Raw genomic sequence first — 55,878 nt, 5'->3', positions numbered from 1 at the left:
CTGCTGCCGCCCGACGAACTGCTGCTGCTCGTGCAGGTCGTGGTCGTCTGCCCCGGCACGGCGCCGGGCGTGGGCTCGCAGTTCTGCCGCGGCATCAAGGTATAGGCCGTGGTGCCGACGGCGATCGTGCCCATCACCAGCAGCGCGACGTGGCCGGAGCGCTTCACCGGCGGTCGCGGCGGCTCGGCGACTGGCCGGCGCTTGCCGAACTCCTTCTTGGCGGGTTTGTCGGCCATGTCAGTAGATCATGCTGGCGGCGTTCAGCAGGCCCGCGGCGAGCGAGGACAGGCCGAGCCAGATCGCCGGGGCAAGCTCGCCGTCATCGATGCGCCTCGACAAGTCCGGCACCGGAACCTTGACGAGATAGAACACGATGACCTGCACGATCAGCGCGATCGTCGCCCAGATCAGGCAGTCCAGCACGTTGGCCGAATGCGCGATGGCGCTGACCAGCGGCGCCACGAAGCCGAGCAGGCTGAGCCCAAGCGCGATCGCCGCGGCCGGCTGGTTGTCGCGAATGAGCTGGAATTCGTTATGCGCCGTGATGCGGGTGTAGACGAACAGATAGGCCACGATCACGATCAGCCCGGTGCAGAAATAGACCAGGAAGGCGGGCAGGCCGGCGAGTGATTGCAGGATCATCGTTCCCCCATCGTGCAGCGACCATTCGTCGGCAGGGGAAGGCTAGGGGTTCAAACGTTAAGCTTCCAATGAAGCGTCCCCCCAAAAACGAAAACCCCGCCATTTGCGGCGGGGTCCAGGCTGGGAGGAGCGAGCCTGACTGGGCTCGCGACGTAACCCAGGGATCAGGCGGGGATGCGCTCGTCGGCCTCGTGCGGCTCGCGCAGCACGTAGCCGCGGCCCCAGACGGTCTCGATGAAGTTGCGGCCCTCGGAGGCGTTGGCGAGCTTCTTGCGGAGCTTGCAAATGAAGACGTCGATGATCTTCAGTTCGGGCTCGTCCATGCCGCCATAGAGGTGGTTGAGGAACATTTCCTTGGTGAGGGTCGTGCCTTTGCGGAGCGAGAGCAGCTCCAGCATCTGATATTCCTTGCCGGTCAGATGCACGCGCTGACCTCCGACTTCCACCGTCTTGGTGTCGAGGTTGACGACGAGGTCGCCGGTCTGGATGACCGACTGGGCATGGCCCTTGGAGCGGCGCACGATGGCGTGAATGCGGGCCACCAGCTCGTCCTTGTGGAAGGGCTTGGTCATGTAGTCGTCGGCGCCGACGCCGAGACCTTTGACCTTGTCCTCGATGCCGGCGAGGCCGGAGAGGATCAGAATCGGTGTCTTGATCTTGGAGACCCGGAGCTGCTTGAGCACATCGTAGCCGGACATGTCGGGCAGGTTGAGGTCGAGGAGAATAATGTCGTAATCGTATAGTTTACCGAGATCGACGCCTTCTTCCCCCAAATCGGTCGTGTAGACGTTGAAGCTCTCCGACTTCAGCATCAGCTCGATCGACTGCGCGACGGCGCTGTCATCTTCAATCAGCAAAACGCGCATGCCAGTTCCCCATAGTCGCCGCTCCTGGGCGTCAGGTCGGCCGCATTCGCGGCACTCAACAAAACGCCTTTGAACAACTGATTCGGATCCTGACAACAGATGGTTAACAAAGTCTGATTCTGGAACGCAAGTCCCCCCGGTGCAATTTTTGTCGAATCGCCCTAAGGTCTTGCGTACGAAGCAGCTTTCGTTACCCGATTCCGTTCAAGCTCCACTTTAAGAGACGGGCCTAACCGACTCCCGCGACTCAGCCTTCTTCTGAAGGGGAGGCACGCTCAGTCTCAAAGACAGTGACGCAATGATTAATGATGCGGGTAAACACGAAGTTAAGCGCCGTTCAGAAATATGGCGAAACTTAAGGTTTTCACCGTGATGTCCCGGGATCACCGAAGGCGACCATCTCATGAGGACCCTCATATGAAGGTGCGCTGCTGATGAAGGCCCCCCGATGAAGGCGCTGGCCGAACAGATCGGCGACATCGACGGCATCAACATCTATGGCCGCGTGGTCGGCGTTCGCGGTCTGATGGTCGAGGTGGCCGGCCCTATCCACGCGATGTCGGTCGGCGCGCGGCTGGTGATCGAGACCGGCGCTAACCGCACCATTCCGTGCGAGGTGATCGGCTTCTCCGGCAACAATGCCGTGGTGATGCCGTTCGCCGGCCTCGAGGGCGTGCGCCGCGGCTGCAAGGCGGTCATCGCCAATGCCGCCAACCAAGTGAGGCCGTCCGCGGCCTGGCTGGGACGCGTCGTCAATGCGCTGGGCGAGCCGATCGACGGCAAGGGGCCGCTGCCGCAGGGCTCTTCGCCGATGCCGTTCCGCAATACGCCGCCGCCCGCCCATTCGCGCAAGCGCGTCGGCAGCCCGCTCGACCTCGGCGTGCGCGCCATGAACACCTTCCTCACCTGCTGCCGCGGTCAGCGCATGGGCATCTTCGCAGGCTCCGGCGTCGGCAAGTCGGTGCTGCTGTCGATGCTGGCGCGCAACGTCGATGCCGATGTCAGTGTCATCGGGCTGATCGGCGAACGCGGCCGCGAGGTGCAGGAATTCCTGCAGGACGATCTCGGCGAGGAGGGCCTTGCGCGCTCAGTCGTGGTGGTCGCGACCTCCGACGAGCCGGCCCTGATGCGCCGCCAGGCGGCCTACCTCACGCTCGCGGTCGCCGAATATTTTCGCGACGAGGACAAGGACGTGCTCTGCCTGATGGACTCGGTGACGCGCTTTGCGATGGCCCAGCGCGAGATCGGCCTGTCTGCCGGCGAGCCGCCGACGGCCAAGGGTTACACGCCGACCGTCTTCACCGAGTTGCCGAAGCTGCTGGAGCGTGCCGGGCCGGGATTGGGCGAGGGCGCCATCACCGCGATCTTCACGGTGCTGGTCGACGGCGACGACCATAACGAGCCGATCGCCGATGCCGTCCGCGGCATCCTCGACGGCCACATCGTGATGCAGCGCTCGATCGCCGAGCGCGGCCGCTATCCCGCGATCAACATTCTCAAATCCGTCTCGCGCACGATGCCGAAATCGGCCGATCCGCAGTTCTGGCCGGTGATCCAGCGGGCGCGCCAGGTGATGGCGACCTATGCCGACATGGAGGAATTGATCCGTCTCGGCGCCTACCGCGCCGGCTCCAGTCCCGAGGTCGACGAGGCCATCCGCCTCAACGAGCCGCTGGAAGCCTTCCTGCGCCAGCGCAAGGACGAAAAGGCATCGCTCGCGGAGGGCTATCGCCAATTGGCGCAAATCCTCGGCAATTTGGAAACGGAACGCTAACTTTGTCCGGTCATCATCCGATCCCACAGAGTAGCAGAGCCGGTCTGGGCCCCCTTCGGGCCCGTGGGGTGACCGGTATCGTCCCACGTGCAGCGGGGGGACTTCTGGGGAGTACGAGTCGATGAAGTCACGAGATACCCTCATCCGCCTGAAGAAGTTTCAGGTCGACGAGAAGCGCCGCCGGGTCACCCAGATCGAGACCATGATCGCCGACTTCCAGCGCATGTCGGTCGATCTCGAACGCGAGATCCAGACCGAGCAGGAGCGCGCCGGGATCAACGATCCCTCGCACTTCGCCTACCCGACCTACGCCAAAGCCGCGATCCAGCGCCGCGAGAACCTGACCCGCTCGGCCGACGAGCTCAAGGGCCAGCTTGAGGAAGCCAAGGCCGCACTGGCCGAGGCCTTCGAGGAGCTGAAAAAGGTCGAGCTGCTCGACGAGCGCGACCAGGCCCGCGAGCGCGCCGAGGAGAACGCCCGCGAGCAGGCCGACCTCGACAGCATCGGCCTGATGCGTGCCCGCATCGGCGCCGTCGCCTGAGCCGCTAGCCCGCCCCTCCAGGAATTGTCAAAACCCGGACCCGCAAGGTCCGGGTTTTTGCATGTGCTGTCCACAGTGTGGCGCCGCGCCCCTTGGTGGTCCGCTTGGCCGCGCGCTATGGTGGTGCGGTGCCGGGGTCTACGCGGAACGCGACGGCCCGCGTGTTGGGGGGCTGAATGCTGACGCCAGCGGAGCTGGTCGGGTTGATTGAGGCGGTGGCGAAGGGCGATCAGGCCGCGTTCGAGCGCCTCTACGCCGCCACGCGCGCGAAACTCTATGGCGTCGTGCTCCGTATCTTGCGCAGGCAGGATCTCGCGGAGGAGGTCATTCAGGAGACTTACGTCAAGATCTGGAACAGCGCCGGCCAGTTCAATCCGGCCCTGTCCTCGCCGATCACGTGGATGGCCTCGATCGCGCGCAACCGCGCGATCGACGTCGTCCGCAAGAAGTCGGAAGCCTCCATCGAGGAAGAGCCTCAGGCGATGGAGGTCGCGGCCGAAAGTCCCGATCCACTGGCCCGCCGCGAGATGACCGAGGAGCTGAAGCGGCTCTTGGAATGCATCGGCCGGCTCGAGCCGGACCGTCAGAGGCTCGTGCTGCTCGCCTATTACAACGGCTGGAGCCGCGAGCAATTGGCGGAGAAGTTTTCAGCGCCGGTCAACACGGTGAAGACGTGGCTGCGGCGCAGCATGCTGGATATCCGGGAGTGCCTCGGACTGTGATCGCTTGGATGATGAGGGTGGTTCTGGACTGCAATTGATGGCCTACACGGAGGACCATATCGCGCTCGCCGCGGAATATGCGCTCGGGACGCTCGGCGCCGACGAGCGCGCGCAGGTCGAGACCATGATGGCGGTGGACCCGGCGTTCGCCGAGATCGTGCAGGCCTGGGCCTATCGGCTCGGCGTGCTCAACCAGATGGTCGGCTCGGTCGAGCCGCGTCCGATCGTGTGGGAGAACATCAGGGCGGAGATCGCGCGCACGACCGCCGCGCAGGAGCCGCCTGCGCCTGCCGAAGCTTCGCCGCCACCACAGCCGCCTGTGCCCGAGACGTCCTCGCTGGCAGCTGCGGAATCTCCGCCCGAGAGCTCGCAGTCGGCTGAGGTGCAGCAGCCCGAAGCCGCCGCGCCTGAGGCGCCGCGTCCCGAGTTTGATGCTGTTCCGGACATCGCGCCGCAATTCATCCCGCAAGTCCATGCGCCGGATGCCAACCTCGTCCGTGCGGCCCAAGCGCCGGTGGTCGACGACAGCAATGTGATTCGTCTCGAGAGCCGGGTGAAGCGCTGGCGCACCATCGCTTCCGCCATTGGCGCGCTCGCGGCCGCGCTGCTCGTAACGCTGTCGCTGCAGATCTTGCTGCCCGACGCGCTGCCGGGCGCTTTGCGTCCCCCGCCGCGCATCCAGACGGTCGAGGTGAAGACGCCGGCCGCGCCGCTCGCCGCCTCCGCGCAATATGTTGCGCTGCTGCAGGGCCAGGGCGGTGGCCCCGCCTTCATCCTCACCATCGACGGCGCGACGCGGAATTTCACGGTGCGGAAGGTCGGCGCGACGCCGGAGCCCGGCAAGAGCTTCGAGCTCTGGCTGATCTCGGACAAGCTGCCGCGCCCGCGCTCGCTCGGCGTGATCGGTGCCGGCGATTTCACCGCGCGTCCACTGCTCGCCTCCTACGATGCCGAGGTCGTCAATAGCGCGACCTTCGCCGTCACCATCGAGCAGGCGGGCGGCTCGCCGAACGGCCAGCCGACCTCCGCCCCGGTGTTTTCCGGCAAGCTGATCGAGACCGTGCCGCCGGCCCAACCGCAGGCGCCCGCGCAAAAATAGGTGCCACGGCGACTGTCGCCACGGTCCATCCCGCTGTCGCAGCCCGACAAGTGCTCCCGAATCCGCCCTCGATTTGAACCTCGCCTCGGTCCACGGCGTCAAATTCCCGGAATTTGAACGCGATTGATGCCGGAAAGGGCGAGAAAATCAGATGGATGCAGCGAGAACGCCGGGCATCTTCCTTCACCAATATGCAGGCCTGCCGCACGGTCCGGCCTTCGAGCATTGGCGCGAGCGGGCCGTCGGTCGCTGCGGCCTCGATATCGGGCCGAGCCATGGCGACAGCATCGATTGCCGGCTGCAGATCAGCGTCGTCGACAACATCATGCTCGCCATTCCGGAAGGCGCCTCGGCGCAATATTCCCGCACGCAGAGCCACCTTGCCGACGGCAGCGACGATCTCGTCCTGATCGCGGCCCACGCAGGGCTCGTCCGCGTCGGGCAAAACGGCCACACCGTCGAGCTCACGCCCGCCCAGATGGTGCTCGTCGACATGAGCGTGACCGGGACCGTCGGCCACACCGAGGCAGACCGCTTCACCAGCATTCGCATGCCGCGCCGTGCGCTGCTCGACATCAATCCACGCGCCGAGGACAAGCTCTCGCAGGTGCTCGTCGACGGCGCAGTCGCCGAGACCATCTTCCGCTACCACGCGCTCGCCGCCAATCACGCGCCGCATCTCGATGCGGTCGGCCAGCGCCTGACCGCGCAGCACATGATCGATCTCGTCGGTCTCCTGCTCGGCACCGATGCCGAGCACGCAAGCCGCGCCCGCGGCCGCGGGCAGGCGGCGGCGCGCCTCGATCTCATGCGCGCCGACGTGATGGCCGCACTCGGCCGTAACGATCTCTGCCTCGCCGAAGTTGCGACGCGCTCAGGCCTCAGCCCGCGCCAGGCCCAGCGCCTGTTCGAGCAGGCCGGCACGACCTTCACCGAATTCGTGCTGGAGCAGCGCCTGCTCCACGCGCGCAAGCTGCTCGGCGATCCCCGCGCCAGGATGCGCAAGATCAGCGACATCGCGCATTCCTCCGGCTTCTCCGATCTGTCCTACTTCAACCGCGCCTTCCGCAAGCGCTTTGGCGCGACGCCGTCGGAGCTGCGCGAGGCATAAATCGCGATTTTGTGCAGCGGCGCGGACGCCGCCGCATTTGGTCGGCGCCTGTTGTTGCGCTAGTCTGTCTCCGCGGGCTGACCGCGGGTGTCGGGAAAGTGCAGTAGGCGGAGATGGCGCGTATCGTCGTGCTCGGCGCCGGGTTTGCGGGCTTGTGGGCGGCCATCGGCGCTGCGCGCAAGCGCGAGGAGATCGGCGCGAGCGACCGCGACATCGAGATCCGTCTCGTCGACCGCAATCCCTATCACAACATCCGCGTGCGCAATTACGAGGTCGACCTCAGCGAGGTCGCGCTTCCGCTCGGACAATTGCTCGATCCGATCGGTGTCAGCCACGGCCTCGGCGAGGTCGAGGCCATCGATCCGGCCCGGCGCGAAATCTCGCTCGTCACCAGCGCCGGCAAGGAGACGCTGCACTATGACCGCCTCGTGCTGGCGCTCGGCAGCGCGGTGATGCGCCCCGATATTCCCGGCCTGGCCGCACACGCCTTCGACGTCGACACCTATGCCGCGGCGCTCCGCCTTGAAGATCATCTAGTTTCGCTCGGACGCAGCGCGCCGTCTCCGGGCCATTCAACGGTGGTCGTGGTCGGCGCCGGCTTCACCGGCATCGAAGTCGCAGCTGAGATGCCGGACCGGTTGGCGCGCGCAGGGATCACCGGCAGCCGCCGCATCATCCTGGTCGATCCCAATCCGAGCGTCGGCGCCAGCATCGGCGCGAACGCGCGCCCGGTGATCGAGACGGCCCTGGCTTCGCTCGACATCGAGACGCGGCTCGGCGTGCGTGTCGCCGCGATCGAGGCCGCGGGCATGCGCCTGAGTTCGGGCGAATTCATTCCGGCACGGACGGTGATCTGGTGCGCGGGCATGCGGGCAAGCCCTTTGGCGGCGACCTTTCCGGGCGGGCGCGATTCGCTCGGGCGCCTGCTCGTCGATCCCTTCATGCGCGTGGCCGATGTCGGCGGCGTGTTCGCGGCCGGCGACGTCGCCTCGAGCGTGATCGACGGGCTGCATCCGACATTGATGTCCTGTCAGTTCGCCCGTCCCATGGGCCGCTTCGCCGGCCACAACGTGGTCGCCGATCTCGTCGGCCTGCCCATGCTGCCGCTGCGGATCGACTGGTACGTCACCGTGCTCGACCTCGGCGGCTGGGGCGCGCTCTATACCGAAGGATGGAATCGCGAGGTCCGTGCCACCGGCGCGGCCGCGAAGGCGACCAAACAGACCATCAACCGCAAGCGCATCTATCCGCCGCTCTCGGGACGCAAGGACGAGCTGTTCGCTGCCGCCGCCCCGACCGTGCAGGCGCCGCCGCCGACGTATGGGGGAAGGTAGTTGGCAGGCAGGGCCGTGCCGCTTGCTCCGTCATTGCGAGCGCAGCGAATCAATCCAGAGTCTTTCCGCGGAGGCAGTCTGGATTGCTTCGCTGCGCTCGCAATGACGAATTGGACGCGCGTGCGCTCGCAATGACGAGGTACCAGAAATGGGAAAGCGCCCGTGGGGGGCGGGCGCTTTCTGTAGTCGACTTGGGGTTGGGGTCGTCTACATATCCACGTGGCGACTTTGGGGGGCTGGTAAAGAGCCGCGTGAATTCACAAAACTCGTCAGGTCTCCTTAGCGAACGAGGGACGCGTTCGAACTGGTGACAACGACCGGCTTGCCGGCCTTGATGACGCGGGCGGTCTGGGTCAGGCCTTCATCCGAACCCGAGCGTGCCGTAATGCCGAGGCCAGCCACCGCGATCCCTGCGACGAGGGCGACGACCACGATTTTCAAATGGGTCGCGCGATCTGCGCTGTAGATCGAGTGGTTCATGGAAGCCTCCTGCCGCCATCTACCCGAAGTAGTCGCCAGCCGTTTGAGGCAGGTTCATGCTTCCGGTGCCCATCAACCTAGTATCGGGGGGATTCGTTCCCAAGGGGCCATCACAAGGGCGTGATATGACGTGATAGATCGCGATCAAAGGCGACCCTTGATCGTTCTTTTATATAATTATTTCAAAGCTATAATGAGCCTAGTGCCGGGCTTTAGAGGCCTTGGTCGACAAGGCGCCAGGAACTCAAAAACCATTTGCCTGTGGCTGAAAAACACACGGCTTCTTAAGGCAAATCAGATGCTTCCGACGGTTTTCAGCCTCGCCCTGGGGTGGATTTCCGCCTGCGACAGCACGGTGGTCTGGGCCCGGAACCGTTCCACCAGGGAGCGCACGAAGGGCCGAATGGAAGCGGAGGTGACCAGCACCGGCGCCTCGCCCTCGCGGGCGGCGCGCTCGAAAGCCTCGCGCACGGCGGTCATGAATTCCGAAAGTTTCGAGGGCTGCATGGCAAGGCTCCGCTCCTCGCCCTGGCCGATGATGGATTCGGCAAAAGCCTGCTCCCATTTCGCCGACAGCGCGATCAGCGGCAGATAGCCGGCGTAAGAGGTGTTCTGCGCGCAGATCTGCCGCGCTAGGCGGGCGCGGACGTGCTCGACCATGGTCGCGGGGTTGCGCGAGAAGGCGAGCGAATCCGCGATGCCTTCGAGGATGGTGGAGAGGTCGCGGATCGAGATGCGCTCGGCGAGCAGCAGCTGCAGCACGCGCTGGATGCCGGAGACCGTGACCTGGCCCGGGACGATGTCCTTGACCAGCTCGCTCTGCTCCTTCGGCAGCTCCTTGAGCAGCTTCTGCACCTCGCCGTAGGACAACAGGTCCGACATGTTGGCCTTGAGCAGCTCGGTGAGATGGGTCGAGAGCACGGTCGCGGCGTCGACGACGGTGTAGCCCTTGAGCGAGGCCTCTTCCTTGAGGCTGGCATCGACCCAGGTTGCGGGCAGGCCGAAGGTCGGCTCGGTGGTGTGGATGCCGGGCACCTGCACCTGGCCGCCGCCGGGGTCCATGACCATGAACTGGTTCGGCCAGATCTTCCCGGTGCCGGCGTCGACCTCCTTGATCTTGATGATGTAGGTGTTGGCCTCGAGCTGGACGTTATCGAGGATGCGCACCGCCGGCATCACGAAGCCCATCTCGATCGCGAGCGAACGGCGCAGCGCCTTGATCTGCTCGGTGAGGCGGTCGGTGCCGTCAGGGCCGTTGACCAGCGGCAGCAGGGCGTAGCCGAGTTCGATCTTAAGGTCGTCGATCTTGAGCGCGGCCGAGATCGGCTCTTCCGTCGCGGCAGCGCCCGGCGCACCCGGCGTTCCCGGAGCGGGCGCGGCGTGAACGGCGGCTTCGGCCTTGGCCGCCACGCGGTTGCGGTTGCGGGCGTTCCAGGCCAGCGCGCCGGCGCCGGCGCCGAGCGCGAGGAAGGGCAGGGTCGGAATGCCCGGCAGCGCCGCCAGCACCAGCATCACCGCCGAGGACATCGCCAGCGCCTGCGGATAGCCGGAGAACTGCTTCATGAGCGCCTTGTCGGCGGCGCCGGAGACGCCGGCCTTGGAGACGAGCAGGCCGGCCGCGGTCGAGACGATCAGCGCCGGCACCTGGGTGACAAGGCCGTCACCGACGGTCAGCAGCGTGTAGGTGCGCCCCGCGTCGGCGAAGGACATGCCCTGCTGCGCGACGCCGATGATGATGCCGCCGACGACGTTGATGAACACGACCAGGAGGCCGGCGATGGCGTCGCCCCGGACGAACTTGGAGGCGCCGTCCATGGCCCCGAAGAAGCCGCTCTCGTCCTCGAGCTCCTTGCGCCGCTCCTTGGCGACCTTCTCGTCGATCAGGCCGGCGCCGAGGTCGGCGTCGATCGCCATCTGCTTGCCGGGCATGGCGTCGAGGTGGAAGCGGGCGGCGACTTCGGCGATGCGGCCCGAGCCCTTGGTGATGACGACGAAATTGACGATGATCAGGATGGCGAAGACGATGATGCCGATGACGAAATTGCCGCCCATCACGAAGTTGCCGAAGGCCTCGATGACGTGACCGGCGGCGGCCGTGCCCTCGTGCCCGTGCGACAGGATCAGCCGGGTTGAGGCCATGTTGAGCGAGAGCCGCAGCATAGTCGAGATCAGGAGGACGGTCGGGAAGGCCGAGAACTCCAGCGGCGTCTGGATGAACAGCGACGTCATCAGGATCAGGATCGAGAGCGTGATCGAGATCGCCAGGAACACGTCCAGCACGATCGCGGGCAGCGGCAGGATCAGCACCACCAGGATGGTGAGAACGCCGAGCGCCAGCGCGATGTCGCCGCGCTTGAGGACGGTGACGATGTCATTGAGGGAAGGGATCGAGGGCCTTGCGCTGCCTACGCCCTGTCCTGCCGTGACGTCGACCATGGTAGCTGCCTCCCCGCGCGACTGCCGTCCGCGCGCCCCAAACGTCTGCGCGGCGGCCGACGGGCCGCCGTTCCGAAAGTGAGGCACCGCACTGGCGTCCACGGGAGCTCCCGTTCTAAACGCGGCCGACGACACTCGACTTCACCCGGCAATTCTTGCCGGGTGTATGGTTAGCAAAGGGTTAACGGAGGGGGTGGGAGGAGCTCAGACCGGGATGTTTCGGGGGCGGGTTGTCATTCCGGGGCGATGCGGAGCATCGAGCCCGGAATCCATCGGGCCGCAGGTATGGTGGTGAAATGGATTCCGGGCTCGCGCCAAGAGGCGCGCCCCGGAATGACGGGCAGGCGAGGCTGCCCTACTTCGCCTTCTGCATCTTGGTCACCGTGTAGCCCGACGACCCTTCCTCGGCCTCGAAGGTGATCTTGTCGCCGACCTTCACCTGCTTGAGCATGGCGGGATCCTTGACCCGATAGACCATGGTCATGGGGTCCTCCATGCCGAGGCTCTTGGCCGGGCCGTGCTTGAGCGTGATCTTGCCGGCGCCTTCGTCGATCTTCTTGACCTCGCCGCTGATCGCGGCGCCCTCTGCGGCGAGGGTTGCGGTCGCGAGGCCGACGCTCAGCGCCAGCGCGGCAGTGATATTGATGATGCGATTCATGTGGATCTCCTCTCGCGTTACTTCACGTTGACCTGGCCGACCATGCCGTACTCGCGGTGGTCGGGAATGAGGCACGAATATTCGAAGGTGCCGCGCTTGCTGAACTTCCAGAGGATCTCGGTCGTCTTCTTCGGTGCAAGCCGCGCCGCATTGGGCTCGTCGTGCTCCATGTGCGGATGCTTCTTCATCTGCTCCGCATGCGCGAGATTCTCCTTAGATGTGGCCAGCAGGAATTCGTGGTCCTCCTTGCCGACATTGCGCAGCACGAAGCGGATCTGCTCGCCGCGCTTGACCTCGATTTTCGCGGGCGTGTAGTCCATCTCGTTCATCAGGATTTCGATAGTGCGCGCGGGCTTCCTGGGATCGCCGGGCTCGCCGGCCGAATAGTTTCCGTGCCCGTGCTTGTCGTGAGCGAAGGCCGGCGCGGCCGAAAGTGCAGCCAGCGCGAGGGCGAGCTTGAGCGTGATCTTCATCGTAGTCTCCGGTTGGTGGTTCATCGAAACGCTCACATCTTGTGCTTCATCGGCGGACTGCCGGATTTCTGCCGCGCCGGCTCCGGGGCGGGTGCGGCGACTTCGTAGGCGACGGTGCCTGGCGGGAACTTGTACGGACCAGGATCGCGGTAATCGTCGCGCGCGAGGCCTTCGCGGATCTTCATCACGGTGAACATGCCGCCCATCTCGATCGGCCCGAACTGGCCGGTGCCCGTCATCATCGGCAGCGTATTGTCGGGCGCGGGCATCTCCATGTTGCCCATCGCCATGCCGGTCGAGCCCATGGCCATGCCGTCGGGCGCGAGCTTGCCGACGGCCTTGGCGAGGTCCTTGCGCGACACGCCGATCAGGTTGCGCACGTCGTGTCCCATCGAATTCATGGTGTGGTGCGACTTGTGGCAATGGAACGCCCAGTCGCCGGGATTGTCGGCGAGCACGTCGAACACCCTGATGGCGCCGACCGGGACGTCGGTGGTCGTCTCCGGGATCTGCGCGCTCTCTTGAATCCAGCCGCCATCGGTGCAGGTCACCGCAAAGCTGTGGCCATGCAAATGGATCGGATGGTTGGTCATGCTGAGATTGCCGATGCGCACGCGCACCTTGTCGCCGAGCCTGACCGGCAGCGGATCGATTCCAGGAAAGACCCGCGCGTTCCAGGTCCACATGTTGAAGTCCGTCATCTCATTGACGTGCGGCAGGTAGGTGCCGGGGTCGACGCGATAAGTGCTCATCACGAACACGAAGTCGCGGTCGACGGCGCGGAAGTTCGGGTCGCGCGGGTGCACGATGAACATGCCCATCATGCCCATCGCCATCTGCACCATCTCGTCGGAATGCGGGTGGTACATGAAGGTTCCGCTCTTCTTCATCTCGAATTCGTAGACGAAGGTCTTGCCGGGCTGGATGTGCGGCTGGTTCAATCCGCCGACGCCGTCCATGCCGCTCGGGATGATCATGCCGTGCCAGTGCACCGTGGTGTATTCGGGTAAGCGGTTGGTGACGAAGATGCGCACCTTGTCGCCCTCGACGGCCTCGATGGTCGGGCCCGGCGATTGCCCGTTGTAGCCCCACAAATTCACCTTCATTCCTTCCGCGAACTCGCGCACCACCGGCTCGGCGACGAGATGGAATTCCTTCCAGTCGCCGTTCATGCGGAACGGCAGCGACCACCCGTTCAGCGTCACCACGGGGCGATAATCCGGGCCGCTTGTGGGGTGCAGCGGCGGCTGCATCACCACCTTGTCCATGGTGGGCGCTTCCGGGATAGACGCGGCCTGGACGCGGCCTTGAATGGCCGATGCGCCGACAAGCGCGGCGGTGCCTAAAAATCCTCGGCGGGAAAACATCTTGACCTCCGTCTTTAGTGGCCGCCGCCTTCGGCAGGAACTGCCGCGGCGACATTGGTTGGATTGTCGCCTACGGCGGCGGGCAGACCGCCGCCGTTGACGGCGGTCTGCAGATCGGCCTGGGCGAGGAAGAATCTCTGCCTGGCGTCGATCGCGCCGCGCAGCGCCGCGAGGCGCTGCCGCGCTTCGGTGAGCAGCGCGAAGATGTCGACCTGCATGCTGGAGAAACGAAGCTGCATCTCCTCGGTGATGATCTTTCGCAATGGGATGATCTCGCGCTGGTAATGGCCGGCGATGTCGTAGGTGGAGCGGTAGACGCGATAGGCGTCGCGCGCCTCGGACCGCACATTGACGGCCCGCTCGGTCAGGCGGTTGAAGGCGAGGTTGTAGGTCTCGGCGGCTTGGCGCACGCGCACCTCGCCGCCGTCGAAAATCGGAATCTGGAACTGCAGGTCGAAGCCGCGCTCGCGGAACGGCGGCCCTTCCGGATCCTGGGTGCGACGGGAGATGCCGGCGAGATCGAGCAGCGTCACGAAGCGCGTCGCCTCGGTGAGGTTCAGCGCCTTCGCCAGCGCGGCCAGCTCCAGCCGCGCGATCTGCAGGTCGATCCGATGCGCCACCGCGTCGGCTTCGATCGTGGGGAGCGCCAGCGGCCGGCGCGGCAGCGGCGGCAGTTGATCGGGCAGGCGGAAGTCGAGACCGTCGTCCCAGAGCCCCATCAGGCGCGCCAGCCTTTCGCGCGCGCTTCCCGCCATCTGCCGCGCGGTGGCGAGGTCTGCGGTGGTCTCGGCATAGAACACCTGCTCGCGCGCTTGGTCGAGCTTGTTGAGCGAGCCGGTCTCGCCGAGCTTGAGCGCGAGCTGTGCGGTCGATTCCGCCGTCGCCTTTGCGTCGGTCAGCAGCCCCACCATCTCGTTGGCGGCAACCGCACGGACATAGGCGCGGCGAACGTCCGAGGCGAGCCGCAGCGTCGCCAGCGCGGCGCGCAGCTGCGCACCGCGGAAGCGTTCGCGGGCGATCTCGGAACGGAACGGCAGGGTGGCGAGCGCGAGGATATCGCCGACCACCTGACGCTCGATCTCGCTGGCGCCATTGCCCGTGATGCGAGAGACCGCGAACACCGGATTGGCCGGCAGGCTCTGCTCGACCAGCTCGGTCTCCGCCAGCGCCAGCTCGTTGTAGACTGCCTGCAGTCCCTTGTTGTTGAGCAGCGCGATCTGCACGGCGGCGTCAACGCTGAGCGTGCGCGAGAGCAGCTGGCGGACGCGGGCATCGACCGCGGCGGCGCCCTCGGCCGAGCGCACGAAAGCGACGTCCTTGTTGATGGCCTGGCTCGTCAGATCCGAGACCGCGCTCATGCCCCTGTCGGGCGAGAACGCGGCGCAGCCGGAAAGTCCGAGCGCCGCGAGCACGAGCAGGCCCCGCGCAAAATGCTGTGACATGGCGCGCTCCTACCGCTCTTGCTTCGGCTGCGGCGTCACCGCCTCGTTGCGGCCGCGCCAGGGTGCCGGCGTCGCTGGCCGCAGGCTGGTATAGGGCGCGATGGTCGAGCGATAGGTTACGGGGGCCATCTTCGCCGCCGGATCGGCCGGATCCGCGCTGGCCATGTGCGTCGTTGCCGGCATGCAGCCGGACAGTGCCGGCGCGGCGAAGGCCAGCAGCAGCCAAATGAAACGAGAGTGTCGATCACCCACCGCAGATGCGGCAGATTTCGCCCCGGAAAGCGCAGCCATGTCTTAATTCCCGATCTGAATGACCACAGGTTCGCGCGCGCAAAAGTGCGCATCGAGCCGAAATCGTCGTGTCAGATCAGGCGATGGGAGGGCGGTAGTGCTGGGGCGGCGCCGCGCTGTGCAGGCTGGGCACGATCTCGGGCGCACAGGTCGACATCGGCCGGAGCGGCGTGGCGACGCTGGGCAGATCGGCCGGCAGCGCGCTGACGCACATCATCGCACAGCAGGGGCCCACTGTTCCCTTGCCGTCGTGATGATTCGGAGCAGGTGCGTCCTTTGCCGCGGTCTGGGAAGAGGTGCCCGCATGCTCGTGCGGAACGTCGCCATGGCTCGCAGCCATACCATGGCTCGCAGCCATGTGATGATGCGCCGGAACGAGGTCAGCCAAGGCCTCGTCGCCAAGGCAGGGCGCAGCACTGCCCCAGGCGAGGCTCGCGGCCGGCGCGAGCACGCAGAACAGATAGGCGAGGGCGATGATCCGCCCCACCCTGATCCGCATCGATCGCGTCAATCGCATCAACATTCCGCCGATAGGCTCCTCGCGCGGCAATGTTGCACACGCTTGTTGCAAACTAATGGCAAAAGACGCATTCGCCAAGAGCTTATTACCGCAGCGCACCGCGCATGCCCAATATCGCGGCAAGATGGTTGACCATGCGGCGGTCCGCGAACATGGTCCTGCCTGTGCACGCGCCAAATCATCCCGGGCAAACACCTGACGCCTTCACCCCTGACTCCCGTCAGGCCTGGGTGCGGCTCGTCATTGCCCTCCTGATCGGCTCGATCGGGGCCGTCGGCATGTGGGCGGTCGTGGTCGTGATTCCCGTGGTGCAGGTCGAATTCGGAGCCACGCGCGGCGCGGTGTCGCTGGCCTTCACCCTCATGATGTTCGGCTTCGGGCTTGGCGGTGTGATCGCCGGCAAGATCACCGACCGGTTCGGCATCGTGCCGGCGATGGCGATCAGCATCGCCTTCCTCGGCGTTGCCAATGTGCTCGCCGGGCTGTCGGGCCAGCTCTGGCAGTTCGTGGCGGCTTATTTCTTCATCGGGCTCGGGACGTCCGCGACCTTTGCGCCGCTGATGGCCGAAGCCTCGCACTGGTTCGAGCGCTATCGCGGTCTTGCCGTGACCATCGTCGCCAGCGGCAATTACGTCGCCGGCGCGATGTGGCCGCCGATCGTGAGCTGGGGCACGCAGGAGATCGGCTGGCGTTACACCCATATCGGCATAGGCATCGTCTGCGCCGGCCTGATGACGGTGCTGGTGCTGATCCTGCGCGCGCAGATGGGCCGCGACACCGTCCACGACCATGCCAACGCGCCGCCGCCGCGGGTCGATCTCCGGCTGTCGACGAATACGCTGACGGTGCTGCTCTCGATCGCCAGCATCTCCTGCTGCGTGGCAATGGCGATGCCGCAGGTGCACATCGTCGCCTATTGCGGCGACCTCGGTTATGGCGTCGCGCGCGGCGCCGAGATGCTGTCCCTGATGATGGGCTGCGGCATCATCAGCCGGATCGGCTCGGGCTACCTCGCCGACAAGATCGGCGGCATCTACACGCTGCTGGTGGGATCGCTGGCGCAGGGCTTTGCGCTGGTGTTCTATCTGTTCTTCGACAGCCTGACCTCGCTCTATCTGATCTCCGCGATGTTCGGCCTGTTCCAGGGCGGCATCGTGCCGAGCTATGCCATCATCGTGCGCGAGGCGATGCCGGCGAGCGAGGCCGCGACCCGCGTCGGCATCGTGATCTTTGCGTCCGTGTTCGGCATGTCCTTCGGCGGCTGGGTGTCCGGCGTCATCTTCGATGCCACCGGCTCGTATGCCGCAGCGTTCGCCAACGGCGTCGCCTGGAATGCGCTGAACATCGGCATCGTCGTGCTGCTCTTGATCCGCGCGCGGACGGGCTCGGTCAAGACCGGCCCGGGCTTTGCCACCTAAACGGCCTGTCCCGCCTTCAGCAGCGAGCAGCCGGTGATCTTGTAGCTGCCGTCGCCCTGCTGCTCGAGTGTGTAGAGCGCCTCCCAGGCCTCGCCATTGGCATCGATGATATGGACGCGCTGGGCGATCCAGCCGCCATCGCTCTTGCTCTCGCCAAATTCGAAACTCTTGTGACGATAGACCGGCGCGTAGCCGTTCTGCACCATGGACATGAAGATGTCGGGTGCGGGAAAGATCTCCTTGATCGCCGGTGCAGCATAGGAATAAGCGGCCGTCGCATCGTCGCGAACGAAGGCCTGCTCCTGGGCGCGGATGACGCTCTGGGCCGCCGCGACATCGCCGGCAAACGCTGAATGATGACAGGCAACAATGATGAGAGCGACCAGCAAGGCTGCGATGCGCATGACAGGCTCCGCGTTGAATACCCGGCGAAGGCGATCCTAGCACATCTGTGCCGCCAGGGCGTGTACTCAGATATCACGCGCTGGGTTTGAACGCTCCAGATGCCGACTCATCCGGGACAGCGGCGCAACAGTAGGCAGCTGCGACATGTTCTCCTAAGGCAGGAACGGCTCCGCGATGGCCGAGTTAAGCCGGCAAAACCACCTTACCAAGGAGCAAAGTCATGGCCCGTGCAACAGCACATCCGGATCATCACTGCATCTCAAGCGAGGACATTGAGGGAACCGAGGTCTATGGAGCAGATGGGACGAATATCGGCGAGATTGATCACCTCATCATCGACAAGGTGTCAGGCCGCGTGGCTTATGCGGTCATGAGCTTTGGTGGATTTGTGGGCTTGGGTCACAGCCACTACCCGATTCCCTGGGGCGCTCTGACATATGACACGTCGCTTGCCGGCTTTCGAACCAATATCACCGAGCAACAGCTGAGGGATGCGCCTGAGTTCAGCGATGACTCCTGGGAAGATCGAGACTGGGAAACGCGAACTCACCGGTATTATGGAACGCCAACCTACTGGGAAGGGCGAGGTGGCCTATAACGCCAGCGGCGCGTCAGGACAGCTGATCTGACGGCGGCACAAACATCAGAGGTCGTGCAAGTCGCCGATCGGCCAGAAGCTGATTCTGCGTCGTTGAAATGGCGCAACCCTGTTTAGTGCCGATGGCGAGATCATACTGCGCCATAGTTGGCGTTTGATCGAAGGGATGTTCGAAAGCACGGGCCGAGAGCTACGGTATCAGCTCTCTCAAAATGTGATCGCGGTGCGCGAGGTGCCGCGCCAGTGTCAGCCGAAATGTTTCGCCGATAGCGCGAGCCAAGCTCGTGTCGTGCCCCGAAAGCTCAAGGTCCGCAATTCGAACCTCCTGCTCGGAAAGGTGTCGGTCGGCCAGTGAAATGTGCTCTTCGGCTTCCGCCAGATGGCGAAGCGCCATGGCGCGATCCATTTGTCGCTCCCATGCATAGATGCAGGCGGGAGCACGATTGGTCTCTCAGCCACCGACGCCTACGGCACGGCCTTGGCCGGTGATGACAGGCAAGTTATCTCAGCAAACTCGGCGCAGCAATCCTTTGAAGTTGCTCTAATCAGAGCGGTTACGGATCTGCGACAGGTCGGTTCGCGCTCCAGCAAGTCCTGCTGCACGGCCATGGCTCGCCATTGCCGGGCGGCTTCGCGCAGGCTATGGGCCACCACGTTGTCGCGCGTTAGATCAGCAAGCTTTTCGCGTCCATCGGCTCGCTCTAGCATCTGGTCTGGCCAGCATTGTCTAATCCGGTTTTCCGATGAGGCCGATATGCCTGCCACGGCCCGGAAGTGCATTCAGGTGTGTTAATGAAGCCTTTACGTTCTTGGAAACGGCTCGCGGCTTGAACGCTGCGCCACCCTGGTCAACTTTGTTTCGTCCTCATTCGGAAACGGCTCTTGAGTCTTACGGCCTAGAAACGTATCCGGCTTTGGACAGCGTTGAAGCACCTCGGTCGCCTCCGCCACGACCTCGCGGGCACGTTGAAGCGCCAGACGATCCTGTCTGAGCGAATTGGTGAGCCGGGGCAAATTGAGAACTGGCGCCATGCCTGAACCTGCCATGTCGCAAGTCGAAGCGATGTATCAAATGATCCTTTGAATCGGATTAGGTGACAACAGTTCCATGTTTAGCGAAGTCCGCTCGGGGTCAGCGGCTCCCATCGGCAAGCTCCAGCCTAGCGCTTTCGCTTCGTCGCCGGCTTCGTCGTCTTCGACGAGCGCGCCCTGGCCTTGCTGGGAGGCCGCACGCGCAAGCCGTCGACGAATACGTCGAGCAGACGCAGCGCCGTCGCTTGCCAGCCGGGCTGGTCGTGAACGTAGCACATGCCGAAGAAGGCGCGCAGCAGATCCTCCGGGCTGATGTCGGCGCGCATCTCGCCGGCTGCGATGGCGCGGTCCAGCAGCGAGCCGATCGCCTTGGTCAGACGCTCGAAGGAGAAAGCATGCAGCTCCGACCCGCTCTGCACCGCGAGCGCGAGCGCTGCCATCATCCCCTTCTTGGTCGCAACAAACTCGACCCCTGATCGCAGCCAGCGCCGCAGCGCCTCGACCGGATCCTTGGCATTCTTCAATTGCTCGGCCAGCTCGCTGAGCTGCTCGACCTCGCGGCGGTACACCGCCTCGAACAAGGCCTCGCGCGTCGGGAAATGCCGATACAGCGTGCCGATGCCGACCCCGGCGCGCTTGGCCACCGCTTCCAGGCTCGCCTCCGAACCGCCCGCGCTGAACACCAGCTTTGCCGCTTCGAGCACGCGCTCGCGATTGCGCACGGCATCGGCGCGGGGTTTGCGGGTCTGGTCGGTGTGGTCGTCCATGGCGCGCAATGTAGATCACGAATTGGTTAGATTGAACCCTCGCCGGACCCGCGCAGGGCTGCATCGCGTTGGTGACGCACGCGCTTTTGACGAATTCCAGATTTTTCCGCGCCGCCCTTGTTAAGCGGAGGCTGCCTCCGTATCTTCCGATCAAGCGTCGGACGCATCGTGTTCGGACGGCGCTATTCGACAGCGGCCACGGCGGTGGCGCGCTGCGCGATGACTCATGTCCAAATCTGATCGGAGCCTTGTATGAACCACTCCATCAGCCTCACCGTGAACGGTGCGCGGCGCGATTTCGTCCTCGACGATCCGCGCGTCACGCTGCTCGATCTCCTGCGTGAGCGCCTTCATCTGACCGGAACCAAGAAGGGGTGCGACCGCGGCCAATGCGGCGCCTGCACCATCCTGGTCGACGGCAAGCGTATCAATTCCTGCCTCGCGCTCGCCATCAGCCATGACGGGGCCGACATCCTCACCATCGAAGGCCTCGCGCGCGGCGACCAGCTCCATCCCGTGCAGGCCGCCTTCATCGCACATGACGGCTTTCAATGCGGCTTCTGCACGCCGGGCCAGATCATGAGCGCGATCGGCATGATCAGAGAAGGCCAGGCCGGCAACGATCCCGAGCGCGTCCGCGAATGCATGAGCGGCAATCTGTGCCGCTGCGGCGCTTACGTCGGCATCGTCGATGCCGTGCTGGACGCGCAAGGACAGATGGACGAGACCAATCAGAGGCGTTCCGCATGAAACCGTTCGATTATGTCAGGCCGGCCACCGTCACTGAAGCGGTTGCGGCGGCGGCCCAGCCCGGCGCGGTGTTTCTTGCAGCCGGCACCAACCTGCTCGACCTGATGAAGGGTGGCATCAGCCGTCCGGACCGGCTGGTCGACGTCACGCGTCTCGATGGGCTCGATCAGATCGAGACTCTCGCGGACGGGTCTTTGCGCATCGGCGCGCTGGTGAGCAATGCCGACCTCGCGCATGATGCGGAGTTCGCGCGGTCCTATCCCGCAGTGGCCGAAGCGCTGCTCTCGGGAGCGTCGGCTCAATTGCGCAATGCCGCCACCGTCGGCGGCAATTTGTTGCAACGGACGCGTTGCGCGTATTTCTACGACACTGCCAGCCGCTGCAACAAGCGGGCGCCGGGCTCCGGCTGCGACGCGCGCGACGGCGACAACCGCAGCCATGCCGTGCTCGGCTGGAGCGAGAGCTGCATCGCCACACACCCCTCGGATTTCTGCGTGCCGCTGGTCGCGCTCGATGCCATCGTCGAGATCGAGGGCAGGGGCGGCCGGCGCGAGGTCGCGCTCGACGAGCTGCACCGCCTGCCCGGCGATGCGCCCGAGCGCGAGTCGGTGCTCGAGCCCGGCGATCTCATCGTCGCGGTGCGCCTGCCGCCTGCCGCACGCGGCTTTGCCGCGCATGCGCGTTACCTCAAGGTGCGCGAGCGCACCTCCTATGCCTTTGCTGTCGTCTCGGCCGCGGCTGCGCTGCGGATCGAGAACGGCAGAATCGCACAGGCGCGGCTCGCGCTCGGCGGCGTCGCCGCAAAGCCCTGGCGCGCCCGTGCAGCGGAAGACGTCCTCAAGGGCGTCGCGCCGACCGCCGACGCGTTCCAGGAGGCAGCCCTGCGTGCGCTCGAGGGCGCGAAGCCATCGGGCGACAACGCCTTCAAGATCGAGCTCGCGCGCCGCATCGTCGTGCGCGCGCTGACCTTGGCCGCCGCCGGGACGCCTGCGCGTATCCCCGCGCTGCCGGCCTCTCCCTTCGCCTCGACCTCCGGAGCCGTCCATGTCTGAGCTCAATTTGACCAGTGCGCCCGCACATCTCAGGCACGGCTCGAATATCGGCCAGCCGCTGACCCGCCGCGACGGCATCCTCAAGGTGACGGGGCAGGCGAGCTATGCTGCGGACAATCATCCGCCCGGCATGCTGTTTGCCGTGATGGCCGTCTCGAGCATTGCGCGGGGCCGTGTGGTCTCGCTCGATGTCGCTGCCGCAAAACGCCGTCCCGGCGTCGTCGACGTCATGACGCCCGATCACAAGCCAGCGCTCGCGATCGACCCCGACCTCAAGACCAATCCGTTCGTATTCCGGATGGAGGTGTTGCAGAGCAATGAGGTCCGCTACGCCAATCAGGCGATTGCGGTCGTGATCGCTGAAACGCTGGAGGCCGCGACGGAAGGCGCCGCGCTGCTGGCCCCACGTTACGAGGTGCAGCCTGCGCTGGTCGGCCTCGATGCCGGCGAGAGCTTCGTGCCGCCGGTCGTCGGCGTCGGTAATCCCACGGAAAGCCATCGCGGCGATGTCGAGGCGGGCCTCGCCGCGGCCGACAAGCAGATCGACGCGATCTACGAGACGCCGCCGCAATATCACAATGCCATGGAGCCGCACGCGATCGTGGCGCGCTGGGAGGGTGACAAGCTCTTCTTGGACACGCCGAGCCAGGCCATGGTGATGGCTCGCGGCCGCGTCGCCGAGCTGTTTGGCCTCGCGCCGGAGAAGATTCACATCCGCAGCCCGTTCCTCGGCGGCGGCTTCGGCTCGAAGGGCTTCCTGACCGGGCCGCAGATCCTCGGCGTGATGGCGGCGAAGCTGGTCGGCAGGCCAGTCAAGCTGGTGCTCCGCCGCGAGCAGATGTATGGCCCGGTCGGCCACCGGGCGCCGACGCGCCAACGCCTGCGCCTCGGCGCCGATGGCGAGGGCCGCCTGACTGCGCTCGATCATCATGCGCGAACCGTGTCGAGCACCTTCGACGATTTCTACGAGCCTGCCGCCGATGCCTCGCACACGCTCTACGCGGCGCCCGCGATCCGCACTTCGCACGATGCCGTGCGCGTCAACACCGGCACGCCGCTGTTCATGCGCGCGCCGGGCGAGGCGACCGGCTCGATCGCGCTCGAGAGCGCGATCGACGAGATGGCCTGGGCCTGCGGCATGGATCCGCTCGCTTTCCGCCTGAAGAACTACGCCGAGGTCGAGCCGATGACGGGGCGGCCGTTCTCCTCCAAGGCGCTGCGCGCCTGCTACGAGCAGGGCGCCTCGCGCTTCGGCTGGGCCAAGCGTCCGCTGCAGCCGCGGCAGATGCGCGACGATGCCGGCCTTCTGGTCGGCTGGGGCATGGGTACGGCGACCTTCCCGGCGCTGATGTTCCAGGCCGAGGCGCGCGCGGCGATCCGCCGCGACGGCTCCGGCGTGATGGAGATCGGCGCGCATGACATGGGGCAGGGCGCCTGGACGGCGCTGGCGCAGATCGCGGCCGATTCCGTCGGTCTCGACATCGACCGCCTCGACTTCAGGTCCGGCACGTCCGACCTGCCCGATGCCGGCATCGCCGGCGGCTCGGCGCACACGGCAACCGCAGGCGCTGCGATCCACAGCGCCGGTGCCGCCGTGATCGGAAAGCTCGCCGATCTCGCCACAAGCGACGAGCGCTCGCCGCTGTTCGGCGCCGGCAATGCCGGCGTGATCGCGCGCGACGGCAGGCTGATCCGCCGCGACGATGAGAGCCGCAGCGAGAGCTATGCCGGGATTCTGGCGCGCGCGGGCGTTGCCGAAGTGGAGGCGCGCGGCACCGGCGCGCCGAACCCTGCGGCGATGGAGCAATATGCGATGCACGCCCACGGCGCGGTGTTCGCCGAGGTGAAGGTCGATCCCGAGCTCGGCCAGGTCCGCGTCAGTCGCATGATCGGCGCCTTCGCCGCCGGCCGCATCATCAATCCGCGCATGGTGCAGAGCCAGCTGTTCGGCGGCATGATCTGGGGCATGTCCTTCGCGCTGCACGAGGCGGCGATCACAGACCGCCGCAGCGGGCGGATCATGAATGCCAATCTCGGCGAGTACCACATCCCCGTGAACGCCGACGTGCCGCCGCTCGACGTCATCACCGTCGAGGAGCACGATCCGCACGTGAATGCGCTCGGCATCAAGGGTGTCGGCGAGATCGGCATCACCGGCAGCGCCGGCGCGGTCGCCAACGCGGTCTGGCACGCCACCGGCGTGCGCGTCCGCAACTTTCCGATCCGGATCGAGGAACTGCTGACGTAGCTCTAGCTCTTCCGAAACAGGCGGCCCCGGAGTGCCTAGGAGTCCGGGCCATAACCTCAGCACCTTTGCGCGAGGCTGCTCGGCTACGGCTCCCAACATATCAAGCTGCGGTTCGCGGAAATTGCGGTGGCTCAATATCCGCTAGATCCTCGCCTCCGTACGATTGCGGAGGGACCGTCAGAACGTCGGCGGCGTGCAGGCCGAGATCACCTCGCACGGTTTGCCGCCGACGCAGCGGAAGCGATGCGGGCGGCGGCTCTCGAAATAATAGGCATCGCCGGGATTGAGGATGCGGCGCTCGTCCTCGACGGTGACCTCGAGCTTGCCCGAAATCACGATGCCGCCTTCCTCGCCGTCATGGACGAGATGCACGCGCCCGGTGTCGCTGCCGGGCTCGTAGCGCTCCTTCAGGATCTGCAGGCTGCGGCCGAACAGATTGTCGCCGACCTGCCGGTATGAGATCGGCTTCTTGCCGACTTCGGTGAGCTCCTCGGCGCGGTAGAAGATCTTGCGCCTGGACTCCGGCTCCAGCGCGAAGAATTCCGCGAGCCCCATCGGGATGCCGTCGAGGATGCGCTTGAGCGCGCCGACCGAAGGGTTCATCTGGTTGGATTCGATCAGCGAGATCGTCGAATTGGTGACGCCGGCGCGCTTGGCCAGCTCGCGCTGCGACAGCTTGTGGCGCGCCCGGATGAATCGCAGCCGTCCACCGATGTCGACGCTCATGTTCTGGTCCTTGCCCTGGGTCCCGTGTTGCAGGTGTTGCGGATCGCGCAAATATGGACCGGCAGCCCCAGTTAAATCAATGGCTTGCAGGTCACCAGAAAAGGACTTGTTGCGCCATCCAAGCCATGGCTCAGCTATGGGGTCAGCACAGGAGCGCGGCCGTGACCCTTCATCAGATTCCGAACACCATCAAGACCGATTCGTACTGGATGCCGTTCACGGCCAATCGGCAGTTCAAGAAGTCGCCGCGCCTGTTCTCCTCGGCCGAGGGCATGTACTACACCAGCGTCGATGGCCGCCAGGTGATCGACGGCTCCGCCGGGCTCTGGTGCGTCAATGCCGGCCACGGCCGCAAGCAGATCGCCGCCGCCGTCGAGCGCCAGCTGATGACGCTGGACTTCGCGCCGTCGTTCCAGATGGGCCATCCGCTGGCATTCGACTTCGCCGAGCGTCTCGCCGAGATCGCCCCAAAGGGCCTCGACCGCGTCTTCTTCACCAATTCCGGCTCCGAGTCGGTCGACACCGCGCTGAAGATCGCGCTGGCCTATCACCGCGCCAACGGCCAGGCCAGCCGCACCCGACTGATTGGTCGCGAGCGCGGCTATCACGGCGTCGGCTTCGGCGGCACCTCGGTCGGCGGCATGGTCGCCAACCGCCGCGCCTTCACCACCCTGCTGCCAGGCGTCGACCACATCCGCCACACCCATGATCTCACCCGCAACGCCTTCGCCAAGGACCTGCCCGAGCACGGCGCCGAGCTCGCCGACGATCTCGAGCGTCTGGTCGCCCTGCACGGCGCGGAAACGATCGCCGCCGTCATCGTCGAGCCGGTGCCGGGCTCGACCGCGGTGTTGCCGCCGCCGAAGGGATATCTGCAGCGCCTGCGCGAGATCTGCGACAAGCACGGCATCCTCCTGATCTTCGACGAGGTCATCACCGGCTTTGGCCGCCTCGGCACGCCGTTCGCCGCCAACTTCTTTGGCGTCACGCCGGACCTGATGACCACGGCCAAGGGCATCACCAACGGCACCGTGCCCTGCGGCGCCGTGTTCGCCAGCCGCAAGGTGCACGACGGCATGATGACCGGCCCGGAGAACCAGATCGAGCTGTTCCACGGCTACACCTATTCGGCGCATCCGGTCGCCTGCGCCGCGGGCATCGCGACCCTTGACATCTACAAGGACGAAGGCCTGCTCACGCGTGGTAGCTCGCTCGCCGAATACTGGCGCGATGCGCTGCATTCGCTCAAAGGTCTGCCGAACGTCGTCGACATCCGCAATTGCGGCCTGATGGGCGCGGTCGAACTCGCGCCGCGTGGCGGCGTGGTCGGCGCGCGCGGCTACGACATGCTGGTCGAATGCTTCAACAACGGCCTCTATCTGCGCACCGGTGGCGATTCCGTCGCGATGTCGCCCCCGCTCATCGTCGAGAAGAGCCACATCGACCAGATGATGTCGATCCTCGGCGACGCCATCAAGAAGGTGGCCTGATAATTGCTCTCGCCGCTAGCGAGTTGTGTCCTTGCAGCGGCGAGCGCCGCGGGAGTTTGACGAAGCGTGAAAGTTCTGATCCTCGGCAGCGGTGTCATCGGTGTCACCTCTGCCTACTACCTCGCGCGTGCCGGCCATGAGGTGACGGTCGTCGACCGCCAGCCGGAGCCGGCACTGGAGACCTCCTTCGCCAATGCCGGCGAGGTGTCGCCCGGCTATTCCTCGCCCTGGGCCGGCCCCGGCGTGCCGGTCAAGGCGATCAAGTGGCTGTTGATGAAGCACGGCCCGCTGGTGATCCGGCCGAAGCTCGATCCGGTCATGTGGGTCTGGCTGCTCAAGATGCTGCGCAACTGCACCAGCGCGCGCTACGCAGTTAACAAGAGCCGGATGATCCCGATCGCGGAATACAGCCGCGATGCCTTGCGTGATCTGCGCCGCGACATCGGCATTCAGTATGACGAGCGCTCGCAGGGCACGCTGCAGCTGTTTCGCTACCAGGCCCAGCTCGACGGCACGGCCGAAGACATCGCCGTGCTCAAGCAATACGGCGTTCCCTTCGAAGTGCTGAACCGCGAGGGCTGCATTGCGGTCGAGCCGGCACTTGCCGGCGTGAAGGAGAAGTTCGTCGGCGGGCTCCGCCTGCCGCAGGACGAGACCGGTGACTGCCACATGTTCACGCAGGCGCTGGCGAGGCACGCCCAGGCGCTCGGCGTGCGCTTCCTGTTCAACACCTCGATCGACCGTATCGTCACCGATGGCGCGCGCGTCAGCGGTGTCGCCACCAGCGCCGGCCTGCTGCAGGCGGACGCTTACGTGCTCGCGCTCGGCAGCTGGTCGTCGCGGCTCCTGGCGCCGCTCGGTATTTCGCTGCCGGTCTATCCGGTGAAGGGCTATTCGATCACGGTGCCGATCAAGGACGCCTCCGGCGCGCCGGAATCCACCGTGATGGACGAGAGCTACAAGGTCGCGATCACCCGCCTCGGCAATCGCATCCGCGTCGGCGGCACCGCCGAAATCTCCGGCTATTCGGACAAGCTCTACGACGCACGCCGCGCCACGCTCGATCATTCGCTGACCGACCTGTTCCCGCGCGGCGGCGACCTGTCCAAGGCGACGTTCTGGAGCGGCCTGCGCCCGATGACGCCGGACGGCCCGCCCGTGATCGGCCGGACCCACTACGCCAACCTCCACCTCAACACCGGCCACGGCACGCTCGGCTGGACCATGTCGTGCGGCTCGGGCCGCGTGCTCGCTGACATGCTGTCGGGCAAGAAGCCGGACATCGACGTCAGTGCGTTGTCGGTGGAGCGGTACAAGCACCGGTTTGGCTAAGGCTCTATCCCTCGTCATTGCGAGGAGCCCTTGCGACGAAGCAATCCAGGCTGTCTCCGCGGTGAGACTATGGATTGCTTTGCTGCACTCGCAATGACGGCGTGGAGACGCCGCGGATTTCTTCCACCCGCCGCGTGCGTTGAAAGCAGCTACCCCGCCCCCGTCACGCAATTCACCCACAGCACCACGGCCTTCGCATCCTGCGCCGGATTGGAAAACCGGTGCGGCCTGCGGCTCGCGAAGCGAAAACTGTCGCCCGTCTTCAGCGACCACGTCTTACTGTCCACCGTCAGCATCATCTCGCCTTCGAGCACGAGCCCGGCCTCTTCGCCGTCGTGGGTGTAGAGCTCATCGCCGGTGGAGCCGCCGGGCTCAAGATGCACCAGGAACAGATTGAGCTTGTTGTCGCTGCTCGCCGGGCTCAGCAATTGCTTGGACACGCCCGTGCGCCACAGCTTCAATTCGGGCCGCTGCACTCCGCGCGTCACCACCTGATCCGATGCGCCGTCGGCGCTCGGGCTCGCGCCGAACAGCGCGGCGATGCCGACGCCGAGCACGTCGGCGAGCGTCGCCAGCACCCGCAGCGACGGCGACGACAGCCCGCGCTCGATCTGGCTGAGGAAGCCGATCGACAGCTCCGTGCGCGCGGCGACCGTCTCCAGCGAGAACTGCCTGACTCGCCTGAGATCCCGGATGCGGCGGCCGACCGCGACGTCCATCGCCGGCTCGGCCGGCTTGGCAGCGGCTTTGGCTTTCACCTTGGCCGGCCTGTTCCTGGCCGGCTTTGCGGCGGCCGGTTTGCGCATTCTTTTGCCACCGCTCACGTCAAACCGCTTTCTTCATGTGCATGAAAACCGCTTGCATCACCCGCGAAAGTGTGACCAAATTTTCATATTGGTGAAAATAGGCCGAAACGGGCCGGCCCGCAACGTTTGATCGCGACATGCGCGCGCCGCCGCCGACCAGGCCCAAAAGGGGGATGCGATGAAGCGTTTTGTTCAGGCCGCAGTTGCGGCGCTCGCCATTGCCACAGCGGTGCCGGCAGCGGCGCAACAGGCTCTGAAGGTCGGCTCGACTCCGACGGGCATTCCCTTCACCTTCCTCGACACCAAGACCAACACCATCCAGGGCATCATGGTCGATCTCATCACCGAGGTCGGCAAGGATGCCGGCTTCAACGTGCAGATCGAGCCGATGGCGTTCTCGGCGCTGATCCCCTCGCTGACTTCGAGCAAGATCGACATCATTGCGGCAGCGATGTTCATCACGCCGCCGCGCAAGGAGGTCATCGACTTCTCCGACCCGATCTACAGCTACGGCGAGGGCCTCGTGGTGCCGAAGACCGACACCAAGGCTTACGCCACGCAGGAGGACCTGAAGGGCGAGACTGTCGGCGCCCAGGTCGGCACGGCCTTCGTCGACGCGCTGAAGAAGACCGGCCTGTTCTCCGACGTGAAGGCCTACGACACCATCCCGGACATCCTGCGTGACGTGAACACCGGCCGACTCAAGGCCGGCTACGCCGACTATCCGATCCTCGCCTACAATCTGAAGCAGGGCGGCTTCCCCGAGGTGCGCCTGGTCGACGGCTACAAGCCGGTCACGGTCGGCTCGGTCGGCATCGGCGTGCGCAAGGGCGAGAGCGCACTGCTCGGCAAGATCAACGCTTCGCTGGCGAAGCTGAAAGCCAACGGCACCATCGACAAGATCCTCGATAAATGGGGCCTGAAAGCACAAGGTTGATCGATAGAAGCTGATCGAAGGCTGCCCGATGAAAGGCTTCTGGCGCGACGCCGTCGAGTTCTTCCCGATCCTGCTGAACGGCGTCGCGCTGACGATCATCGTCACGATCGGCTCGCTGTTGCTGTCGACGGTGCTCGGCCTGGTCTGGGCGATGATGCGGGTCTCCGGCATCAAAGCGCTGTCGATGCTCAGCGCCAGCCTGATCAACGTGATCCGCGGCATCCCGATCATCGTGCTGTTGTTCTACCTCTACTTCGTGATGCCCGATCTCGGCGTTACGCTCAGCGCGTTGCAGGCCGCGATCCTCGGGCTCGGCATCGCCTATTCGGCCTACCAGGCCGAAAACTTCCGCGCCGGCATCGAGGCGATCGACAAGGGGCAGATCGAGGCGGCGCAGTCGATCGGCATGGGCTGGTGGCTCACCATGCGCCGCGTGGTGCTGCCGCAGGCCGTGCGCATCGTGCTGCCGCCCTACGGCAACGTCATGATCATGATGCTGAAGGATTCCTCGCAAGCCTCGACCATCACGGTCGCCGAGCTCGCGCTGCAGGGCAAGCTGATCGCGTCCTCGACGTTCAAGAACACCAGCGTGTTCACGCTGGTCGCCCTGATGTACCTCACCATGAGCATTCCGCTGATCCTCTTGGTCCGTCACTTCGAGAAGCGGGCCGGCAAGCGATGATCGAGCTGAGCGACGTCTACAAGAGCTTTGGCAAGGTCGAGGTGCTCAAGGGCATCACGGCGAGCGTCGAGAAGGGTGAGGTGGTCTGCATCATCGGCCCCTCCGGCTCCGGCAAGTCGACCATCCTGCGCTGTATCAACGGCCTCGAAAGCTACGACCGCGGCGAGATCAGCGTCGAGGGCTTGAGGGTCGATCGCGACGCGCCCTCGATCGTGAACATCCGCACCCAGGTCTCGATGGTGTTCCAGCGCTTCAACCTGTTCCCGCATCGGACAGCGCTGGAGAACGTGATCGAGGGGCCGCTCTTCGTGAAGAAGGAGCCGCGCGCCCAGGTACTCGAGCGCGGCCGCGCGCTGCTCGCTCAGGTCGGGCTTGCGGAAAAGGCCGATGCGCATCCGCCGCAGCTCTCCGGCGGGCAGCAGCAGCGCGTCGCCATCGCGCGGGCGCTCGCCATGCAGCCCAAGGCGATCCTGTTCGACGAGCCGACCTCGGCGCTCGACCCCGAGCTGGTCGGCGACGTTCTCGGCGTCATGCGCAAGCTCGCCGACGACGGCATGACCATGGTCGTCGTCACCCACGAGATGGGCTTTGCGCGCGACGTCGCCGATCGTGTTCTGTTCATCGATGGCGGCGTCATCGTCGAGCAGGGGCCGGCGAAATCGGTGCTCAATCAACCGCAGCACGCGCGGACGCAGGACTTCCTGCGCCGCGTGCTGCATCCGCTCTGACCGGTTTCGACATGACGCGCCTGCCTCTGCCGCCCTCGCTCTATGCCGATACCGCCGTGGCGCCGGTTGCCACGCCGCCGCTCGATGTCGACGAGAGCGTCTCGGTCGCGATCGTTGGCGGCGGCTACACCGGCCTTTCCACCGCGCTGCATCTGGCCGAACAGGGCGTCGAGGCGCTGGTGCTGGAGGCGCAGGAGCCGGGCTGGGGCGCGTCGGGTAACAATGGCGGCCACACCAATCCCGGCCTGAAGCACGACCCTGACAAGATCGAGGCCGATTTCGGCACCGAGCTCGGCCGCCGCATGATCGCGTTCGCCTACGGCACGACCAACTTCACACACGATCTGATCCGCCGCTACCAGATCCCGTGCGAAGCGCGGCAGAACGGCACCTTGCGCGCGGCTTACAACGAGAGCAGCGCCGCTGCGATCGAGAAGACCGCGCAGCAATGCATCCGCCGCGGCATGCCGGTGAATTATCTGAACCGCGAGCAGTTGCGCGAGATGACGGGCACCGACCGCTACATCGGCGCGATGTTGGATGCACGCGGCGGCGATCTGCATCCCCTGAGCTACGCCCGTGGTCTTGCCCGCGCTGCGATCTCTGCGGGCGCGAAGGTTCATGGCGAGACGCCGGCATTGTCCCTGCGCCGCGACGGCACGCGCTGGCGCATCGAGACGCCGCGCGCAGTGGTTCATGCGGATAAAGTCCTGCTCGCCACCAACGGCTTCACCGACGATCTCTGGCCGGCGCTCCGCCGCACCATCGTGCCGGTGTTTTCCTCGATCGCCGCCACCGCGCCGCTGTCCGACGCGGTCGCCCGTTCGATCATGCCGACGCGCCCCGTCCTCTACGAGAGCGGCCACATCACGGTCTACTATCGCATCGATCAGCAGAACCGTCTGTTGATGGGAGGCCGCGGCCCGATGCGCTGGATCAAGTCGCCGCATGACGTCGCCTATCTCATGCGTTATGCGGAGCGACTCTGGCCGCAGCTCAAGGGCGTCGTCTGGACCCACGGCTGGAACAGCCGGCTCGCCATCACCGGGGATCATTACCCCCACGTGCACGAGCCCGCCGAGAGCGTTTTGATCTCGCTCGGCTGCAATGGCCGCGGTGTCGCGCTTTCGACCGCGATGGGCGCGCAGCTCGCCCGCCGCCTGATCGGCGGCACCAAGGCCGAGATCGACATGCCCATCACGGGCATCAAGCCGATCCCGATGCACGCGTTCTGGCCGGTCGGCGTGACCACCGCCGTGATCGCGGGCCGGGTGCGGGACCGGCTCGGCATATGAAGAAGGCGCCGCTCGGTGAGGAGCGACGCCTTGCTCGAATCTTAGATCGGCTTTAGCAGCGACCCTGCTTCCAAAGTCCGGGCGGGCACGCGTGACCGCGCCAGCCGACCTTGCGACCGTGGTACCAGCCGAACGACTTGCCATGGTGATGATGGCCCATCTTGTGGCCATGACCATGTCCATGTCCGTGCCCACCCTTCGCCAGTGCGGGGCTCGTAAATGTGAAGCCGGCCGCAATGATCAGCGAGGCGGCGAGCGCAAGTTTCTTCATGATGTCCTCCGGTGGGGGGCGAGCGCATTTGTCCGTTCAGTGAACGAACGGTGGGAGAGTAAGTTCCCTGCGAATGTGGAGGAGTCGTGACGCTCGCCTGGATACGTAATTGCGCTGGCGCTCAACGCGCGCTGGCATGTCGAGCGAAGTCAAGCCTCCGCCACCGCATCGGCCCAGGGTTGGAAAATCTCGACCGCGCCGGAATTGAGCTCGCCCTCGCGCATCACGACGCTCGGACAGGCGAATTTCTGCGGCAGCGCCTGCACCCGGCTCTCTTCATAGTCGAAGCGCGCGGCCAGGGCATTGCGCACCTCCGCCGGCAGCCGCGCATCGCCGATCACCACCGCGCCTTCGCTGGCGTCGATGCGCGGCTGGTGAATGGCGGCGTCGAGGTCCATGCCGTAATCCATCGCGAAGGATACGAGCTGCATCACCGACGGCAGGATGCGGCGTCCGCCGGAGGCGCCGATTGCGAGGCGCTTGCCATCCTTCGTCTCGGCGATGACGGGCGTGTAATTGCAGAGGCAGCGCTTGCCCGGTGCGAGCGAGTTCGTGGTACCAGGCGTCGGATCGAACCACATGATGCCGTTGTTCATGGTGATGCCGGTGTGCGGTGTCACGTATCGCGAACCGAACGACGAGAGCAGCGTCTGCGTCACCGCCGCGATGTTGCCGTGACGATCGACCACCGAGAAATGCGTGGTGCAGGCCGGCGCGAGATATTCGGCGCCGAGCGAGCGCTTGCCGTCGGCATCGCCCATATCCTTGAGACGCTCGCGGAAGGCGGCCTGCAGGGCGCGCGCATATTCGACATAGGCGCCGGCATCCGGCGCGTCTGCCGGCGTCAAGCTCTGCTGCAACAGCCGTAGCGCATGCGCCATCGTCGGCCCTGCGGTGAGCTCCGGGGTCGCGAACACCTTGCCTTCGCGATAGGGAATCGCCAGCGGCGCGCGCACATGGGCGCGGAATGCAGCGAGATCTTCCACCGACAGCGAGCCGCCGTCGGCCTTGATGTCGGAAGCAATGCTCCTGGCGAGATCGCCCTGATAGAAATCGCGCGCGCCCGCGTCCGCAAGATGTGACAGCGTCGCCTTCAGGGCATCCTGCGGCAGCCGCGTCTCAGCCTTGATGCCCCACGGCGCGGTCGGCGGCAGGCCGTCCTTCAGATACGCGGCCGCGCTCGCGTGGTAGCGTCTGAGATCGGCGGCCGAGCCCGCGATCGTCACCGTCGTCCACCAATCGACCAGCAGGCCTTCGCCGGCGAGCCGAGCTGCCGGCGTGACCAGATCCTTCCACGGCAATTTGGCGTAGCGGCGGTGCGCCTCTTCCATTCCGGCGACGACGCCGGGGACGGCAATCGCGCCGGGACCATGGATGTTGCGATCGTCCTTCACCCGCGGCCAAGGAAACAGGTCGGAGACGGCGCCGTCGCCGCTGAGCGGATAGTCGGCAGTGCGCAGGCTCTGCGGCGCGCACATGCCGTAGTCGATCACCTCACAGCGATTTTCCTTGGCGCGGTAGAGCACCATCGCGCCGCCGCCGCCGATGCCGCTGTTCCAGGGTTCCAGGACGTTGAGGGCAAACGTGGTCGCCACGATCGCGTCGACGCAATCGCCGCCCGCGGCCAGCACCTGCGCCCCGGCTTCGGCCGCCCGCCGCGATTGCGAGGCGACGATGCCGCCCTTGGAGGTGACGGCGGGCTTGCGGACGGTCTGGTTGAGGCTGAACTGGTGAGGCATGGTGTCGTCTTGATCTCTGGATTCAGTTGCGTCGTGCACTGAGGTTGAAAGCTCTGCGATTGGCGAAGCGCGCGGACAATGGCACATTGCCGCCAACGAGAACATCGAAAGGGAGGCGCGGCATGGCTGGTGTGAAACAGGCGCGGGATGGCGCGGTCGGGATCCTGACGCTCGACGAGCCGGCCAGCCTCAACGCGATGACGCCAGACCTGCTCGGCGCACTTGCCCTAGCCGTCGGCGAAATGACGGGGGACGAGGCCATCCGCGCGCTGGTGCTCACGGGCGCCGGGCGGGGATTTTGCTCAGGACAGAATTTGAAAGCCTCAGAGGCGCTCGGCGAGGACATCGCGGCCGGCGTGATGCGCTTCTACTGGCCGGCCTTCAAGGCCTTGCGCGAATGCCGAGTGCCTGTCGTCGTTGCCGTCAATGGCGTCGCGGCCGGCGGCGGCTTCAGTCTCGCAATGGCCGGCGACATCATCGTCGCGGCGCGGTCGGCGAGCTTCATCCAGGTGTTCAGCCGCATCGCGCTGGTGCCCGATCTCGGCTCGACCTGGCTCTTGCCGCGGCTGATCGGCCGGCAGCGCGCGCTCGAGCTGATGCTGCTCAATGAGCCGCTGACGGCGGAACGCGCCCAGGAGATCGGCCTGGTCCGGCAGGTCGTCGACGACGCCAAGTTGATGGATGAGGCGTTAGGTTTGGCGCGCCGCCTCGCCGAAGGACCGACGCGCGCTTTGGTCGCAACCCGCGCTCTGGTCGAGGAGAGCGAGCATGCGACCTATGAAGCGCAGTTCCGCCGCGAGATCGAGCTTCAGGCCACGATCCGCAAGAGCGCGGACGCCATGGAAGGCCGCAATGCGTTCGTGGAGAAGCGCAAGGCGAAGTTTACCGGGAGGTGAGGTGGGCATGCTTCTCATCCAACCGTCATGCCCGGGCTGTCCCGGGCATCCACGTCTTCCTATCCGAGCCCCCAAAACGTGGAATGGCCGGGTCAAGCCCGGCCATGACGACGATTAGTGCGATTTCTACGGCCGCGCGCTCAGCGCATGCGATCCAGCCGGCTGGCCTGGTACTTGGCGCGCCATTTCGGGCCGGGTCCGCGCATGTAGTGCAGCTCGGGGCGGTAGGGATTGGCTGCGACGCGGATCAGCGTCTGCCATCTGGTGGCGACGAAGCTGAGGGGCTGGCGCAGCAGGCTCAATGAAGCGAGCAACATGGCATCACCTCAATGCGGCTTGCCGAGCATGGCGGTGAAGGGGAGGTCGAACAGATCCTCGCCGTCGGAGCCGCTGACGTGGATCACCCAGTCGCGCCAGTCCTCGGCGCCGGGGGTCTGGATCATCGAGTTCATGATCTGAGCGGCGCGGTCGCGCGCCTCGGTCAGATTGGCGACTGCGGCGCCGTAGCGGTCGATCAGCGTGCCCTCGGTGTTGGAGCAGTGAAAATAGACCTGGACCATAGGCGCCTCCTGTAGAAAGCGATCGGGACGGCAAACCGATACCACCCCAAGCATTCGCGAAACATTCGGGTCGAGCCCGGTAAGGAAATCTACGGATATTGGTCGGACCCAAGGTCGTTACAGGTTTAATCACAGGCGGGTGATGACTGGACGGCACCGCGGCGGCATGGAACAACGCCCGCGGGAAGGCGGCTCACGGTGAACCAGTTCACATTCGATCGCGAACGGCCAAATTTGCGCTTGCCTGCAGCGGTCGTTCTTGCAGCGGGCTTCGCCGCCGCGCTGCTCGGCTTCGCCCCGGCTTCGTCCGAGCCGGTCAGAAAGAGCGGCTACGCGATCGGCACGGAAGCCTGCGGCAGCGGCGATCTCGCCTTTCCCAGGATCCAGATCGACATGAAGGCGGGATATTGCGCCGGCCTCGTCGCCAGCGAGGGGGACCGCCTCAAATTTCCGCGCTCGATCGTCCAGGTGCCCGGCCGCGACCTTTTGGTGGTCGCCGATATGGGCGGCTGGGGCCACACCGACGGGCGGCTGCTGCTGCTCGATCCGCGTGCCCCGCAGGGGCAACGCTTCAAGGAGCTGCTGACGGGGATAGAATATCCGTTCGCTCTCGTCATCGGCCCGGACAAAAAGCTTTATGCCTCGACGGCGCAGACGATCTTCCGGTTCGACCCGCTCGCGGACAATCCACGCAGCACGGTCGAGACCATCATCCGTCACATGCCCGGCCGCCGGATCACGCTGCCGGATGGCACGAGGACCGATGAGAGCGCGCACCCGTTCAAGCAGTTCGTGTTCGACCGGAACGGCCGGCTGTTCGTCAATGTCGGCTCGCACAGCGACGATTGCATCACGCCTGCGCCGATCACAAAACCCTGTGCGGCGGCCGAGGGCGTGTCCGCGCTGGCATCGATCTGGCTGTTCACGCCGCCCGCAGGCGGCGTCTTCCCGGCATTGAAACCTGGCGATCCCGACCCGCCGCACATTGTCTATGCGCGCGGCCTGCGCAACTCGATGGCGCTGGTGCTGCACCCGAAGTTTCCGGACGCTGGCTACGCCTTCCTGCAAGGCGAGAACGCCCGCGACCTGCCCGACATCTTCAAGCCGAACGAGGAGATCAACGCGATCGAGCAGGGCAGGCACTACGGCTGGCCCTATTGCTACGATTTGTCGACGCCGAGCCCCGAATTCAGGCTCGTGCTGCAATCGGGCGCGTACAAGTCGTTCTGCTCGGCCAATGCGCTTTACAAGGCGCCGCTCTCGCTGCTGCCGCCGCACGGCGCGCCGCTCGCGATGCTGTATTACCACGGCGCCAAATTCCCGGAGCTGGAGGGCAAGCTGCTGGTCGGTCTGCACGGCTATCGGCCGACCGGGAGCCGGCTGCTGGTCTATGCCGTCGACGATCACGGTTTTCCAAAGCCCAGCGCGGCACCGGTGCGCTATCACGTCAGTTGCGCGGCCGAGCCGACCCGCAGTTTCCGGACCGATGCCGGCGAGGTCGCCGCCGCGCCGTTCGAAGAGCTGATCGCCGGCTGGCACCGCGTCAACGGTGCGCGGCCGCAAGGTGCGCCGGTCGGCATGACGGTGACGGAGGACGGCGCGATCTGGCTGGTCGAGGACAAGAACAAGACTGTGATCCGGATCGATCGCGCGGCCGGCGAGCGACCTCAGCCGCTCCCCTGCGATACGCGCAGCCAGGCGATGATCGACCAGCTCGCAGCCTTCGTCGCCAGAGACGCGCAGAACAGCGTTCGCCTCACCACCTTGCGCAAGGGCCTCGTCGAGAAACATTGCGTCGGCTGCCATTCGGATTTCGGCCTGAACGCGGGGCAATCGGATGCGGAGAAGGACAGGGCAGTCCTGCACTTCATGCTGGCGCAGGACGGCTGGATCTACCCTGGCGATCCCGACGCCGGCAGGCTGCGGACGCGCCTGCGCGGCCTAGGCGCCGAGAAGCTGATGCCGCCGGGCGGCGAGAGCCTGCCCAAGACCGAGCCCGGTTACACGCGCCTGCTCGATACCGCGGACCTGTTCGTCGCCAAAATGGTGCCGGGCACGCGGATGCGGATCAAGCTAGGCCCGCCGCAGCGGAAGTTTTTCAGCAAGGCCAACAAGGAATGCGGCGAAATACCGGCTGGAAACGTCGTCGTCGTGACACAAAGGAGCGCTGTAGACAGACCCGGCTTTAGCCGATTCTTCCGGCCAGCCGATCCCTATCTGAACGGCGAGTGCACCGACGGCGATGGCTATTACATCCGGCAGGAACTTCTGGTGCCTGTGCAGTAGCATCCTGCTGGTCACGACGCTGCCGGCCGCTGCCGAAACAAAACTGTTCGAAAGCGCACAGGTGACGCCCGCCAGCGAATACACCTTCGGCATCGAAGGGCCGGCCGCCGATCTCGACGGCAATCTGTTCGTCGTCAATCTCGGCAAGCCCGGCACCATCGGCAAATTGCCCGCTGGTGGCGCCGCCTCGGAGCTGTTCACGACGCTCCCCGAAGGCAGCGTCGGCAACGCGATCCGTTTCGATCGCAGCGGCACCATGTTCATCGCCGACTACAAGAAGCACAACATCTTCGCCATCCCCAAGGGTGCGACCAAGCCCGCGGTGTGGTTTCACTCCGGCGAGATGAGCCAGCCCAACGACATCACGATCGCGCCGGACGGCACGATCTATGCGAGCGATCCGAACTGGAAGGGGCGCGAAGGCCACATCTGGCGCATCGCCAGGGGAGCGGACGGTACGGTGCGGGGGCAGGTGATGTCGACGCCGCGCGCCATGGGCACCACCAACGGCATCGACCTCAGCCCTGACGGCAAGACGCTCTATGTCGGCGAATCCAGCAGCGGCCAGATCTGGTCCTATGCGATCAGCGGCAACGAGCTGACGGCTGCAAAACTCGTCAAGGCGTTTCAGCCCGACACCATCGACGGCCTGCGCACCGACGTTGCCGGCCGCCTCTACGTCGCGCGCATTCTCAAGGGCACGATTGCGCTGATGAAGCCGACCGGCGCGGTCGAGCGCGAGATCCCGCTGAAGGCCAAGGAGCCGACCAACATTGCCTTCGGCGGCAGCGACGGCAAGACCGTCTTCGTCACCCAGCGCCAGGGTGGCTTCATCGAGTCCTTCCGCACCGACCAGCAGGGCCGCGAGCACTGCCTCCAGCGCGGCCGCTGCTGAGCTTCGCAAGCGCTCTGCTTTCCGCGCAGGGCAGCGCGACGATGGGCGGCATTCTTATTGCTTGCATCCGGCGGCCGTGGCGATCAAGACTCTGCGGCACGTCCAGTAGCATGCGACCACGGGGTGTTTGAGTGAAAGCCGTCCATACCGAACTGCACCGCAGTCACGATCCGCAATTCTTCCTGGTGCGCGGTGTCGTCAAGCGCACCACCGAGCAGCCCGAGCGCGCCGATCGCCTGCTCAGGGGATTGAAGGACGGCAGGCATCAACTGGTCGAACCAACCAAGTTCGGGCCCGGTCCGCGCGCACGCGTTCACAGTCCGGAATACCTGTCGTTCCTCAGCGAAGCCTGGGACGCCTGGACGGCGCTCGGCGATTCCGGCCCGGAGATGATCGGCAATGTCCATCCCGTGCGCCATGCCGCGACCTATCCGACCCACATCGTCGGTAAGCTCGGCTGGCACACCGCCGACACCGCAGCGCCGATCGGTCCGGGCACGTGGGCCGCGGCCTGCGCCGCCACCGACGTTGCGGTCACTGCTGCGCAGATGGTGATGGACGGCGAGGACGCGGTCTACGCGCTCTGCCGCCCGCCCGGCCATCACGCCTATCGCGATATGGCCGGCGGCTTCTGCTTCCTCAACAACAGCGCGATCGCGGCGGCGCATCTGCGGCAGAAGCACGAGCGCGTCGTGATCCTGGACGTCGATGTCCATCACGGCAACGGCACGCAAGGCATCTTTTATGCCCGGCCCGACGTCTACACGATCTCGATCCATGCCGACCCCGTTGCGTATTATCCGTACGTATGGGGCTATGCGCATGAGCGCGGCGAAGGACCCGGCCTCGGCACCAACCTCAACATTCCGCTTCCCATCGGCACCGGCGATGACGGCTATCTCCAGGCGCTGGACATCGCGCGCAAGGCGATCGAATCCTTTGCACCCGGCGCCCTCGTCATCGCACTCGGCCTCGATGCCTCCGAGCACGATCCGCTCAAGGGATTGGCCGTCACCACACCCGGCTTCCGCCGCATCGGCCAGGCCATCGCGAAGCTGGGCCTGCCGACCGTGCTCGTGCAGGAAGGCGGCTATCTCTCGGACATTCTCGGCGCCAACCTGACCTCTGTGCTGGCGGGATTCGAAGAAGCGCGGTGATGCTTACCTCTCCCCGCTTGCGGGGAGAGGTCGGAATTTGCGCAGCAAATTCCGGGTGGGGGGGTACAGGTCGCGCGGCGGTCCCCTGTGCGGAGAGAGGTCCCTCACCCCGACCACTCAACGCGAGCGAAGCTCGTCGCGTCCCCGTAACAACGGGGCGAGGGAGAAGAAGCCGCGTCGCTCGCGACTCAAAACATCCCACTCGGCGCACGCGCCTTGCAGACACGAGCCGCCTCACTCAGCCGCTTCGCGGAGGGGCCAGGCATGGCGGCTGATGGGAAGGCCGCCGTCCGCGCGGGAGCCGTCGGCGATCGCGAGGCGATGCGCGGGCGATGGCGAGCACAGCGAGAAGCGCCAGGCGTCCGGATCGTCGACGATGTCGGGCTTGAAGCTGATCTCGATGGCCTCGCGTGACACCTGCATGGCGAAGGCGTCGAGCGGCAGATTGAGCCCAAAGCCCCTGGCCTTCAGATAGGCCTCCTTGAGCGTCCAATAATCGAAAAAGCGCTCGATCGCCGCGGCCTCCGGCAGTCCGCGCAAGGCTTCGACCTCTTCCGGCGCAAAGAAGCGAAGCGCGGTGGACAGCGGCGCGACGCGCCGCGACACGGTTTCGACGTCGACCCCGACGGCCTCATGCCGCGACACCACGCAGGCGACGCAGCCGTCGGCATGCGACAGGCTGAAATGCAGCGCGGTCGAGGTGGCTGGTGCTGCGACGAACGGCCGGCCATAGCGGCCCGCGCCAAACGACCAGTCGGTGGGCGCGACGTTGGAAGCGACCTGTGACAGCGCCAGGCGCAACATCGCATGCGCGAAGATGTATTGCCGCCGATGCCGCTCGAACACGAAGCGATCGGCCCGGGCCCGCTCGTCGACCGAGAGCAGGCGTCGGCACGCCTCCGCCGCGCCCGGCACGTCAATGGTCTCGATCAGTCCGACAAAGAGTTCGATTCTGTCGTCTGCCATCAATTGGGCCCATGGCGTCGGGCGAGGCCAAATCCCTCGGTGCCGACGGAAGAAACAACTGCGCAAGAATCAGCCGAGAGGACCGTACCTAGCGGTCCACCCGGGCGAATTCTTGTCGATTTGCAGGCCGGTTTACAGGCGCAAGCTTGTGCGAGCCCCCAAACTCGACACGCAAGCGGCCGCTCTGCGAAGATTCGTACGGCCGTCCCCGACCGACGAGTTTACTTCTTCTTGGACTTCTTCTTCTTGGACCCGCGCAGAGCCTTAAGGCTGGCGTCGACATCCTTCAGTGCGAGCTGGAGTTTTTGCTTCTCGAAATTGAGCAGGTCTTGCAGCGCCTTGCGGTCCTCCGCGCTGAGCGAGGTCTTCTTGGTAAATTTGATGAAACCCATAACACTCCCCCGGTTGAAAATGATCATCCCAAATCAAAATCCGAGAATAATCTTGCGCGACGACGCCAAATAATCAAGCTGCAACTTGATCATTCACAGCTTTGGGGCGTGAACCCGTATTCTGGCGCGATGTCGCGGCATCAAGCGGCCCTGCGCGCGAGCAATCTGCCGAGTGGTGCGTTGGGCTGGGCGATCGCCGCCGTTAGCAGGGCGACGAGGTCCTCCATCCATTCGCCGACCGCTCGGCCCTCGAGCAAATCGCGCTTGTAATTGCAGGAGCCGGTAATGCCGGTCGGGCGCTCCTTGAGCATCAGCGACAGCCAGGTCTGGTCGATCGGCAGCACCGGCTGGCCTTCGCGCGTGACGTTGCCGATCGATTCCGTCGCGAGATCCGGGAGATCGAGCGGCCGGCGCAACGGATTCTGCAGCGTGAAATAGACCTGGAGCAGCGAGGCCGGATCGATCCCCTCCTGCTCCAGTCGATCGGCCAGGACGTTGAACGGCAGCTCCTGCCGCGCATGCGCCTCGAGCACGCTCTGGCGCACCCGCAGCAGAGCCTGCGCGAAAGACAGGTCCGGCGTGATTGTCGTGCGGACGATCACCGTGTTCTCGAACGGGCCGATGATCCGGTCGGTGTCCGGCTGGGCACGATTGGCCATCGCGGTCGCGACCGCGATGTCGGTGCGGCCCGTCCGGGCCAGCAGCATGGCCTTCAGGCCGGTGAGGAAGCACATGAACAGCGTGCAATTGTGTTGGCCGGCAAACGCCGTCAACCGGGCGATCAGCTCGCGCTCGAGGCAGACCGGATGATGCCCGGTGGAGGCGCCCGGGCTCGATTCGCCGTCGAAGAGGGGACCCGCTCCGCGCAAATTCAGGATCCAGTCGGACGCCTGGCGGCGCGCCGCGTCGGTGCCGCACCACCAGCGCTGCCAACGTGCCACGTCCGAAAAGGCCGGCGGCGGCTTCGGCAGCGGCGCGGACGGATATCCGGCCAGCGCGGCATAGCGGCTCGACAATTCCTCGAACAGCACGCCGATCGACCAGCCGTCGACGACGGCGTGATGCAGCGTCAGCAGCAGCACGTGGTCGTCGTCGTGGAGCCGCAACAGCCGGGCGCGCAACAGCGGCGCGCGCGTGGTGTCGATCGGGGTATAGGCCTCCTGCTCGATCAGGAGATCGATCTTCCTGAGCTCGAGCGCCTTGCGCCGCTTGTTGTTGTGGGAATGACCGTCGCCGATCGTCTCGACCGTCATGATTCGGCCGAGCGTGCGTGGCGCGGCGATGCGGCTTTCCGGCTCATCGCCGTTCCAGGCGAACGCGGTGCGCAGCGATTCGTGCCGGCGCACCACGTCGTCGATCGCCTTTGCCAGGGCGGCCGAATCGAGCGGGCCCTGCAGGCGGAAGGCGAAGGGCAGGTTGAGCTGCGGCAGCCCCGGCAGATTGCGCTCGATGTGCAGCATCTGGCCCTGTCCGGTGGAAAACGCCGGCGGCCCGCCCGCAGCCGATCGCGGCAGGCTTGCGGCAGGCTTGTGCGGCTTCGTGGCCACGGTCTGTTCGACCCGCCGCGCCAACCCCTCGATCGTCGGCGCCTCGAAGAGGGCCTTGATCGGCAGCGACACGCCGAGCGCCCGCGCGATGCGCGCCATCACCTGGCCGGCCAGCAGCGAATGGCCGCCGAGGTCGAAGAAATTGTCGGTAACACCGATGCGTTCGACGTTCAGCAGGTCGATCCAGATGTCGGAGAGCACCTTTTCGGTGAAGTGCCGCGCCGGGACGACCGCATCCGCGCCGGACGTTTCCGGTGGGACGGACGCCAGCAGCGCCGAGCGGTCGATCTTGCCATGGGCGTTGAGCGGCACCTGATCCAGGAACAGGAAGGCGGCGGGGACGGCGTGGACGGAGAGGCGGCTCTTCAGGAAATCGCGCAGCTCGCTGGCACTGCTGCGGCTGCCGGGCTTGGCGACGACATGGGCGATCAGCCTGATGCCGCCGCTCGCCTCGCGGCGCGGTTCGACGATGGCGGCGCGCACGCTTGGATGCTCGGCCAGCGCGTTCTCGATCTCCTTGAGCTCGATACGATAGCCACGGATCTTGACCTGATGGTCGGCGCGGCCGAGGCATTCGATCGTCCCGTCGGCGCGGCGCCGGGCCAGATCGCCGGTCCGGTAGAGCCGGCTGCCGGCCTGGCGCGAGAACAGATCGGGCAGAAAGCGCTGCCGGCTCTGCGCGGGATCGTTGATATAGCCGCGGCCGATTCCGGCGCCGCCGATGCAGAGCTCGCCGGTCACGCCGATCGGTTGCGGCTGGAGCTGCGCGTCGAGCACGTAGAGCTGCGTGTTCGGCAGCGGCGCCCCGACCGGAACGTTGGCCGTCGCGATCGCCGGCGCCTTGGTAAGGCGATGCAGGGAGACGTCGTCGGAGCATTCCGACGCGCCATAGGCATTGATCAGCGGCACCCTCGGGCAGCGGGCAAACCAGGCGCGGCAGAGCTCGACGGGCAACGGCTCGCCGGTCGAGATCAGCAGCCGCAGCTTCGCGAAGGCGCGCGGGATCGGCGCCTCGTCCATACGCTCGAGAATGAGGCGCAGCAGCGAGGGCACGATCTCGAGCACCGTGATGCCCTCGCGCTCGATCTCGCGCGCCAGCAGCATCGGGTCCTGCACGATCGCGCTGCCGCAGACATGGACGCGCGCGCCGACCATGGGACCGGCGAGGAATTGCCAGACCGAGATGACGAAGCTCTGCGGCGCGGTCTGCGCGATCACGTCCTTAGGCGAGAGGCCGAGTTCGGAGATGAGCGAGGCCAGATGGTTCGACAGGCCGCGCTGCTCGATCATGACGCCCTTCGGCGCGCCGGAGGAGCCGGACGTATAGACGAGATAGGCAAGGCTCGAGGCGGCGCGGCGTGCGGCGCGGGCCGGCTTTGTCGACCCGGATGCAAGAGCGTCGTCGAGCTCGGCCACCGGGATGCGCTCGACCAGCGGTTCGAGCAGGGCCTCGACCATGGCAGACTGAGCCCGCCCGGTCAGCAGCACGCGGGCACAGCTCGATCCGAGGATGGTCGAGAGCCTTGCCGTCGGCTGGTCGGGATCGAGATTGAGGAAGGCCGCGCCGACGCGCTGCACCGCGATCATCGCGGCGAGCAGGTCGGGCCCGCGCTCCGCGAGCAGGGCAACCACGCTCTCGGCGCCGACGCCCTCACGGGCAAGCCAGCGCGCGGCCGCCCCAGTGCGACGCGCCAGCTCGCGATAGGTCAGGGACGTGCGACCGTCCGAGACCGCGACTGCGTTCGGCGTCTTCCTCGCCTGGCGCTCGAAGCGTTCGCTCAAGTTGCCGCGTGTGGTGAAATTGGCCGGCATGCCCCGGCCTTTTGCCAGCGCTTGCCGACGTTCGGCCCCGGTCAGGAGCGGCAGGCGCGAGATGCGCTGTTCCGGATTGGCGATGACGGCCTTGAGCAGCGCCTTGAACTGGGCCGCCATGGCTTCGATCGTCGCGGCCTCGAACAGATCGGTGGCGTATTCGAAGAAGCCGGTGAAGCGGCCATCGGCCTCGACCAGTTCGAGCGTGATGTCGAACCGCGCCACCCTGGGATCGACTTCCAGCCGCCGGGTCGACAGGCCAGGAAAGCGCGCCGCCTCGATCGAGGCGTTCTGGAGGATGAACATGATCCGGAACAGCGGATTGCCGTCGCTGCGGCGCGCCACCCGCAATGCGCGCAACACCTCCTCGATCGGAAGGTCCTGGTTGCGGTAGGCGTCCAGCGTGACCTGCCGTACCCGCCGCAACATCTCGCCGAAGCTCGGATCGCCGCTGAAATCGTTGCGCAGGACCAGGGTATTGGCGAACAGCCCGATCAGGCGTTCGCTCTCGATCTGGTTGCGGTTGGCGATCAGCGATCCCGTGGCGACGTCCTCATGCGAGGTGTGGCGGAACAACAGGCACTGGAAAGCGGCGAGCAGCGTCATGAACGGCGTGACGCCCTGGTTCTGGCTCAACGCGCGCAGCTCGGACGAGAGGGACTTTGAGAATTCAAGGTAGTGACGCGCGCCGTGTCCGCTCCAGATCTCAGGTCTCGGCCTGTCGGTTCTCAGCGGCAGCATGGTGACGCCGTCGAGCTGGGTCCGCCAATAATCAAGCTGCTCCCTGGCCGCGGGCGTCTGCGCCCAGCTTTGCTGCCAGAGTGCGAAGTCGCGATATTGGAAAGCGGGCGGCGGCAGTGCGGCCGAATGCTTCTTGCGTGTCGCGGCATAATGGACGGCGAGCTCCTGCCAGAACAGCCGCTGCGACCAGCCATCGGTGGCGAGGTGATGGACGTTGACCACCAGCGCATGGTTGTTCCTGTCGAACGACAGCAGTGTCGTCTTCAGGGGCGGCGCGTGGGCCAGGTCGAACTGACGTTGCGCAAGCCTGAGCGCCTCGCGCCGGATTGCCGCAGGCCGCCTGCCCGCAGGGCATGGCTTGAGCTTGATGCGCTCCAGCCGCGGCGTCGATGACAGCACGAGTTGCATCGGCTCGCCCTGGCGCTCGACGAACACCGAGCGCAGCGCCTCATGGCGCGTTGAGATCGCAGCGAGGCTCGCAGACAGCGCGGCGGCGTCGACCGGGCCCTTGAGGACGGCGATCTCGACGACGTTATAATTGTACCGCGTCGGGTCCAGTCGCGAGAGCACGTACATCCGCTGCTGCTGGAACGACAGCGGTGCGTCCGTGCCTGCAAGCCGGCGCCAGCCCGGCAGCGCCGTCTCGCGCCGGCTTGCGGCGGTCTCGATCCGGGCCGCAAGCGCTGCGACCGTCGGGCAATCGAAGATATCCTCGAACGAGAAGTCGACATTGAAGCGGTCGCGCAGGCGCGAGCGCATCTGTGTCACCGCGAGCGAATCCGCGCCGAGCGCGAAGACGTCCTGGTCGGCGCCGACCTGCGGCAGCTCCAACAGGCCGGCCCAGATCTCGGCGAGCTGGCTCTCGACCGCATTGCGCGGCAGCCGGGTCTCGTCGTCCGCGTCGACCGTTGCAATCAGCCCGGCGAGGGCGTTGCGCTTGACCTTGCCGCTGGCGCCCTTCGGCAGCGCCGCCACGCTGCGGATCAGGCTCGGTATCTTGTAGGCCGCAAGCCGCTTTCGCGCGAATTGGCGCAACTGGTCCGAGGTCGCCTCGGCGTTCGGCCGCAGCACCACGACGGCCGCGACGTTCTCGCCGAGCTTCTGGTGCGGGACCGCGAACACGCCGGCTTCCAGCACCGCCGGATGGCTGAGCAGGACGTCTTCCACCTCCAGCGGCGATATCTTCTGCCCGCCGCGGTTGATGACGTCCTTGATGCGGCCGACGATGAAGAGATAGCCGTCGTCATCGAGATAGCCGAGGTCGCCGGTCCTGAACCAGCCGTTGCGGAATGCGGCCCGCGTCGCCGGCTCGTCATTATAATAGCCGCGGCTCATGTTCGGCCCGCGCAGCACGATCTCGCCGTGCGCCCCGCTTGCGAGCGTGCGGCCGGTCTCGTCCATGATCGCGATCTCCGGGCCGGCGGCGCGACCGACCGACGCGACCTTGCGCAGCTCGAACCGATTGGCCGCAATCTGCGAGGCCGCCTCGGTCATGCCGTAAGTTTCGAGCACGGGAACGCCGAACGTTGTCTCCAGCCCGGCGAGAATCGTCGGCGCGAGCGAGGCCGAAGCCGACCGGATCACGCGCAGCGACGATGGTCGGGCGCGGTCGGGGTTTACTTCCGCCGCCGTCAGCAATGCGCGATGAATGGTCGGCACCGCCGTGTACCAGGTCGGTTGCAGCTCCCGCATCCAGCCGAAGAACGACGCTGCGTCGAAACCGTCGGTGCAGATCACGCTGGAGCCCGCGGCCAGCGCCGTGAGCAGGCCGGAGATCAAGCCATGGGCATGAAACAGCGGCAGGACGTTGAGTAGGCGATCATGCATCGTGAGCGACAGCACATGGCCGGCATTGTAAGCGGACAGGCAGACATTGCGATGGGTCAGCGGCACCATTTTCGGTCGCGCCGCCGTGCCTGACGTCAGCAGGATGAACGCATCGTCGTCGCCGCGCGAAGCGCCGCCGGCATTGGCCGGCCCGATCGCCGGAGCAATGAACGCGCAGCCGCCGAGATCGTGGGTGGGCCCCGCCACGAAATCGATCAATGCGATGTCGAGCATCCTGGCGGCGTCACGGCTCGCCGAGTTCATGTCGGCCCGGGTCACGAGCGCGGTCAGCTTCAGTTCGCTGAAATAGCGTTGCAGCTCGTCCGCCGTCAGATCGGGGTTGACGGGGACGCAGGCGCAGCCTGATGCGACTGCTAGCAGCGCCAGGGCAGTATCGGCGCCGCGCGGCAGCGCCACCGCGATGCGGTCTGCGGGACGGATGCCGAGTTCACGCAAGGCACGCACCAGTTGCCGGATCGACTCGGCCAGCGCGCCATAGCTGAGCGCCGGCCGGCCGGAAGCGAGGAGTGCGGGCGCCGCCGGCGTCCTGCGGGCGTAGAATTCGAGAAGGCCGCTGATATGCGCGAACACCTTCGTTTCGGCCGTGGTGCCGGCTGATGCTTCGTCCGCTCCGGATGCAATGTCCGACAACGCCATTCCCTTTTGGACCGATTAAGTTATTCTTCCAAGAAGTTGGGGAATGCGTCCAGTCCGAGGTGAAGTTTGGACCCCAAAATCTGTGGTTGAGGGGCCCTCGAGCCCTTCGACGGAGTAAGGGTCGGGCAGAATCACGATGCTGGAGAACGAGCCGAGCACGAGTTTGGAAGGTGGGCTGAATCACTGGCTCGAAAGCATCGGCCTCGGGCACTACACCGATCTTTTCGCGCAGCACCGCCTCGATCTCGACGTCATCGCGGATCTCACCGAAGCCGATCTGGTCGAGCTCGGATTGCCGCTCGGCGATCGCAAGCGGCTGCAGCGGGCGATGGCGGCGCTGTTTCAAGCGGAAACCACGGAGGCGCCGGCGGAGGCGCCGCGTCCGCAAATCCGGGCGGAGGTCGGAGCCGAACGGCGCCAGCTCACCACGATGTTCTGCGACATGGTGGATTCCACCTCGCTGTCCGCGCAGTTCGATCCGGAGGACGTCCGCGACATGATCGCGGATTTTCGCGAGACCTGCGTCCGGGTGGTCAAGCAATACGAGGGCTTTGCCGCCCGTTTCGTCGGCGACGGTATCCTGGTCTATTTCGGCTATCCGACCGCACATGAGGACGATGCCGAGCGCGCGGTGCGCGCCGGGCTCGAGATCGTGCGGGTGCTGTCGACGGCACGCGCGGTCGAGCCGCGTGGTGCGCTCAGCCATTCACCCGCCGTCCGCATCGGGATCGCGACCGGCCTCGTTGTGGTCGGCGACCTCGTCGGGCAGGGCACCGAAGAACGCGACTCCGCGGTCGGGGAAACCGTCAATCTCGCGGCGCGCCTGCAAGGCCTGGCGCCGCCCAACGGCGTGGTGATCTCGGCCTCGACGCAGGCGCTGCTGAAGGGGAAGTTCGACTACCGCAATCTCGGAGTCCACGACTTGAAGGGGATCTCCGAGAAGGCCCAGGCCTGGCACGTGGTGCGCGCCTCGCGGTTGGAGACCCGTTTCGCTGCGGCGATGGGTACGCGCCTGACGCCGCTCGTCAACCGCGAGGAGGAGATCGCGCTGTTGATGGGGCGCTGGCAGCAGGCCAAGGACGGCGACGGCCAGGTCGTGGTCAAGTTCGGCGAGCCCGGAATCGGCAAGTCGCGCATCATCCAGGAGATCTTCGAGCGGATATCGGGCGACCGCCATGGACAGGTCTCGCTGCAGTGCTCGCCCTATTACACCTCCACCGCGTTCCATCCGTTCGTCGAGCAGCTCAAATTCTCCCTCGGTCTCGATCGCGAGGATTCGTCCGCGCTGTCGCTGGCGAGCCTGGAGAACGCGATCGCCGCCGCCGATGGCGACATTGAGCAGGTCACCCCGCTGTTTGCCGCGCTGCTGTCGATACCGACCGGGGACCGCTATCCGCCGCTCGAGCTGTCGCCGCAGCAGCAGAAGGATGCGACGGTCGTGGCGCTGGTCAACCATTTCCTCGGCCTTGCGCGCGAGATGCCGCTGGTGATCGCGTTCGAGGATTTGCATTGGATCGACCCGACCTCCCGCGAGGTGGTCGACCTCCTGGTCGATCGGGTGCAGAACCAGCCGATCCTGGCGATCATCACCGCGCGCTCGGAATTCCAGGCGAGCTGGAACGCGCATTCGCACATCACCACCCTGGTCCTGAACCGCTTGAGCCGGCAGTTGCGCACGACGCTGGTGGAGCGCGTCGCGGGACGCGAGCTGCCCAAGGAGGTTGTCGAGGAGATCATCGTCAAGACCGACGGCGTGCCGCTGTTCCTGGAAGAGCTGACCAAGACGGTTCTGGAATCCAATCTGCTGACCGAGCGGCACGGGCGCTACGTGCTGTCGGGGCCGTGGCGGCAGCTCGCAATCCCGGCCACCCTGACCGACTCGCTGATGGCGCGGCTCGATCGGATGGGACCCTTCAAGCGCATCGCGCAGATCGGCGCCACGATCGGCCGCGAGTTCTCCTACGAGACGCTGCATGCCGTCGCCAATACGCCGGCCGAGCAGATCGAGGCGGCGCTCAGTCATCTGCAGGAGGCCGGGCTGATCATGCGCCGCGGCCATCCGCCGGATGCGCTGTACTCCTTCAAGCACGTGATGATCCAGAACGCCGCGCATGCGAGCCTGTTGCACAGCGAGCGGCGCAAGCTGCATGCGCGGATCGCCCAGGTGCTCGCCGAGATGTATCCGGAGAGGACCGAGCGCGAACCGGAGCTGCTCGCCCATCATTTGACCGAATCCGGCCAGAGCGAGGGCGCCGCCAGCTTCTGGCTCAAGGCCGGCAAGCAGGCGGCCAAGACCGGGGCCAATCTGGAGGCGATCGGCCACCTGCGCCGCGGCCTTAACGTCGTGCAGGCCAATGCGCGCATGCAGGGCGCCGACGAGATGGAGCTCAAGCTGCGCATCGCGCTCGGCAACGCGCTGATCGCCGCCAAGGGCTACGCGGTGCAGGAGGTCGAGGAGAACTACATCCGCGCGCTGGAGCTCGGCCGTCAGCTCGATGACGACGAAAAGGTCTTCGCTGCGACGCGCGGGCTCTGGGTGTGCCATTTCATCCGCGCCGATCTCACCCGCGCGCACGATCTCAGCGTCGAGCTGTTGAAGTTTGCCAAGCGCGAGCGGCTGAACGAGCGGACGCAGCCGGCGCAGCAGACCGGCTATCTGATCGAGGCGCACCGCGCGATCGCGATGACCATGCTCTATCGCGGCCGCTTCGCAGCCTCGCAGCACCATTTGCACCGCTGCATCAACCTGTTCAGCCCCGATCTGCACTCCGACCTGATGGAACGGCACGGCATCGATCCCGGTGTCGTTTCGCTGTCCTATCTCGGTTACCTCCTGTGGTTCCTCGGTCGGCCCGACGCGGCGCGCCAGCACAGCGAGCAGGCGATCGCGAACGCCGAGAAGATCCGCCACCCTTTCACGCTCGCCTTCGCGCTGGTGTTCGGCGCCTATCTCCGCCAGCATTTGCGCGACGTCGAAGGCACGCGCGACTACGCCAATCGCGCCATGATCATTGCCACCGAGCACAATTTCCTGCACTGGAAGCAGCAGGCGGCGATCCTGCGCGGCTGGGCGCTGGCTCAGCTCGGCGAAGCCGACGAAGGCCTCGGCCAGATGCGCTTCGGCCTCGACGAGTACGAGGCGATGGATTCCTGGCTCGCCGGCTGCTGGTTCCGCTGTCTGCTCGCGGAAACGTACGCCAAGGTCGGGATGCGCGACGCCGCCTTGCGCGCGCTGGATGGTGCGCTTGCGACCGCAAGGCGGACCGGCGATCACTTCTATCTCGCCGAGGTCTATCGCATGCAAGGCGAGATCACGCTGGCGGGTGGCGACCCGGCGTCGGTACAGGAGGCGGACGACCTGTTCGGCCTTTCGCTGGAGACCGCACGCAAGCAGGGAGCGCTGTCCTGGGAGCTTCGCACCGCCGTCTGCCTCGCGCGCCTGTCGCATCAAGCCGGCAAGCGCGAGCACGCAAGACTCCTGCTCATGCCGATCGTCGGCAAATTCAGCGAGGGCTTTTACACGCCGGACCTGAAGCAGGCGTTGCAGCTCGTCGACGAGCTCGGCATGGACGCGCCGGTGCGCGAGCAGGCCGGTCTGTGACATGAGCGATCTTGCCGCCGCGCGGGCGCGCTACGTGGAGTTGATCGCCAGGCGCGAGCGGATTGCCTCGAAGCGTCTGCTCGCCGCGCTCGCCGCCGTTCCGCGCGAGAAATTTCTGCCAAGGGGGCCTTGGCGCATCAAAGGCGAGGCAGCGCGCAGCTACCGCCCGACGCCCGACGCCGATCCCGTTCATCTCTACGACAACGTGCTGGTCGCCATCGATGCACGCCGCAAGCTCGACACCGGCCTGCCGAGCCTGTGGGCGCATTTGATCGACACTCTCGACGTCAAGCGGGCGGACCGTGTGGTGCAGATCGGCTGCGGCCTCGGCTATTTCTCCGCGGTGCTGTCGATCATGGTCGGCGAAAAGGGCCGCGTCCATGCGATCGAATGCGACGATCGGCTCGCGACCCGAGCGGCGAACTACTTGCGCGGCTATGGCAACGTCACGGTCGTCCACGGCGATGGGTGCAAGGACGTGGGCGAGCCCGCCGACGTGATCATCGTGCATGCCGGCTTCCCGCATCCGCACCCGCTCTGGCTGCGGTCGCTCCGTCCGCGCGGCCGTCTTCTGGTGCCGCTGACGCAGCGCGACCGCGAAGGCGCCGCCCTCAAGATCACGCGGAGGGCCAGGGGTTTCGAGGCAGAGGCGATCCAGCAGATCCGGATCTTTCCCGGCCGGGGCCGCGGCGTGACCGCCCTCGACGACCGCGTCGCCGACTGGTGGCAGCGCGCCTCAGCCCTGGCGCCGCTCCGCTTTCGCGGGCTGGAGCAGGGGCTGCCGTCGGATGGCTAACACTTCGTTTCGCTTTACCTTGATTTCGATCGTGAGTTTCCGGCATCTCGCATTGCCGCTATCAGTGCGGGTCTGATGGCCATTTGAGCGTGCTCCATGCATTCCGTTGCCCTGCTGACTGCCAGCTACGCCAAGGATATCGAACGCTTTTCGCTGCTTAGCGAGAGCATCGACACCTGGCTGTCGGGATACACGCGCCATTATGTGCTCGTTAACGATGAGGACGTGCCGCTGTTCGCGCGCTTCGCGTCCGACAAGCGGGTCATCGTTCCGGCCTCGCGCTATCTGCCGAAGTGGCTGTTCGCGCTGCCGCCGGCGCTCCAGTTCGGCAGCCGGCGCGTCTGGCTGTCGCTGCTGTCCTCGCCGGTGCACGGCTGGCACATCCAGCAGATCCTGAAGATCGCCGGCGTCCTCAACGCGCCCGAGCAGCGCGTCTGCATCCTAGATTCGGACAATCTGTTCTTCCGCGAGTTCGACGTCAGCCGATATGCCGGCGCTGAGACGACGCCGCTGTTCGTCACGCGCAAAGCGATCGCCGCCGACCACCCGTTGCACGGCCTGTGGCTGCGCACCGTCGACCAGCTTCTCGGCATCAAGGAGCGCGCGTTCCCGGCGGACGATTATGTCGGCAACGCGCTGGTCTGGGACAGGGACACGGCGCGTGCGATGACGGACGCGATCAAGTCGGCGACCGGCCTGAGCTGGGCGCTGGCGCTGTGCCGGAAGAAGAAGTTTTCGGAGTATCTGCTTTACGGAAACTTCGTCGCCAATGCGCCGGAACACCTGGCGCGACATCGGCTCACCGAAGACAGCATCGCGGTCTCGCACTGGGACGACACGCCGCTCGACCGCCCGGCCATCGAAGCGATGATGCGCACGGCCTCGCCCGAGCAGGTCGCGCTTTGCATTCAGTCCTATTCGTCGACGTCGATCGCCGACATCCGCGACGTGTTCCGCCTCTCCTCGCGCGAGCGGCGCGCGCCGAGCCTGGCGCCCGATCATATCGGCGATGTGGCCGCGTTCGAAACGCCGAAGACACGCTGATTTCTAAAGCATGATCCGGAAAAGTGCATAGCGGTTTTCCGAAAAGATCATGCTCGAACAATAATCTAAAGCGCGATGACGATTCATCCTAATCGCATCGCGCTTTAGCCGTCCTTCGTGAACTTGCTGATGACGTCCATGAACGGCTTCGGCTTGAACTCGCCGTCGAGCGGCAGGGGGCGGTTCGGCTGCTTGTCCTTGCGGGCAAAGGTGCCGTTGATCCAGCTGTAACGGTCCGAGATGCCCCAGGTCAGGATCGACCGCACCGGGCCGCTCGCGGCAACGGCCGTCAGCAGGTCGTCGACGCGCTTGGCGACGACGGCGTCGCGCTCCGCAGGACTTCCCGCCAGCTTCTGGTCGTCGACGTCGAGCTCGGTGATGAGAACCTCGAGCCCCCAGGAACGCAGCTCGGTGACGAATTCGGCGAGCCCGTGCGTGTCGATCTCAAGCTCGGCGTGAAGATGCGCCTGCAGCCCGACGGCGTGGAGCGGAACGCCCTGATCGAGCAGGTCCATGATGAGGGTGCGATAGGCGGCCCGCTTGGCGATGAAGGAATCTTTCGCCGATTCGATGTCATATTCGTTGATCGCGAGCTTGACGAAGGGGTCGGCCGCGGCCGCCGTGCGGAACGCCAGCGGAATCCAGCGATCGCCGAGATGTTGCGTCCAGAAGGTGTCGCGCCGGTCCTTCGGGCTGCGCGGATTGTCCGGGATCGGCTCGTTGACGACGTCCCACGACGTCAGCTTGTCCTTGTAGTAGGAAACGACGGTGCCGATGTGGTCGAGATAGGCGCGTTCGACGCCCTTGCTGCCCTTGATCTGCTTGGTCCAGTCCGGAATGTCGTGATACCAGGCGAGTGCGTGGCCGCGCATGGTCAGATCGTTGTCGCGCGCGAAATCCAGGATCGCGTCGGCGCGCTCGAAGGTGAACGTATGGGCGTCCGGCCGCAGCATCGGCCATTTCAGCTCGAGCACCGGCACCACCTGCGTGCAATAGGTGCTGATGGCCTCGCCGAGCCGCGGATCGGCTTGCAGGTCCCAGAGCGTGGCGGCTGCGCCGTAGCCCGGGCGGCGTTGGACGCGTTTCGAGGCCGGCACCGCGGACGCCGATGCGCCCGCCGCGAGCGTTGCGACACTGCCGAGCAGGAATTCGCGTCGGTCGAGCCCGGTCACGCGTGCCGCTGCATCGCGGCTTCCGCGATTTCGTAATAGTGAAGCGCGCCCTTCTCGAGCGTCAGGTGGTCCAGCACATAATCGCGCGGCGCGAAGCCTCCCGCCTCGACCTCTGACCAGAAACGGCCCCAGCCCGCCGCGAAGCTGCCAGCATCAGTGAAGGTCATGCCGCAGCGTGCGTCGAAATAGGGCACCGAGGACACGTTACCCTCGTATCGCACCTTGTCCGGGAAATATTTCGGATCCTGCCAGGGCCCGCCGCGATCCCAGGCGAAGACGGGCACGCCGCTCGAGAGTGCTTGCTGGCAGGCGATGCCCTGGCTCTCGTGCTCGCAGAGGAAGATCATGCTGCGGCAGCGCGCCAGCGCGGTCTTGTAATCCTCTTCCTTGTAGTGCCCGTAGCGGATCGTTTCGACCGTGCGTCCGCCGGCTTCGAGAAACTTTCGGATCGGCTCGATCAGCTCCGGTTGATACCGGTCGTAATCCCAGCGGACCTTGTCGTAGAGCAGCACGTCGATCTTCTTCTGCGCGGCCGGCGCCGGGACCCACAGATCCGTCTCGATGCCGACGGGCCAGGCACCGACATGGGGCCAGTGCGGACGGAACATGTCGGCATACCAGGCGCACGGCAACAGCACCTGCCTCACGTCGAGATCCTCTAGAGTTTCTGGTGCGTCGATTGGATGGTCATACATGGCGACGCCAAGCAGCAGTGGATTCTTCCACTTGAACCAGTCGAGCACGAACGGCCGGCCGATGATGCAGGCCAGTTCCTCCGGATGCTTCCGAATGTAGCGATAATCGTTGACGCGGTAGCGAATGCCAAGCCGATCGAGACCTGCGCACAGATTGAGCAGAACGCGCCGCTGTCCGCTGATGAAGGACTTGCCCAGCAGCAACCGGCGCAGCAGCGGCCGAAGGTGACGGTCGCCGGGAAACCAGCGGTCGTCTCGTTCCTCGAAGAAGAGGTTGAGGACCATCCTGTCGCGGCCCTTCGCGCCGGGATACGCCGGAGCCGCGGGAGCAGTGGCGGTTCGACGCGGGAGGGAGGTCGATCTCGCCCGTGTTCGTTCGACAACGTCCATATCAGTTACATCAGTGCGTCGGAGGAGTCGGGCGACGTTTCGCTATCATTGCTTCTTTTCTGTGATCGCGCCCGCTCCTTCAAGGACAGGGCAAATTTAACGCTAACGCGCGATAACCGCGTGCTCGCTCCATTAGCGATCCGATTTGCAGGGTTATCCGGCTATCCTTGACTTGTCCTTGACCTATCCTTGGCAATGCCAGCGGCGAGCCCCGATTGTCGCACCCAATCGTCTTAACGATCCGTTAATCCTGATGGCCGCCCACGGTCCCGTGCTCGCATGCTGAACCGCCATTTCTCGATCTATCTCGTCGCCTACATCCTGCCTGCGGCGGTGGGCTTCTTCGCCGTCACGGCCTATACGCGGCTCCTCAGCCCGGCGGAGTACGGCGTCTATGTCGTCGGCATCAGCC

Annotated in this window: 51 protein-coding genes (2 of these 51 cut by a window edge); 26 read left to right on the top strand and 25 right to left on the bottom strand. The window is 65.7% G+C overall.

The genetic code is table 11. The annotated features are described in order from the left end of the window. From I6F21_RS28950 to I6F21_RS28940, 3 genes are all read right to left on the bottom strand, one after another. Positions 1 to 236: the 5' portion of a hypothetical protein gene (locus I6F21_RS28950; protein ID WP_074448088.1), read on the bottom strand. It extends 145 nt beyond the left edge of the window; the window shows 236 of its 381 coding nt (coding positions 1-236); the start codon lies at positions 234 to 236; its stop codon lies off the left edge, out of view. Between the two features lies 1 nt (position 237). Then, positions 238 to 642: a DUF350 domain-containing protein gene (locus tag I6F21_RS28945; protein WP_036011880.1), complete on the bottom strand. Its 405-nt coding sequence runs from the start codon at positions 640 to 642 to the stop codon at positions 238 to 240. A 164-nt stretch (positions 643 to 806) separates the two neighbouring features. Further along, positions 807 to 1,508, bottom strand: a complete 702-nt coding sequence (locus I6F21_RS28940) for a response regulator transcription factor (protein ID WP_016848562.1) — start codon at positions 1,506 to 1,508, stop codon at positions 807 to 809. 448 nt (positions 1,509 to 1,956) lie between these two features. Between I6F21_RS28940 and fliI the strand changes: the two genes are divergently transcribed. From fliI to I6F21_RS28910, 6 genes are all read left to right on the top strand, one after another. After that, a complete protein-coding gene (gene fliI / locus I6F21_RS28935; protein WP_036011877.1) occupies positions 1,957 to 3,282 on the top strand; it encodes a flagellar protein export ATPase FliI in 1,326 nt (441 codons plus the stop codon). Between the two features lie 121 nt (positions 3,283 to 3,403). Continuing rightward, entirely contained in the window at positions 3,404 to 3,823 is a 420-nt protein-coding gene (gene fliJ / locus I6F21_RS28930) for a flagellar export protein FliJ (RefSeq protein ID WP_025032035.1), read from the top strand. Positions 3,824 to 3,999: 176 nt separating this feature from the next. Continuing rightward, complete coding sequence (locus I6F21_RS28925; protein ID WP_036011874.1) at positions 4,000 to 4,545, top strand: sigma-70 family RNA polymerase sigma factor; 546 nt, start codon at positions 4,000 to 4,002, stop codon at positions 4,543 to 4,545. Between the two features lie 37 nt (positions 4,546 to 4,582). After that, positions 4,583 to 5,644: an anti-sigma factor gene (locus tag I6F21_RS28920; protein ID WP_036011872.1), complete on the top strand. Its 1,062-nt coding sequence runs from the start codon at positions 4,583 to 4,585 to the stop codon at positions 5,642 to 5,644. 151 nt (positions 5,645 to 5,795) lie between these two features. Beyond that, complete coding sequence (locus tag I6F21_RS28915) at positions 5,796 to 6,755, top strand: AraC family transcriptional regulator (protein WP_036011869.1); 960 nt, start codon at positions 5,796 to 5,798, stop codon at positions 6,753 to 6,755. 113 nt (positions 6,756 to 6,868) lie between these two features. Continuing rightward, positions 6,869 to 8,089, top strand: coding sequence for an FAD-dependent oxidoreductase (locus I6F21_RS28910; protein ID WP_225143765.1), 1,221 nt, complete (start codon positions 6,869 to 6,871; stop codon positions 8,087 to 8,089). A 279-nt stretch (positions 8,090 to 8,368) separates the two neighbouring features. Here the strand turns inward: I6F21_RS28910 and I6F21_RS28905 are convergent, their stop codons facing one another. From I6F21_RS28905 to I6F21_RS28870, 8 genes are all read right to left on the bottom strand, one after another. After that, positions 8,369 to 8,569: a hypothetical protein gene (locus I6F21_RS28905; RefSeq protein ID WP_036011854.1), complete on the bottom strand. Its 201-nt coding sequence runs from the start codon at positions 8,567 to 8,569 to the stop codon at positions 8,369 to 8,371. Positions 8,570 to 8,863: 294 nt separating this feature from the next. Continuing rightward, positions 8,864 to 11,005 carry a flagellar biosynthesis protein FlhA gene (gene flhA, locus I6F21_RS28900; RefSeq protein WP_225143766.1) on the bottom strand — a complete coding sequence of 714 codons (2,142 nt, stop codon included), beginning with the start codon at positions 11,003 to 11,005 and terminating at the stop codon, positions 8,864 to 8,866. Between the two features lie 355 nt (positions 11,006 to 11,360). Next, the gene (locus tag I6F21_RS28895) at positions 11,361 to 11,663 is read right to left on the bottom strand and encodes a copper-binding protein (protein ID WP_109145202.1); all 303 of its coding nucleotides are present in this window, start codon (positions 11,661 to 11,663) and stop codon (positions 11,361 to 11,363) included. A 17-nt stretch (positions 11,664 to 11,680) separates the two neighbouring features. Then, the gene (locus tag I6F21_RS28890) at positions 11,681 to 12,136 is read right to left on the bottom strand and encodes a cupredoxin family protein (protein WP_192893338.1); all 456 of its coding nucleotides are present in this window, start codon (positions 12,134 to 12,136) and stop codon (positions 11,681 to 11,683) included. 32 nt (positions 12,137 to 12,168) lie between these two features. Continuing rightward, positions 12,169 to 13,503: a copper oxidase gene (locus I6F21_RS28885; protein ID WP_225140453.1), complete on the bottom strand. Its 1,335-nt coding sequence runs from the start codon at positions 13,501 to 13,503 to the stop codon at positions 12,169 to 12,171. A gap of 14 nt (positions 13,504 to 13,517) precedes the next feature. Then, positions 13,518 to 14,945 carry a TolC family protein gene (locus I6F21_RS28880; protein ID WP_225183863.1) on the bottom strand — a complete coding sequence of 476 codons (1,428 nt, stop codon included), beginning with the start codon at positions 14,943 to 14,945 and terminating at the stop codon, positions 13,518 to 13,520. 9 nt (positions 14,946 to 14,954) lie between these two features. Beyond that, positions 14,955 to 15,236 carry a hypothetical protein gene (locus I6F21_RS28875; protein ID WP_225128773.1) on the bottom strand — a complete coding sequence of 94 codons (282 nt, stop codon included), beginning with the start codon at positions 15,234 to 15,236 and terminating at the stop codon, positions 14,955 to 14,957. Between the two features lie 76 nt (positions 15,237 to 15,312). Next, a complete protein-coding gene (locus I6F21_RS28870) occupies positions 15,313 to 15,759 on the bottom strand; it encodes a hypothetical protein (RefSeq protein ID WP_225140451.1) in 447 nt (148 codons plus the stop codon). On the opposite strand from I6F21_RS28870, the gene I6F21_RS28865 reads away from it, so the two are divergent. Together I6F21_RS28865 and I6F21_RS28860 are read left to right on the top strand one after the other, a co-directional pair. Then, on the top strand, positions 15,710 to 15,955 hold the full coding sequence (locus tag I6F21_RS28865; RefSeq protein WP_225140460.1) for a hypothetical protein: 246 nt from the start codon (positions 15,710 to 15,712) through the stop codon (positions 15,953 to 15,955). The genes I6F21_RS28870 and I6F21_RS28865 overlap by 50 nt on opposite strands. Then, complete coding sequence (locus I6F21_RS28860) at positions 15,909 to 17,174, top strand: MFS transporter (RefSeq protein ID WP_225140459.1); 1,266 nt, start codon at positions 15,909 to 15,911, stop codon at positions 17,172 to 17,174. Before I6F21_RS28865 ends, I6F21_RS28860 begins: the two co-directional genes overlap by 47 nt. On the opposite strand, the gene I6F21_RS28855 is transcribed toward I6F21_RS28860, so the two are convergent. Next, complete coding sequence (locus I6F21_RS28855; RefSeq protein WP_225140450.1) at positions 17,171 to 17,578, bottom strand: DUF4864 domain-containing protein; 408 nt, start codon at positions 17,576 to 17,578, stop codon at positions 17,171 to 17,173. The two genes, I6F21_RS28860 and I6F21_RS28855, sit on opposite strands and share 4 nt — an antisense overlap. 221 nt (positions 17,579 to 17,799) lie before the next feature. Here I6F21_RS28855 and I6F21_RS28850 point away from each other — a divergent pair, with 221 nt between their 5' ends. After that, on the top strand, positions 17,800 to 18,177 hold the full coding sequence (locus I6F21_RS28850) for a PRC-barrel domain-containing protein (RefSeq protein ID WP_051057095.1): 378 nt from the start codon (positions 17,800 to 17,802) through the stop codon (positions 18,175 to 18,177). Between the two features lie 190 nt (positions 18,178 to 18,367). Here the strand turns inward: I6F21_RS28850 and I6F21_RS28845 are convergent, their stop codons facing one another. After that, a complete protein-coding gene (locus I6F21_RS28845) occupies positions 18,368 to 18,583 on the bottom strand; it encodes a hypothetical protein (RefSeq protein ID WP_036011828.1) in 216 nt (71 codons plus the stop codon). Positions 18,584 to 19,337: 754 nt separating this feature from the next. After that, positions 19,338 to 19,976, bottom strand: coding sequence for a TetR/AcrR family transcriptional regulator (locus tag I6F21_RS28840; protein WP_128262772.1), 639 nt, complete (start codon positions 19,974 to 19,976; stop codon positions 19,338 to 19,340). A gap of 252 nt (positions 19,977 to 20,228) precedes the next feature. Between I6F21_RS28840 and I6F21_RS28835 the strand changes: the two genes are divergently transcribed. From I6F21_RS28835 to I6F21_RS28825, 3 genes are read left to right on the top strand one after another with little or no spacing between them, the layout of a single operon-like run. Beyond that, positions 20,229 to 20,726, top strand: coding sequence for a (2Fe-2S)-binding protein (locus tag I6F21_RS28835; RefSeq protein WP_036011822.1), 498 nt, complete (start codon positions 20,229 to 20,231; stop codon positions 20,724 to 20,726). Further along, entirely contained in the window at positions 20,723 to 21,778 is a 1,056-nt protein-coding gene (locus I6F21_RS28830) for a xanthine dehydrogenase family protein subunit M (RefSeq protein ID WP_036011819.1), read from the top strand. The genes I6F21_RS28835 and I6F21_RS28830 overlap by 4 nt, the downstream gene beginning before the upstream one ends. Then, positions 21,771 to 24,026 carry a xanthine dehydrogenase family protein molybdopterin-binding subunit gene (locus I6F21_RS28825; protein ID WP_225140449.1) on the top strand — a complete coding sequence of 752 codons (2,256 nt, stop codon included), beginning with the start codon at positions 21,771 to 21,773 and terminating at the stop codon, positions 24,024 to 24,026. Before I6F21_RS28830 ends, I6F21_RS28825 begins: the two co-directional genes overlap by 8 nt. A gap of 177 nt (positions 24,027 to 24,203) precedes the next feature. On the opposite strand, the gene I6F21_RS28820 is transcribed toward I6F21_RS28825, so the two are convergent. Next, positions 24,204 to 24,752, bottom strand: a complete 549-nt coding sequence (locus tag I6F21_RS28820) for a cupin domain-containing protein (RefSeq protein ID WP_018646206.1) — start codon at positions 24,750 to 24,752, stop codon at positions 24,204 to 24,206. Between the two features lie 161 nt (positions 24,753 to 24,913). Between I6F21_RS28820 and I6F21_RS28815 the strand changes: the two genes are divergently transcribed. Then, complete coding sequence (locus tag I6F21_RS28815; protein ID WP_036011812.1) at positions 24,914 to 26,242, top strand: aspartate aminotransferase family protein; 1,329 nt, start codon at positions 24,914 to 24,916, stop codon at positions 26,240 to 26,242. Between the two features lie 66 nt (positions 26,243 to 26,308). After that, on the top strand, positions 26,309 to 27,574 hold the full coding sequence (locus tag I6F21_RS28810) for a D-amino acid dehydrogenase (protein WP_036011809.1): 1,266 nt from the start codon (positions 26,309 to 26,311) through the stop codon (positions 27,572 to 27,574). Between the two features lie 149 nt (positions 27,575 to 27,723). On the opposite strand, the gene I6F21_RS28805 is transcribed toward I6F21_RS28810, so the two are convergent. After that, entirely contained in the window at positions 27,724 to 28,380 is a 657-nt protein-coding gene (locus I6F21_RS28805; RefSeq protein ID WP_225140448.1) for an XRE family transcriptional regulator, read from the bottom strand. Between the two features lie 178 nt (positions 28,381 to 28,558). On the opposite strand from I6F21_RS28805, the gene I6F21_RS28800 reads away from it, so the two are divergent. The 4 genes from I6F21_RS28800 to I6F21_RS28785 are packed head-to-tail and all read left to right on the top strand — an operon-like array spanning position 28,559 to position 32,022. Further along, on the top strand, positions 28,559 to 29,317 hold the full coding sequence (locus I6F21_RS28800) for an ABC transporter substrate-binding protein (RefSeq protein ID WP_036011803.1): 759 nt from the start codon (positions 28,559 to 28,561) through the stop codon (positions 29,315 to 29,317). Between the two features lie 28 nt (positions 29,318 to 29,345). Continuing rightward, the gene (locus I6F21_RS28795) at positions 29,346 to 29,999 is read left to right on the top strand and encodes an amino acid ABC transporter permease (protein WP_024341720.1); all 654 of its coding nucleotides are present in this window, start codon (positions 29,346 to 29,348) and stop codon (positions 29,997 to 29,999) included. Beyond that, the gene (locus I6F21_RS28790; protein WP_225140447.1) at positions 29,996 to 30,727 is read left to right on the top strand and encodes an amino acid ABC transporter ATP-binding protein; all 732 of its coding nucleotides are present in this window, start codon (positions 29,996 to 29,998) and stop codon (positions 30,725 to 30,727) included. Before I6F21_RS28795 ends, I6F21_RS28790 begins: the two co-directional genes overlap by 4 nt. A gap of 11 nt (positions 30,728 to 30,738) precedes the next feature. Then, positions 30,739 to 32,022, top strand: coding sequence for an FAD-binding oxidoreductase (locus tag I6F21_RS28785; protein ID WP_225140446.1), 1,284 nt, complete (start codon positions 30,739 to 30,741; stop codon positions 32,020 to 32,022). Positions 32,023 to 32,074: 52 nt separating this feature from the next. On the opposite strand, the gene I6F21_RS28780 is transcribed toward I6F21_RS28785, so the two are convergent. Together I6F21_RS28780 and I6F21_RS28775 are read right to left on the bottom strand one after the other, a co-directional pair. Further along, entirely contained in the window at positions 32,075 to 32,293 is a 219-nt protein-coding gene (locus tag I6F21_RS28780) for a hypothetical protein (RefSeq protein ID WP_081494583.1), read from the bottom strand. Positions 32,294 to 32,442: 149 nt separating this feature from the next. Then, positions 32,443 to 34,032, bottom strand: coding sequence for a gamma-glutamyltransferase (locus I6F21_RS28775; RefSeq protein WP_225140445.1), 1,590 nt, complete (start codon positions 34,030 to 34,032; stop codon positions 32,443 to 32,445). A 122-nt stretch (positions 34,033 to 34,154) separates the two neighbouring features. Here I6F21_RS28775 and I6F21_RS28770 point away from each other — a divergent pair, with 122 nt between their 5' ends. Beyond that, complete coding sequence (locus I6F21_RS28770) at positions 34,155 to 34,928, top strand: enoyl-CoA hydratase-related protein (protein ID WP_109145186.1); 774 nt, start codon at positions 34,155 to 34,157, stop codon at positions 34,926 to 34,928. A gap of 140 nt (positions 34,929 to 35,068) precedes the next feature. On the opposite strand, the gene I6F21_RS28765 is transcribed toward I6F21_RS28770, so the two are convergent. Further along, on the bottom strand, positions 35,069 to 35,245 hold the full coding sequence (locus I6F21_RS28765; protein ID WP_172788150.1) for a hypothetical protein: 177 nt from the start codon (positions 35,243 to 35,245) through the stop codon (positions 35,069 to 35,071). A gap of 9 nt (positions 35,246 to 35,254) precedes the next feature. Further along, the gene (locus tag I6F21_RS28760) at positions 35,255 to 35,488 is read right to left on the bottom strand and encodes a hypothetical protein (protein WP_036011788.1); all 234 of its coding nucleotides are present in this window, start codon (positions 35,486 to 35,488) and stop codon (positions 35,255 to 35,257) included. Positions 35,489 to 35,686: 198 nt separating this feature from the next. Between I6F21_RS28760 and I6F21_RS28755 the strand changes: the two genes are divergently transcribed. The 3 genes from I6F21_RS28755 (at position 35,687) to I6F21_RS28745 (ending at position 39,826) form a co-directional block, all read left to right on the top strand. Beyond that, on the top strand, positions 35,687 to 37,774 hold the full coding sequence (locus I6F21_RS28755) for a PQQ-dependent sugar dehydrogenase (RefSeq protein WP_225140444.1): 2,088 nt from the start codon (positions 35,687 to 35,689) through the stop codon (positions 37,772 to 37,774). After that, positions 37,731 to 38,669: an SMP-30/gluconolactonase/LRE family protein gene (locus I6F21_RS28750; protein WP_036035942.1), complete on the top strand. Its 939-nt coding sequence runs from the start codon at positions 37,731 to 37,733 to the stop codon at positions 38,667 to 38,669. Before I6F21_RS28755 ends, I6F21_RS28750 begins: the two co-directional genes overlap by 44 nt. Before the next feature lie 131 nt (positions 38,670 to 38,800). After that, entirely contained in the window at positions 38,801 to 39,826 is a 1,026-nt protein-coding gene (locus I6F21_RS28745) for a histone deacetylase family protein (protein WP_036011774.1), read from the top strand. Between the two features lie 234 nt (positions 39,827 to 40,060). On the opposite strand, the gene I6F21_RS28740 is transcribed toward I6F21_RS28745, so the two are convergent. The 3 genes from I6F21_RS28740 to I6F21_RS28730 form a co-directional block, all read right to left on the bottom strand. Continuing rightward, a complete protein-coding gene (locus tag I6F21_RS28740) occupies positions 40,061 to 40,792 on the bottom strand; it encodes a 4'-phosphopantetheinyl transferase superfamily protein (RefSeq protein ID WP_225183862.1) in 732 nt (243 codons plus the stop codon). Between the two features lie 221 nt (positions 40,793 to 41,013). Continuing rightward, on the bottom strand, positions 41,014 to 41,184 hold the full coding sequence (locus tag I6F21_RS28735) for a hypothetical protein (protein WP_167361674.1): 171 nt from the start codon (positions 41,182 to 41,184) through the stop codon (positions 41,014 to 41,016). A gap of 140 nt (positions 41,185 to 41,324) precedes the next feature. Beyond that, positions 41,325 to 47,768, bottom strand: coding sequence for a non-ribosomal peptide synthetase (locus I6F21_RS28730; RefSeq protein WP_225140442.1), 6,444 nt, complete (start codon positions 47,766 to 47,768; stop codon positions 41,325 to 41,327). A 136-nt stretch (positions 47,769 to 47,904) separates the two neighbouring features. On the opposite strand from I6F21_RS28730, the gene I6F21_RS28725 reads away from it, so the two are divergent. From I6F21_RS28725 to I6F21_RS28715, 3 genes are all read left to right on the top strand, one after another. Beyond that, positions 47,905 to 51,369, top strand: coding sequence for an AAA family ATPase (locus I6F21_RS28725; protein WP_225140441.1), 3,465 nt, complete (start codon positions 47,905 to 47,907; stop codon positions 51,367 to 51,369). Position 51,370: 1 nt separating this feature from the next. Further along, positions 51,371 to 52,165, top strand: a complete 795-nt coding sequence (locus tag I6F21_RS28720; protein ID WP_036011751.1) for an rRNA adenine N-6-methyltransferase family protein — start codon at positions 51,371 to 51,373, stop codon at positions 52,163 to 52,165. 96 nt (positions 52,166 to 52,261) lie between these two features. Further along, on the top strand, positions 52,262 to 53,209 hold the full coding sequence (locus I6F21_RS28715; protein WP_036026769.1) for a DUF6492 family protein: 948 nt from the start codon (positions 52,262 to 52,264) through the stop codon (positions 53,207 to 53,209). Between the two features lie 104 nt (positions 53,210 to 53,313). On the opposite strand, the gene I6F21_RS28710 is transcribed toward I6F21_RS28715, so the two are convergent. Further along, positions 53,314 to 54,381, bottom strand: coding sequence for an endo-1,4-beta-xylanase (locus tag I6F21_RS28710; protein WP_036011740.1), 1,068 nt, complete (start codon positions 54,379 to 54,381; stop codon positions 53,314 to 53,316). Then, positions 54,378 to 55,466: a glycosyltransferase family 1 protein gene (locus I6F21_RS28705; RefSeq protein ID WP_225140440.1), complete on the bottom strand. Its 1,089-nt coding sequence runs from the start codon at positions 55,464 to 55,466 to the stop codon at positions 54,378 to 54,380. Before I6F21_RS28705 ends, I6F21_RS28710 begins: the two co-directional genes overlap by 4 nt. 279 nt (positions 55,467 to 55,745) lie before the next feature. On the opposite strand from I6F21_RS28705, the gene I6F21_RS28700 reads away from it, so the two are divergent. Next, positions 55,746 to 55,878, top strand: the 5' portion of a protein-coding gene (locus I6F21_RS28700) for an oligosaccharide flippase family protein (protein ID WP_225140439.1). It continues 1,304 nt past the right edge of the window; 133 of the gene's 1,437 nt are visible here — the first part of the coding sequence; it begins with the start codon at positions 55,746 to 55,748; its stop codon lies beyond the right edge, outside the window.

The sequence above is a fragment of the Bradyrhizobium sp. NBAIM03 genome, assembly GCF_020194055.1.
In the GTDB taxonomy this organism is placed as follows: Bacteria; Pseudomonadota; Alphaproteobacteria; order Rhizobiales; family Xanthobacteraceae; genus Bradyrhizobium; species Bradyrhizobium yuanmingense.
Note: the sequence above shows the minus strand (reverse complement) of the source record. Positions and strands in the feature narration are given on the sequence as shown.

What these genes read in the sequence shown, in the direction of transcription:
- I6F21_RS28945 (WP_036011880.1), bottom strand. Translation starts at nt 642, where the DNA reads ATGATCCTGCAATCACTCGCCGGCCTGCCCGCCTTCCTGGTCTATTTC.
- I6F21_RS28940 (WP_016848562.1), bottom strand. Translation starts at nt 1,508, where the DNA reads ATGCGCGTTTTGCTGATTGAAGATGACAGCGCCGTCGCGCAGTCGATC.
- fliI (WP_036011877.1), top strand. Translation starts at nt 1,957, where the DNA reads ATGAAGGCGCTGGCCGAACAGATCGGCGACATCGACGGCATCAACATC.
- fliJ (WP_025032035.1), top strand. Translation starts at nt 3,404, where the DNA reads ATGAAGTCACGAGATACCCTCATCCGCCTGAAGAAGTTTCAGGTCGAC.
- I6F21_RS28925 (WP_036011874.1), top strand. Translation starts at nt 4,000, where the DNA reads ATGCTGACGCCAGCGGAGCTGGTCGGGTTGATTGAGGCGGTGGCGAAG.
- I6F21_RS28920 (WP_036011872.1), top strand. Translation starts at nt 4,583, where the DNA reads ATGGCCTACACGGAGGACCATATCGCGCTCGCCGCGGAATATGCGCTC.
- I6F21_RS28915 (WP_036011869.1), top strand. Translation starts at nt 5,796, where the DNA reads ATGGATGCAGCGAGAACGCCGGGCATCTTCCTTCACCAATATGCAGGC.
- I6F21_RS28910 (WP_225143765.1), top strand. Translation starts at nt 6,869, where the DNA reads ATGGCGCGTATCGTCGTGCTCGGCGCCGGGTTTGCGGGCTTGTGGGCG.
- I6F21_RS28905 (WP_036011854.1), bottom strand. Translation starts at nt 8,569, where the DNA reads ATGAACCACTCGATCTACAGCGCAGATCGCGCGACCCATTTGAAAATC.
- flhA (WP_225143766.1), bottom strand. Translation starts at nt 11,005, where the DNA reads ATGGTCGACGTCACGGCAGGACAGGGCGTAGGCAGCGCAAGGCCCTCG.
- I6F21_RS28895 (WP_109145202.1), bottom strand. Translation starts at nt 11,663, where the DNA reads ATGAATCGCATCATCAATATCACTGCCGCGCTGGCGCTGAGCGTCGGC.
- I6F21_RS28890 (WP_192893338.1), bottom strand. Translation starts at nt 12,136, where the DNA reads ATGAAGATCACGCTCAAGCTCGCCCTCGCGCTGGCTGCACTTTCGGCC.
- I6F21_RS28885 (WP_225140453.1), bottom strand. Translation starts at nt 13,503, where the DNA reads ATGTTTTCCCGCCGAGGATTTTTAGGCACCGCCGCGCTTGTCGGCGCA.
- I6F21_RS28880 (WP_225183863.1), bottom strand. Translation starts at nt 14,945, where the DNA reads ATGTCACAGCATTTTGCGCGGGGCCTGCTCGTGCTCGCGGCGCTCGGA.
- I6F21_RS28875 (WP_225128773.1), bottom strand. Translation starts at nt 15,236, where the DNA reads ATGGCTGCGCTTTCCGGGGCGAAATCTGCCGCATCTGCGGTGGGTGAT.
- I6F21_RS28865 (WP_225140460.1), top strand. Translation starts at nt 15,710, where the DNA reads ATGATCCGCCCCACCCTGATCCGCATCGATCGCGTCAATCGCATCAAC.
- I6F21_RS28870 (WP_225140451.1), bottom strand. Translation starts at nt 15,759, where the DNA reads ATGTTGATGCGATTGACGCGATCGATGCGGATCAGGGTGGGGCGGATC.
- I6F21_RS28860 (WP_225140459.1), top strand. Translation starts at nt 15,909, where the DNA reads ATGGTCCTGCCTGTGCACGCGCCAAATCATCCCGGGCAAACACCTGAC.
- I6F21_RS28855 (WP_225140450.1), bottom strand. Translation starts at nt 17,578, where the DNA reads ATGCGCATCGCAGCCTTGCTGGTCGCTCTCATCATTGTTGCCTGTCAT.
- I6F21_RS28850 (WP_051057095.1), top strand. Translation starts at nt 17,800, where the DNA reads ATGGCCCGTGCAACAGCACATCCGGATCATCACTGCATCTCAAGCGAG.
- I6F21_RS28845 (WP_036011828.1), bottom strand. Translation starts at nt 18,583, where the DNA reads ATGGATCGCGCCATGGCGCTTCGCCATCTGGCGGAAGCCGAAGAGCAC.
- I6F21_RS28840 (WP_128262772.1), bottom strand. Translation starts at nt 19,976, where the DNA reads ATGGACGACCACACCGACCAGACCCGCAAACCCCGCGCCGATGCCGTG.
- I6F21_RS28835 (WP_036011822.1), top strand. Translation starts at nt 20,229, where the DNA reads ATGAACCACTCCATCAGCCTCACCGTGAACGGTGCGCGGCGCGATTTC.
- I6F21_RS28830 (WP_036011819.1), top strand. Translation starts at nt 20,723, where the DNA reads ATGAAACCGTTCGATTATGTCAGGCCGGCCACCGTCACTGAAGCGGTT.
- I6F21_RS28825 (WP_225140449.1), top strand. Translation starts at nt 21,771, where the DNA reads ATGTCTGAGCTCAATTTGACCAGTGCGCCCGCACATCTCAGGCACGGC.
- I6F21_RS28820 (WP_018646206.1), bottom strand. Translation starts at nt 24,752, where the DNA reads ATGAGCGTCGACATCGGTGGACGGCTGCGATTCATCCGGGCGCGCCAC.
- I6F21_RS28805 (WP_225140448.1), bottom strand. Translation starts at nt 28,380, where the DNA reads ATGCGCAAACCGGCCGCCGCAAAGCCGGCCAGGAACAGGCCGGCCAAG.
- I6F21_RS28800 (WP_036011803.1), top strand. Translation starts at nt 28,559, where the DNA reads ATGAAGCGTTTTGTTCAGGCCGCAGTTGCGGCGCTCGCCATTGCCACA.
- I6F21_RS28795 (WP_024341720.1), top strand. Translation starts at nt 29,346, where the DNA reads ATGAAAGGCTTCTGGCGCGACGCCGTCGAGTTCTTCCCGATCCTGCTG.
- I6F21_RS28790 (WP_225140447.1), top strand. Translation starts at nt 29,996, where the DNA reads ATGATCGAGCTGAGCGACGTCTACAAGAGCTTTGGCAAGGTCGAGGTG.
- I6F21_RS28785 (WP_225140446.1), top strand. Translation starts at nt 30,739, where the DNA reads ATGACGCGCCTGCCTCTGCCGCCCTCGCTCTATGCCGATACCGCCGTG.
- I6F21_RS28780 (WP_081494583.1), bottom strand. Translation starts at nt 32,293, where the DNA reads ATGAAGAAACTTGCGCTCGCCGCCTCGCTGATCATTGCGGCCGGCTTC.
- I6F21_RS28775 (WP_225140445.1), bottom strand. Translation starts at nt 34,032, where the DNA reads ATGCCTCACCAGTTCAGCCTCAACCAGACCGTCCGCAAGCCCGCCGTC.
- I6F21_RS28770 (WP_109145186.1), top strand. Translation starts at nt 34,155, where the DNA reads ATGGCTGGTGTGAAACAGGCGCGGGATGGCGCGGTCGGGATCCTGACG.
- I6F21_RS28765 (WP_172788150.1), bottom strand. Translation starts at nt 35,245, where the DNA reads ATGTTGCTCGCTTCATTGAGCCTGCTGCGCCAGCCCCTCAGCTTCGTC.
- I6F21_RS28760 (WP_036011788.1), bottom strand. Translation starts at nt 35,488, where the DNA reads ATGGTCCAGGTCTATTTTCACTGCTCCAACACCGAGGGCACGCTGATC.
- I6F21_RS28750 (WP_036035942.1), top strand. Translation starts at nt 37,731, where the DNA reads ATGGCTATTACATCCGGCAGGAACTTCTGGTGCCTGTGCAGTAGCATC.
- I6F21_RS28740 (WP_225183862.1), bottom strand. Translation starts at nt 40,792, where the DNA reads ATGGCAGACGACAGAATCGAACTCTTTGTCGGACTGATCGAGACCATT.
- I6F21_RS28735 (WP_167361674.1), bottom strand. Translation starts at nt 41,184, where the DNA reads ATGGGTTTCATCAAATTTACCAAGAAGACCTCGCTCAGCGCGGAGGAC.
- I6F21_RS28730 (WP_225140442.1), bottom strand. Translation starts at nt 47,768, where the DNA reads ATGGCGTTGTCGGACATTGCATCCGGAGCGGACGAAGCATCAGCCGGC.
- I6F21_RS28725 (WP_225140441.1), top strand. Translation starts at nt 47,905, where the DNA reads ATGCTGGAGAACGAGCCGAGCACGAGTTTGGAAGGTGGGCTGAATCAC.
- I6F21_RS28720 (WP_036011751.1), top strand. Translation starts at nt 51,371, where the DNA reads ATGAGCGATCTTGCCGCCGCGCGGGCGCGCTACGTGGAGTTGATCGCC.
- I6F21_RS28715 (WP_036026769.1), top strand. Translation starts at nt 52,262, where the DNA reads ATGCATTCCGTTGCCCTGCTGACTGCCAGCTACGCCAAGGATATCGAA.
- I6F21_RS28705 (WP_225140440.1), bottom strand. Translation starts at nt 55,466, where the DNA reads ATGGACGTTGTCGAACGAACACGGGCGAGATCGACCTCCCTCCCGCGT.